This is a genomic window from Marinobacter sediminum (assembly GCF_023657445.1).
GTDB classification, from domain to species: Bacteria; Pseudomonadota; Gammaproteobacteria; order Pseudomonadales; family Oleiphilaceae; genus Marinobacter; species Marinobacter sediminum_A.
Genome location: NZ_JAGTWY010000001.1, coordinates 1,779,367 through 1,837,037, shown reverse-complemented (window position 1 = coordinate 1,837,037; position 57,671 = coordinate 1,779,367). Strand labels below are relative to the sequence as shown.

General features: G+C 55.6%; 46 protein-coding genes, 2 tRNA genes and 3 rRNA genes (2 of these 51 only partly in view). 24 read left to right on the top strand and 27 right to left on the bottom strand.

Annotated elements, in window-relative coordinates; translation table 11 throughout:
* Positions 1-297 carry the 3' portion of a flagellar protein MotY gene (locus KFJ24_RS08745; protein WP_250830688.1) on the top strand. 621 nt of this gene lie to the left of the window's left edge, so only the last 297 of its 918 coding nucleotides appear in the window; the start codon falls outside the window, past its left edge; its stop codon occupies positions 295-297.
* Between the two features lie 11 nt (positions 298-308).
* On the opposite strand, the gene KFJ24_RS08740 is transcribed toward KFJ24_RS08745, so the two are convergent.
* A complete protein-coding gene (locus KFJ24_RS08740; RefSeq protein ID WP_250830686.1) occupies positions 309-1,232 on the bottom strand; it encodes a histone deacetylase family protein in 924 nt (307 codons plus the stop codon).
* A 210-nt stretch (positions 1,233-1,442) separates the two neighbouring features.
* Between KFJ24_RS08740 and KFJ24_RS08735 the strand changes: the two genes are divergently transcribed.
* The gene (locus KFJ24_RS08735) at positions 1,443-4,187 is read left to right on the top strand and encodes a bifunctional acetate--CoA ligase family protein/GNAT family N-acetyltransferase (protein WP_250830685.1); all 2,745 of its coding nucleotides are present in this window, start codon (positions 1,443-1,445) and stop codon (positions 4,185-4,187) included.
* Positions 4,188-4,208: 21 nt separating this feature from the next.
* Here KFJ24_RS08735 and rdgC read toward each other — a convergent pair whose 3' ends face one another.
* From rdgC to KFJ24_RS08695, 8 genes are all read right to left on the bottom strand, one after another.
* Positions 4,209-5,135: a recombination-associated protein RdgC gene (gene rdgC / locus KFJ24_RS08730; protein WP_250830683.1), complete on the bottom strand. Its 927-nt coding sequence runs from the start codon at positions 5,133-5,135 to the stop codon at positions 4,209-4,211.
* 99 nt (positions 5,136-5,234) lie between these two features.
* Positions 5,235-5,435, bottom strand: coding sequence for a DUF2788 domain-containing protein (locus KFJ24_RS08725; RefSeq protein WP_250830681.1), 201 nt, complete (start codon positions 5,433-5,435; stop codon positions 5,235-5,237).
* Between the two features lie 24 nt (positions 5,436-5,459).
* The gene (gene yaaA, locus KFJ24_RS08720) at positions 5,460-6,230 is read right to left on the bottom strand and encodes a peroxide stress protein YaaA (RefSeq protein WP_250830680.1); all 771 of its coding nucleotides are present in this window, start codon (positions 6,228-6,230) and stop codon (positions 5,460-5,462) included.
* A gap of 12 nt (positions 6,231-6,242) precedes the next feature.
* Positions 6,243-6,476 (bottom strand): glutaredoxin family protein, encoded by a 234-nt coding sequence (locus KFJ24_RS08715; RefSeq protein ID WP_250830679.1) that lies wholly within the window; start codon positions 6,474-6,476, stop codon positions 6,243-6,245.
* Positions 6,476-7,225, bottom strand: coding sequence for a YciK family oxidoreductase (locus tag KFJ24_RS08710; protein ID WP_250830677.1), 750 nt, complete (start codon positions 7,223-7,225; stop codon positions 6,476-6,478). The genes KFJ24_RS08715 and KFJ24_RS08710 overlap by 1 nt, the downstream gene beginning before the upstream one ends.
* A gap of 58 nt (positions 7,226-7,283) precedes the next feature.
* Entirely contained in the window at positions 7,284-7,964 is a 681-nt protein-coding gene (gene gph, locus KFJ24_RS08705; RefSeq protein ID WP_284709171.1) for a phosphoglycolate phosphatase, read from the bottom strand.
* Positions 7,939-8,655: a bifunctional 2-polyprenyl-6-hydroxyphenol methylase/3-demethylubiquinol 3-O-methyltransferase UbiG gene (ubiG, locus tag KFJ24_RS08700; RefSeq protein WP_250830674.1), complete on the bottom strand. Its 717-nt coding sequence runs from the start codon at positions 8,653-8,655 to the stop codon at positions 7,939-7,941. The genes gph and ubiG overlap by 26 nt, the downstream gene beginning before the upstream one ends.
* A gap of 35 nt (positions 8,656-8,690) precedes the next feature.
* Positions 8,691-10,031, bottom strand: coding sequence for a TRZ/ATZ family hydrolase (locus tag KFJ24_RS08695; RefSeq protein WP_250830672.1), 1,341 nt, complete (start codon positions 10,029-10,031; stop codon positions 8,691-8,693).
* A 109-nt stretch (positions 10,032-10,140) separates the two neighbouring features.
* Between KFJ24_RS08695 and mtnA the strand changes: the two genes are divergently transcribed.
* Entirely contained in the window at positions 10,141-11,205 is a 1,065-nt protein-coding gene (gene mtnA / locus KFJ24_RS08690; protein WP_250830670.1) for an S-methyl-5-thioribose-1-phosphate isomerase, read from the top strand.
* On the opposite strand, the gene KFJ24_RS08685 is transcribed toward mtnA, so the two are convergent.
* The 4 genes from KFJ24_RS08685 to KFJ24_RS08670 all read right to left on the bottom strand — a co-directional run bounded on the left by KFJ24_RS08685 (position 11,194) and on the right by KFJ24_RS08670 (position 17,773).
* Complete coding sequence (locus KFJ24_RS08685) at positions 11,194-11,967, bottom strand: helix-turn-helix domain-containing protein (protein WP_250830668.1); 774 nt, start codon at positions 11,965-11,967, stop codon at positions 11,194-11,196. The genes mtnA and KFJ24_RS08685 overlap by 12 nt on opposite strands.
* A 19-nt stretch (positions 11,968-11,986) precedes the next feature.
* The gene (locus KFJ24_RS08680) at positions 11,987-14,158 is read right to left on the bottom strand and encodes a carboxy terminal-processing peptidase (protein WP_250830667.1); all 2,172 of its coding nucleotides are present in this window, start codon (positions 14,156-14,158) and stop codon (positions 11,987-11,989) included.
* Between the two features lie 224 nt (positions 14,159-14,382).
* Positions 14,383-16,533, bottom strand: coding sequence for a 3-hydroxyacyl-CoA dehydrogenase NAD-binding domain-containing protein (locus KFJ24_RS08675; RefSeq protein WP_250830666.1), 2,151 nt, complete (start codon positions 16,531-16,533; stop codon positions 14,383-14,385).
* A 31-nt stretch (positions 16,534-16,564) separates the two neighbouring features.
* A complete protein-coding gene (locus tag KFJ24_RS08670; protein WP_250830665.1) occupies positions 16,565-17,773 on the bottom strand; it encodes an acetyl-CoA C-acetyltransferase in 1,209 nt (402 codons plus the stop codon).
* A gap of 188 nt (positions 17,774-17,961) precedes the next feature.
* Between KFJ24_RS08670 and KFJ24_RS08665 the strand changes: the two genes are divergently transcribed.
* Positions 17,962-18,225, top strand: a complete 264-nt coding sequence (locus tag KFJ24_RS08665) for a late competence development ComFB family protein (RefSeq protein ID WP_350455587.1) — start codon at positions 17,962-17,964, stop codon at positions 18,223-18,225.
* 11 nt (positions 18,226-18,236) lie between these two features.
* On the opposite strand, the gene KFJ24_RS08660 is transcribed toward KFJ24_RS08665, so the two are convergent.
* The gene (locus KFJ24_RS08660; RefSeq protein WP_250830662.1) at positions 18,237-20,705 is read right to left on the bottom strand and encodes a DUF349 domain-containing protein; all 2,469 of its coding nucleotides are present in this window, start codon (positions 20,703-20,705) and stop codon (positions 18,237-18,239) included.
* 165 nt (positions 20,706-20,870) lie between these two features.
* Between KFJ24_RS08660 and KFJ24_RS08655 the strand changes: the two genes are divergently transcribed.
* The gene (locus KFJ24_RS08655) at positions 20,871-21,347 is read left to right on the top strand and encodes a regulatory protein RecX (RefSeq protein ID WP_250830661.1); all 477 of its coding nucleotides are present in this window, start codon (positions 20,871-20,873) and stop codon (positions 21,345-21,347) included.
* A 20-nt stretch (positions 21,348-21,367) separates the two neighbouring features.
* Here KFJ24_RS08655 and mltF read toward each other — a convergent pair whose 3' ends face one another.
* Positions 21,368-22,897 carry a membrane-bound lytic murein transglycosylase MltF gene (gene mltF, locus KFJ24_RS08650; RefSeq protein WP_434968036.1) on the bottom strand — a complete coding sequence of 510 codons (1,530 nt, stop codon included), beginning with the start codon at positions 22,895-22,897 and terminating at the stop codon, positions 21,368-21,370.
* A gap of 268 nt (positions 22,898-23,165) precedes the next feature.
* Here mltF and purL point away from each other — a divergent pair, with 268 nt between their 5' ends.
* Both purL and KFJ24_RS08640 read left to right on the top strand, forming a co-directional pair.
* Positions 23,166-27,071, top strand: coding sequence for a phosphoribosylformylglycinamidine synthase (gene purL, locus KFJ24_RS08645; protein ID WP_250830660.1), 3,906 nt, complete (start codon positions 23,166-23,168; stop codon positions 27,069-27,071).
* Positions 27,072-27,490: 419 nt separating this feature from the next.
* Positions 27,491-27,802 (top strand): Nif3-like dinuclear metal center hexameric protein, encoded by a 312-nt coding sequence (locus KFJ24_RS08640; protein WP_250830659.1) that lies wholly within the window; start codon positions 27,491-27,493, stop codon positions 27,800-27,802.
* On the opposite strand, the gene KFJ24_RS08635 is transcribed toward KFJ24_RS08640, so the two are convergent.
* The gene (locus KFJ24_RS08635) at positions 27,803-28,360 is read right to left on the bottom strand and encodes an NUDIX hydrolase (protein WP_250830658.1); all 558 of its coding nucleotides are present in this window, start codon (positions 28,358-28,360) and stop codon (positions 27,803-27,805) included.
* 96 nt (positions 28,361-28,456) lie between these two features.
* Here KFJ24_RS08635 and KFJ24_RS08630 point away from each other — a divergent pair, with 96 nt between their 5' ends.
* The 9 genes from KFJ24_RS08630 to rrf all read left to right on the top strand — a co-directional run bounded on the left by KFJ24_RS08630 (position 28,457) and on the right by rrf (position 36,775).
* Positions 28,457-29,044 (top strand): NUDIX hydrolase, encoded by a 588-nt coding sequence (locus KFJ24_RS08630; protein ID WP_250830657.1) that lies wholly within the window; start codon positions 28,457-28,459, stop codon positions 29,042-29,044.
* Between the two features lies 1 nt (position 29,045).
* Complete coding sequence (locus KFJ24_RS08625; RefSeq protein ID WP_250830656.1) at positions 29,046-29,579, top strand: gamma carbonic anhydrase family protein; 534 nt, start codon at positions 29,046-29,048, stop codon at positions 29,577-29,579.
* Positions 29,576-29,758, top strand: a complete 183-nt coding sequence (locus tag KFJ24_RS08620) for a DUF1289 domain-containing protein (RefSeq protein WP_250830655.1) — start codon at positions 29,576-29,578, stop codon at positions 29,756-29,758. Before KFJ24_RS08625 ends, KFJ24_RS08620 begins: the two co-directional genes overlap by 4 nt.
* Before the next feature lie 54 nt (positions 29,759-29,812).
* Positions 29,813-31,012, top strand: coding sequence for a formate-dependent phosphoribosylglycinamide formyltransferase (purT, locus tag KFJ24_RS08615; protein WP_250830654.1), 1,200 nt, complete (start codon positions 29,813-29,815; stop codon positions 31,010-31,012).
* Between the two features lie 516 nt (positions 31,013-31,528).
* Positions 31,529-33,068: ribosomal RNA gene (locus tag KFJ24_RS08610) — 16S ribosomal RNA — on the top strand.
* Between the two features lie 89 nt (positions 33,069-33,157).
* Positions 33,158-33,234 (top strand) — tRNA-Ile (locus tag KFJ24_RS08605).
* A 45-nt stretch (positions 33,235-33,279) separates the two neighbouring features.
* Positions 33,280-33,355, top strand: a tRNA-Ala gene (locus tag KFJ24_RS08600).
* Between the two features lie 319 nt (positions 33,356-33,674).
* Positions 33,675-36,569: ribosomal RNA gene (locus tag KFJ24_RS08595) — 23S ribosomal RNA — on the top strand.
* Positions 36,570-36,660: 91 nt separating this feature from the next.
* A 5S ribosomal RNA gene (rrf, locus tag KFJ24_RS08590) occupies positions 36,661-36,775 on the top strand.
* The 16S, 23S and 5S rRNA genes sit together here with 2 tRNA genes alongside, the layout of an rRNA operon.
* Before the next feature lie 80 nt (positions 36,776-36,855).
* Here the strand turns inward: rrf and KFJ24_RS08585 are convergent.
* The 8 genes from KFJ24_RS08585 to KFJ24_RS08550 form a co-directional block, all read right to left on the bottom strand.
* On the bottom strand, positions 36,856-37,572 hold the full coding sequence (locus tag KFJ24_RS08585) for a sensor histidine kinase (protein WP_250830653.1): 717 nt from the start codon (positions 37,570-37,572) through the stop codon (positions 36,856-36,858).
* The gene (locus KFJ24_RS08580; protein WP_250830652.1) at positions 37,569-39,212 is read right to left on the bottom strand and encodes a tetratricopeptide repeat-containing response regulator; all 1,644 of its coding nucleotides are present in this window, start codon (positions 39,210-39,212) and stop codon (positions 37,569-37,571) included. Before KFJ24_RS08580 ends, KFJ24_RS08585 begins: the two co-directional genes overlap by 4 nt.
* Positions 39,209-42,727, bottom strand: a complete 3,519-nt coding sequence (locus KFJ24_RS08575; RefSeq protein WP_250830651.1) for a hybrid sensor histidine kinase/response regulator — start codon at positions 42,725-42,727, stop codon at positions 39,209-39,211. Before KFJ24_RS08575 ends, KFJ24_RS08580 begins: the two co-directional genes overlap by 4 nt.
* Before the next feature lie 44 nt (positions 42,728-42,771).
* The gene (locus KFJ24_RS08570) at positions 42,772-43,278 is read right to left on the bottom strand and encodes a hypothetical protein (RefSeq protein WP_250830650.1); all 507 of its coding nucleotides are present in this window, start codon (positions 43,276-43,278) and stop codon (positions 42,772-42,774) included.
* Between the two features lie 92 nt (positions 43,279-43,370).
* Positions 43,371-45,137 (bottom strand): sodium:solute symporter family protein, encoded by a 1,767-nt coding sequence (locus tag KFJ24_RS08565; RefSeq protein WP_250830649.1) that lies wholly within the window; start codon positions 45,135-45,137, stop codon positions 43,371-43,373.
* Between the two features lie 6 nt (positions 45,138-45,143).
* On the bottom strand, positions 45,144-45,407 hold the full coding sequence (locus KFJ24_RS08560) for a DUF4212 domain-containing protein (RefSeq protein WP_250830648.1): 264 nt from the start codon (positions 45,405-45,407) through the stop codon (positions 45,144-45,146).
* A gap of 208 nt (positions 45,408-45,615) precedes the next feature.
* A complete protein-coding gene (locus KFJ24_RS08555) occupies positions 45,616-46,323 on the bottom strand; it encodes a 3'-5' exonuclease (RefSeq protein ID WP_250830647.1) in 708 nt (235 codons plus the stop codon).
* A gap of 16 nt (positions 46,324-46,339) precedes the next feature.
* Positions 46,340-48,256: a putative nucleotidyltransferase substrate binding domain-containing protein gene (locus tag KFJ24_RS08550; protein WP_250830646.1), complete on the bottom strand. Its 1,917-nt coding sequence runs from the start codon at positions 48,254-48,256 to the stop codon at positions 46,340-46,342.
* 168 nt (positions 48,257-48,424) lie between these two features.
* On the opposite strand from KFJ24_RS08550, the gene smrA reads away from it, so the two are divergent.
* The 6 genes from smrA (at position 48,425) to KFJ24_RS08520 (ending at position 52,380) form a co-directional block, all read left to right on the top strand.
* The gene (gene smrA, locus KFJ24_RS08545; RefSeq protein WP_250830645.1) at positions 48,425-49,006 is read left to right on the top strand and encodes a DNA endonuclease SmrA; all 582 of its coding nucleotides are present in this window, start codon (positions 48,425-48,427) and stop codon (positions 49,004-49,006) included.
* A 63-nt stretch (positions 49,007-49,069) separates the two neighbouring features.
* On the top strand, positions 49,070-49,261 hold the full coding sequence (locus KFJ24_RS08540) for a membrane lipoprotein lipid attachment site-containing protein (protein ID WP_250830644.1): 192 nt from the start codon (positions 49,070-49,072) through the stop codon (positions 49,259-49,261).
* A gap of 152 nt (positions 49,262-49,413) precedes the next feature.
* A complete protein-coding gene (locus tag KFJ24_RS08535; protein ID WP_250830643.1) occupies positions 49,414-50,040 on the top strand; it encodes a methylthioribulose 1-phosphate dehydratase in 627 nt (208 codons plus the stop codon).
* The gene (locus tag KFJ24_RS08530; RefSeq protein ID WP_250830642.1) at positions 50,037-50,597 is read left to right on the top strand and encodes a 1,2-dihydroxy-3-keto-5-methylthiopentene dioxygenase; all 561 of its coding nucleotides are present in this window, start codon (positions 50,037-50,039) and stop codon (positions 50,595-50,597) included. The genes KFJ24_RS08535 and KFJ24_RS08530 overlap by 4 nt, the downstream gene beginning before the upstream one ends.
* Complete coding sequence (mtnC, locus tag KFJ24_RS08525; protein ID WP_250830641.1) at positions 50,594-51,286, top strand: acireductone synthase; 693 nt, start codon at positions 50,594-50,596, stop codon at positions 51,284-51,286. Before KFJ24_RS08530 ends, mtnC begins: the two co-directional genes overlap by 4 nt.
* Before the next feature lie 35 nt (positions 51,287-51,321).
* Positions 51,322-52,380 carry a DUF3080 domain-containing protein gene (locus KFJ24_RS08520; RefSeq protein WP_250830640.1) on the top strand — a complete coding sequence of 353 codons (1,059 nt, stop codon included), beginning with the start codon at positions 51,322-51,324 and terminating at the stop codon, positions 52,378-52,380.
* Positions 52,381-52,479: 99 nt separating this feature from the next.
* Here KFJ24_RS08520 and KFJ24_RS08515 read toward each other — a convergent pair whose 3' ends face one another.
* The 3 genes from KFJ24_RS08515 to arsC are packed head-to-tail and all read right to left on the bottom strand — an operon-like array spanning position 52,480 to position 53,896.
* Positions 52,480-52,839 (bottom strand): DUF2069 domain-containing protein, encoded by a 360-nt coding sequence (locus KFJ24_RS08515; RefSeq protein WP_250830639.1) that lies wholly within the window; start codon positions 52,837-52,839, stop codon positions 52,480-52,482.
* 55 nt (positions 52,840-52,894) lie between these two features.
* Positions 52,895-53,500 carry an NAD(P)H:quinone oxidoreductase gene (gene wrbA, locus KFJ24_RS08510; RefSeq protein ID WP_250830638.1) on the bottom strand — a complete coding sequence of 202 codons (606 nt, stop codon included), beginning with the start codon at positions 53,498-53,500 and terminating at the stop codon, positions 52,895-52,897.
* Between the two features lie 42 nt (positions 53,501-53,542).
* Positions 53,543-53,896, bottom strand: coding sequence for an arsenate reductase (glutaredoxin) (arsC, locus tag KFJ24_RS08505; RefSeq protein WP_250830637.1), 354 nt, complete (start codon positions 53,894-53,896; stop codon positions 53,543-53,545).
* A gap of 69 nt (positions 53,897-53,965) precedes the next feature.
* Here arsC and KFJ24_RS08500 point away from each other — a divergent pair, with 69 nt between their 5' ends.
* Together KFJ24_RS08500 and dnaE are read left to right on the top strand one after the other, a co-directional pair.
* Positions 53,966-54,433 carry a TlpA family protein disulfide reductase gene (locus tag KFJ24_RS08500; protein WP_250830636.1) on the top strand — a complete coding sequence of 156 codons (468 nt, stop codon included), beginning with the start codon at positions 53,966-53,968 and terminating at the stop codon, positions 54,431-54,433.
* Positions 54,434-54,479: 46 nt separating this feature from the next.
* Positions 54,480-57,671 carry the 5' portion of a DNA polymerase III subunit alpha gene (gene dnaE / locus KFJ24_RS08495; RefSeq protein WP_250830635.1) on the top strand. 291 nt of this gene lie beyond the right edge of the window, so only the first 3,192 of its 3,483 coding nucleotides appear in the window; the start codon lies at positions 54,480-54,482; its stop codon lies off the right edge, out of view.

Below are 57,671 nucleotides of genomic sequence, written 5' to 3'. Positions count from 1 at the left end.
ACCTTCGTACTGGCAGACTCCACGGTCGAACGCATCTTCGTGGATGGTCATAGTGACCGTTTGGGAAGCCGAATTGATAACCGTGCTTTATCGGAAGATCGTGCCAATGTTGTTGCTGGCTACCTTAAAGCGCGGGGTATTCCTGAAAACCTGATTATTGTTCGTGCCCACGGCGATCAATTCCCGGTCTCACGCCGCCCTGCTGACAACCGGCGTACCACCATTCGCCTTCAGCGGGAAGGTGAGAGGCCAGAGTTCCAGCAAGCCAACGGCTATGGTGGTGAGTCCGCGGGCTGATACCGGCTCAACTAGACGGCGTTCAGCACTTCCAGATGAGCTGTCACACTCTCCGCCAGAGCTTTCAGGTGATAGCCTCCTTCCAGGGTTGAGATGATCCGGTCATTGGAATAATCACTGGCAATATTGGTGACCATCTCTGTCAGCCAGCGATAGTCTTCTGTTTCCAGATTCAGCTCTGCCATCGGGTCCAGCTTGTGGCTGTCAAATCCGGCTGAGATCAGAATGACCTGTGGTTTGAAGTCCTGAAGTTTTTTTACCCAGGCTGCTTCTATCGCTTTTCGATAATCGAGAGCCGAACATCCGGCTTCAATAGGTGCATTGACGATATTGTCCGCCTGCCGGTGCACGTGGGAGTGTGGATAGAAAGGGTGCTGGAAGCTGGAGCACATGAGAATGCGCTCGTCACCACTGACAATATCAACAGTGCCATTGCCCTGGTGTACATCAAAATCAATGATGGCAACCCGCTCCAGGTGGTGGAAGTTCAGGGCACGCATGGCTGCCAGTGCAACGTTGTTATAAAAGCAGAATCCCATGGATTTGCTGCGCTCTGCATGGTGGCCGGGAGGCCGGGCGCAGATAAAAGCATTGGTGACCTGGCTGCTCATGACCATATCCACAGCCTGAATGTTTGCGCCGGCTGCGAGTCGGGCGGCGCGGAGCGTGTCCGGCATCAGGGCTGTATCCGGGTCGGTGAATACTCGGCCGCGAGTCGGCTCCATGAGATCGAGTTGCTGCAGGTATTTTTCCGGGTGAACCGACAGCAATTGATCACGGGTGATCTCTTCCGGCCTTACCCAGTCCAGATCCTGCTCAAGATGAGTGTCGGCGATGTAGCTGAGGATCGTTGAAATCCTCTCCGGGCACTCCGGATGCTCCGGGCCCATGTTGTGTCTCAGACAGTCATCGTGGGAAAAGAATGCCGTGCTCATACGTCTCTGAATGCCTTGAATATGCTTGTATTTTTATCAATCTTATCAGGGATAATAACAGGGTGCCGTGTTTCTTTGGTCTTAGAGGTACGATAGACGTTTTAGATCAATTAACGTGCGCATAAGATAAGGTATAAACTCATGAGTTTCCTGTGTTATTAATGTTATCACCGACTCGGCCCCCAGGGCCGGAGTTAAAGGAGAGCCAGCTTGAGCACCCGGTATCTGGAAAGTCTGTTCAATCCCTCGTCCATTGTGGTCATCGGTGCATCCGAACGGGCAGACAATCTTGGTGGCATGGTTTTGCGAAACCTTATGGGGGGTGGCTACCCGGGCCGGCTTCTGGTTGTTAACCATAATGAATACGACAATGTGCATGGTGTTGCCTGCGTCAAAAAAGTTTCAAAGATGGACTTTTCGCCGGACCTTGCCATCATCTGTACTCCTCCGGATACCGTGGCCAAAACGATCAAACGCCTGGGTGAGGCTGGAGTCCGCACCGTCATTGTCATGACCGGTGGTATGTCCCGTACCCACAGCAAGACCGGCCACCCGCTGATGTATGCAGTCCGGGAGGCCGCAAAGGAAACCGGTATTCGAGTTCTTGGCCCGAACACCATCGGCCTGATGGTGCCGGCGCGCAGCCTGAACGCGACATACGCCCATATAGGCGCCATCCCTGGTCGTGTGGCGTTTGTCGGCCAGTCGGGAACCATCGCCAGTTCGGTCATTGACTGGGCGTTTGCCCGGGGTGTCGGCTTTTCCTATTTTCTGACCCTTGGGGATGGCATGGATATCGATCACGATGATCTGATCGATTACCTGGCTCAGGATACCCAGACCCGCGCCATTCTGCTGCACATTGAGAACATTCCCAATGCCCGTCGTTTTATGTCGGCGGTCCGAGTCGCATCCCGCACCAAACCTGTTATCGCCGTAAAATCGGGACGGGTTCCGGAGTCCGAGTGGTTCCCTCACGAGTTACCCGCCGGGCTGACCCGCAGCGATCCAGTCTACGACGCCATGCTACAGCGGGCGGGTGTGCTGCGAGTGGATGGTCTGGGGCAGATGTTTGATGCCCTGGAAACCCTGACCCGGATGCGGCCCTTGCGCAGGGAAACCCTGGCGATTATGGCCAACGGTGTTGGGCCCGGGGTGCTGGCGGTGGACCGGCTAGCGGATCTGGGCGGAGAGCTGGCCGATCTGTCGCCATCTTCCATAGATGCTCTGGCGGAATTGCTTCCTTCATACTGGACTCGTCGCAATCCTATCGACCTCAACTACGATGCCTCTCCGGAGTTGTATGGCCAGGCCATCAAGATTCTCGCGAAAGATCCGGAAGTGGCCAATGTGCTGGTGATGTACGCGCCGAGTCTGACCGAAGACAGTCTGCAGATCGCCGATGCTGTGGTGCGGGCTTCGAAGGGCACCCGTCTGAACGTATTTACCTGCTGGCTTGGGCAGAGCACGGTGATGGACTCCCGGGAAGAGTTCTATCGGGCCGGGTTGCCGTCCTTCTTTAGCCCGGAAAAGGCGGTTACGGCCTTTATGCAGCATGTTCAGCACCAACAGGTTCAGCGACTGCTCACGGAAACTCCGGAATCATTTACGGATCATTTTGACGACCGAACCCATACTCGTCGTGTCGTGATGAACGCGGTAAGAGCAGGGCGAAGGCACCTTTCCAACCGTGAGGCCCGGGATCTGATCCAGGAATACGGTATCAGCACCATCGACACAATGTACTGCGATGACATGGAAGAGGTGTTGGAGGTGTTTGCTGTGGAGCGACGCCCCGTAGACATCACCATTATTCATGAGCAGGCGTGCCACCCGTTCCTGAACCTCAGCCCTACCCAACGCCGGTACAAAGGCACGATGCAGAAACTGAACAGCGAGGCGGCAATCATGGATGCCTGCCGGTTCCTGATGGGCGAATACCAGAAACATTTCCCGGAAAGCGGATTTCTTGGCTTTGCGGTGCAGCGTTCCTACCAGCATGTGGGCGGTATTGAGTTCAGTGTGGGGATTACTCGCGATTCGTTGTTTGGGCCGCTGGTGGTTTGTGGCGCAGCCGGTGCCCAGATCAATGTCCTGACCGATCGCCAGATTGCGCTGCCACCACTGAATATGGTGCTGGCGCGTGAACTGCTGCGCCGGACCTATATGTACAAGTTGCTCAAGGAGCACAGCCTGAGGCCGGAGGAAGATATCCGGGCGGTGTCTGAAACCCTGGTCACCCTGTCCCAGATTGTCATTGATATTCCCCAGATTCAGGGCCTTGAGATTTCACCGCTGCTGTTCAATGACCAGGGGGCAGTCGCTGTGAACATCGCTATTAATCTGGCCGAGAAACCTGGCCGGCCCATCATTCAGCCGTACCCAAGGGAACTGGAAGAGTGGATCGTGTTACCGAAATCGGGCCGCCGGGTGATTATCAGACCAGTGCTGGCGGAAGACGAGCCTGCCCATCGGGCCTTTCATGAACTGCAGTCACCGGAGTCTATCCGCTATCGCTTCTTTCAGTACCGCAAGCATTTCTCCCGGGAAGACGTTGCCCAAATGGTGCAGATCGACTACGACCGGGAGATGGTGTTTATAGCCAACGCGCCCAGGGAAGATGATGAGGGGGAAGAAACTCTGGGAACCGTGCGTACCTGGACAGATGCAGACAATTTGCAGTGTGAATTTGCCGTGATGGTCCATGACAAAATGAAGGGGGAAGGTCTGGGTGTCGCGCTGATGCAGAAGATGATCGATTACTGCCGCGACAGAGGTACCATGGAAATGGTTGGTAACGTGCTACCGGATAACCGGCCTATGCTGCAGCTGTCGGAACATCTTGGCTTTGAGATCAAGTTCAATCCCGAGGAGGAGGTCATGGATCTGCGTCTGGTATTGAATGAGCCGGAGAAGGACTGGCAGAGGGAGCGGTTGAGCAAGAGCGTCCACTGAGGAAACCCTTGCCCGAGAGAATCATTCCTCTACGATCGCGGATCGATCCTCTCCGCCCAGTGCTTCCAGCAAGCCGGGGAAGAGACGTGAAAGTTCCAGGGTCATCAGTGTGAATGCGGCGTCGAACTTTGCAACGGCGTCGTCCACATCCACATCATCCAGCTGGTCCTGCAGCGTCTCGCCAAATTTCAGTCGGCGGATACCCAGTTCCTCGTCCAGCACGAAGGATACGTTGTCGTCCCAGGTGAGTGACAGCTTGGTCACCTGCATGCCTGCGTCCAGGTGGTTGCGGATTTCGTCCGCCTTCAGGTCCAATCCCTTGCAGCGGACCACGCCACCGTCTTCGGACGGATCTTTCAGTTCGCACTCGCTGCCCAGAACGATCTGAGCGGGCAGGTCGATGGTCTCGTTAAGCCAGCCTGTGAAGGTGAAGGCGGGAGCCTGCTCCACAGCGGGTGGGCGAACGGGCAGGGATCCGAGGCTCTTGCGTAGGGTTGAGGCCAGGTCCTCGGCCTGTTTGGCAGAGCCGGCGTCAACGACAAGAACGCCGTCCTTGGGCGCGAGGTACGCAAAACATCTGCGATTCTTCGAAAATGCCTGGGGCAGCATTTCCAACATCACCTGTTCCTTGATTTCGTCCTTTTCCTTGCGGCGGACTTTACGGCCCTGTTCAATTTCGATGGCCTCGGCTTTTTCTTCCACCGCCTCTTTCACCACCGGGCCCGGCAGGATTTTCTCTTCCTTGCGCAGGGCGATCAGGTGGTAGCCATTGGCGCTGTGCACCAGTTGCTCGCCATGCTTGCCCAGCGGGGGCACCCAGCCCTGTCGGGTGGTTTCCTGTGGCCCACAGGGTTTAAAGGCGTCAGCCTGTAGCTTTTCAGCCAGCTCTTCGTCAGAGATATCGAAAGGTTTGGTAAAACGGAAAACACGGGCATTACGAAACCACATCAGGCTTGGTCCTTGCTCTAGAGTCGATTCAGATGATGTTTAAAAGGGGATGGGATGATACGACCACGCGATGGTGGTCGTAAAGTGGCCTGTAAGGCGTCAGAAGTTCATGATTTCAACCAGTATGGTCTTTACGATAAAACCGATGACGCCGGCGCCCAGGACGGTAAACAGGGCAATGGTGCCGAATTTACCGGCCTGGGATTTCTTGGCCAGATCCCAAACTATGAAACCCATCCAGACAATGAGGCCAGTCAGAAACACCAGCATGGCGATCTGGGAAAAAACTGCTTCGTTCATGACTTACTCCGATCTCAACCTGGTTTACTGCCCATCCCGCAGGAAAACCCAATTGTTTTTATCGGACTGGTCTTCGCTGAAATAGTAGCCTTCAAGGTCAAAGCCCTTGAGGTCATCGGCCTGGGTAATGCGATTCCGGATAGCATACCGGCACATCAGGCCACGGGCTTTTTTGGCGTAAAAACTGATCATCTTGTACTGCCCATTCTTCCAGTCTTTGAACTGGGGCGTGACGAGCCGGCCTTCAAGATCTTTCTTCTTCACACTCTTGAAATATTCGTTGGAGGCGAGGTTCACCAGCACGTCATCATCGGCGGCGAGCAAACGGTTCATCTCTTTCGTGATTTCGTTGCCCCAGAAGGCATAGAGATCTTTGCCGCGCTTATTCTCAAACCGTGTGCCCATTTCCAGGCGGTACGGCTGCATCAGGTCCAGGGGTTTCAAGACACCGTAGAGACCAGAAAGCATGCGCAGGTGTTCCTGGGCAAACGCGAAGTCATCGTCGCTGAAGCTTTCCGAATCCAGGCCCGTGTAAACGTCACCCTTGAACGCCAGGACCGCCTGACGGGCGTTGTCTGGAGTGAAGGGAATATGCCAGTTACGGAAACGCTCGGCATTGAGCTGCCCCAGCTTGTCACTGATGCTCATCAGGTTGCTGACCTGGTGGGGCTCCAGCTCCTTGAGCTGATCGATCAGCTCACAGGCATCATCCAGAAAGTCTGGCTGGGTATAAGTTTCCGTGGCCAGGGGGCTCTCATAATCGAGGGTCTTGGCAGGAGAAATAACCATTAACATGTCAGGCAATCCTCATTGCAGAAACATAAGTAACTGTTCCTGGGTAAACGGCCAGTCCAGTTCCGCACCAGTGTCGTTCCGACGAAGCACGGGAATGCGGGTGCCGTAACGTTCGACCAGCTCTTCAGACTGGGCGATGTCCACGACGTCTACCGGAATTGGCGCAGGCATGGGTGTATTTACCAGCAGAGCTTCAGCCAGCTCACACAGGTGGCACTGAGACGTTGTGTAAAAAAACAGTTCCATTATTTGGGCTGTGCGTCCAGCTGTTCGCCATTGATGCCAATGCTGTCTTTGCCCATGAGATACAGATATATCGGCATCAAGTCTTCCGGTGCCGGATTCTGTTGCGGGTTCTCTGCAGGATACGCCCTGGCTCGCATATTGGTGCGGGTAGCGCCGGGGTTCAGACTGTTCACCCGAACGTTGTGCCGCTCGTCGTCCAGTTCGTCGGCGAGCAGCTGGCTCAGACCTTCAACCGCAAACTTTGAGACCGCGTATGCGCCCCAGTAGGCTTTGGCTTTACGACCAACGCCTGAAGAAGTAAAGATGACCGAGGCGTCAGTGGACTTGCGCAAGAGGGGAATCATGGCCCGGCTCAGGAGAAACGGTGCCGTCGCGTTTACGTGCATCACCTTGTTCCAGATTTCCGGATCATAGAGTTCAACCGGGCTCCGGTCGCCAAGAATCGCGGCGTTATGGAGAATCCCGTCAAGTTGGCCAAAGTTATCTTCAATGGTCATGGCCAGCTCTTCGTAATCCTTGACCGCAGCACCTTCAAAGTTCATAGGCACGATGGCCGGTTTCGGGTGACCGGCGGCTTCGATCTCATCGTAAACCGATTCCAGTTTGGAAACGGTGCGTCCTACCAGGATCACTGTTGCACCATGGGCGGCATAGGCCTTTGCAGCAGCCAGACCAATGCCGCTGCCGGCACCCGTCACCATGATGATGCGGTCTTGCAGAAGGTCGGCGGGTGCTTGGTAATCTTGCATAACCTGTCTCCGTGTCAGGCTGTAGCCGGTTCGTGGAACCGGATTCAAATTTGGAGGGCTATTGTAACAGTTTTGCCAGATCGCTGACGGTGTCTGCGATAATGTCCGCTTGCCAAAGGTCAACTGTCTCCGGCTCTTCAATGTAACCATAGCGAACGGCGATGGTTTGCATTCCTGCATTGCGTCCCGCTTCGATATCCCGTACGTGATCACCCACGTAGACGGCGAGGGCAGGGTCGGCGCCAATCTGGGCGCAGGCGAGAAATAGCGCCTCGGGATGCGGTTTGCGCTGGGCAACGTGATCGGGGCAGATAACCACCGCACAACGTTCGGCCAGGCCAAGAGCTTCCACTAGAGGGGCGGCGAAACGCGCTGGCTTGTTGGTCACAATACCCCATGGAATTCCCCGCGATTCCAGACCTCTCAGAATCTGGTCCATGCCTTCGAAAAGAGTCGTTTCTTCGGCGACACCTGCTTCGTAAAGATCGAGGAATGCGGTGTGCTTTCCGCTGTAGTCGGGATGCTCTGGCTCCAGCCCGAACCCAACCCGGACCATGGCTCGGGCACCATTGGACACTGAACGCCGAATCTCCTCAGCAGGAAGGGCAGACAGCCCGTGTTGCTGTCTGAGCTGGTTCAGGCACCGGATGAAATCCGGTGCGGTGTCGATCAACGTGCCATCCAGATCAAACAGGACAGCGGAGGGGGATAGTTCAGGCTTCACGGGCGTCCCTGGCATGCATCAGGTAATTCACGTCCACATCCCTGCCAAGCTTGTAAACCTTGGTGATCGGGTTGTAGGTCATGCCTGTCAGTTCCAGTACTTCCAGTCCGGCATGGCGCAGGTGGTCCGACATTTCAGAGGGGCGGATGAACTTTTTCCACTCGTGCGTCCCTTTCGGCAACATGTTCAGAACATATTCCGCACCCACAATTGCGAACAGGAACGACTTGGGGTTGCGGTTGATGGTTGAGACGAACATGTGGCCGCCCGGCTTGAGCACGGTTGAGCAGGCCCTGATCACTGAGGCCGGATCTGGCACATGCTCCAGCATTTCGAGGCAGGTCACGACGTCATACTGACCAGCATGTTCCGGGTCCTCGGCGAGAGCTTCCACAGTAGTCTGGCGATAGTCCACCTTGATACCGCTCTCGAGCCCGTGCAGTTTTGCCACGGCAAGCGGCGCTTCCCCCATATCAATACCGGTTACGTGGGCGCCCCGCTGGGCCATACCCTCGGATAGCAGGCCACCGCCGCAGCCAACGTCCAGAACACGCTTGCCGGCCAGAGGAACCCGCTCGTCAATATAGTTCAGCCTCAGCGGGTTAATATCATGCAGCGGCCGGAATTCGCTGCTGGGGTCCCACCAGCGGCTGGCCAGTGCCTCGAACTTGGCGATTTCGTTCTGATCTACATTCTGGTTTGACATGATTTGTTCTGCCTGATGAATCTGTCGGAATTCGGTTATTGGGCCTGTTGATCACGGATTCGTTCCATCCAGCCATCGACGCGTAGCATGAGATCTGCCACATCAATGCGGGTGAGACGTCCCTCCTGTAACTGTGGTACGCCGTTAATCCAGCTATGGCTTACTGCTCGGCCATGATTGCTATAAACGAGGTGTGAAGCAGGATCATAGACCGGCTGCAGGAATGGATCGCTCAGATCCACTGCGATGACGTCAGCCAGCTTTCCAGCAACCAGTGAGCCCAGTTCGTGATCCCGACCTATGGCCCTGGCGCCATTCAGTGTCGCCATGGTCAAAGCCTGGTGTGCCGAGAGGGCGGCGGCATCTCCGGCTACTGCCTTGCCAATCATTGCGGCGGTGCGAAGCTCGCCAAACAGGTCCAGATCATTGTTGCTCGCGGCACCGTCGGTGCCAATGGCGACGTTAACACCGGCATCCATCAGCTTTTGAACGGGACAAAGTCCGCTCGCCAGCTTGAGGTTGGACTCTGGGCAATGAATGACGTGAGCCCCGGATTCCACGACGGATTTGAGGTCAGCGTCGTTAATCTGGGTCATGTGTACGCACTGGGTATTCGGGCCGAGAACACCCAACTCAGCCATCCGTGCAACGGGTCGCTTGCCCTGCTTTTCAGTCGCTTCTGTCACCTCGAAAGCGGTCTCATGCAGGTGAATCTGGATAGGTGCGCCGGTATCCGCAGACAGTTTGATGGCCTTTTGCAGCGGCCCGTCCGAGACAGTGTAAGGGGCGTGAGGGCCAATTGCCGGCGTTATGTATTCATCGCCTTTCCAGGTTTCAATCAGGGCCTTGCCCTTGCTCAGATATTCTTCCGGGCCGGAGCCCCAGGGGGTTGGGAAGTCCAGCAACGGGAAGCTTATCTGGGCACGCATGCCGACATCATGGGCAGCCTGGGCAGCAATCTCCGGGAAGAAATACATGTCGGAGAAAGTTGTGGTTCCTGTGCGCAGCATTTCCGCCATCGCGAGTTGTGTGCCATCGGCGATGAACTGTTCGCTGATAAAAGCGCCTTCCGCCGGCCAGATATGCTCATTGAGCCAGGTCATCAGCGGCAAATCATCGGCCATACCCCGGAACAGCGACATGGCGGCATGACCGTGAACGTTGATCAGACCTGGCATGACAACATGATGGCGCAAATCGACCGTTTCCCGGGTTCGGAACCTTAGATCGGCCTCATCCTGAGAAACCACTGCTGCAATCCTTGAGCCCTGGATGATGACAGCCTGATGTTCCAGCACGACTGCTTCGGGTTCGATGGGGATGAGCCATCGGGCGTTGATGCGGATATCGGCTGCGGTGATGGTGTCTGCCGTCATTTACCTGCCTTCAGTGCCGGGCGCGGAGGAGGTCGCGCTATGAAAATGTAGCCCGGAAGTATAAACGTTATACTGGCGCTTTTCAGCGTTTCAGAAACGGAGCTGTTTTATGGCGAACTCCCCCACATCAACTTCTTCGCGGGCAGTCGGCATAGTCGCGATACGCTGGCACGGCGCCAGTCTGGAGTTGCTGGATCAGCGGCTGCTGCCAACCGAGGAACACTGGATTACGGTGGAGGGCGCCTCGGGCGTCGCCCAGTGTATACGGGACATGGTGGTTCGAGGTGCTCCGGCCATCGGTATCAGTGCCGCTTACGGTGTCGCACTGGCTGCCCGCCATTCGGGCGGCGGTGACTGGAAAGCCGAGATCGAACAGGCTATTCGGGTACTTGCGGCTTCCCGGCCCACTGCGGTTAACCTTTTCTGGGCTCTGCAGCGTATGGAGCGGGTGTTCCACGGCTGTCATTCCCTGGACGAAGCCATTCAGTCTCTGGCGGACGAGGCGATCACCATTCATGAGGACGACCTGGCGGCCAATCTGACCATGGCAGACCATGCCCTTGAGGTTATGCATCCGGAGCAACCCATATCAGTTCTTACCCACTGCAACACGGGGGCACTGGCTACCGGTGGCTACGGCACGGCTCTGGGTGTTGTCCGTCGCCTCCACGAAAAGAAACTTCTGAAAACCGTTTACGCGGACGAAACCCGGCCCTGGCTTCAGGGTAGCCGCCTGACAGCGTGGGAGCTTGTGCAGGACGGTATCCCGGTTACCCTGAACGCAGACGGCGCTGCGGCGGCAATTCTGGCGCAGGGGGATGTGCGCTGGGTCGTAGTGGGTGCGGATCGGATCACCGCCAATGGTGATGTGGCAAACAAGATCGGAACCTACAGCCTCGCGGTGCTGGCCCGTCATCACAAGGTTGGTTTCATGGTGGTGGCGCCCTCAAGCACTGTCGATATGACACTGGCATCGGGTGGGGATATTCCCATTGAGGAGCGCGACGGCTCCGAAGTTCGGGAAATTCGCGGAATCCCCCTGGCGCCGCAAGGTGTGAGAGTGTTCAACCCGGTCTTTGATGTTACGCCGGCCAGTCTGATTGATGCCATCGTCACTGAGAAGGGCGTCGTTCACAATCCCAATATCACCGGAATGCGGGAGCTATTTGGCTGAGGGCTTGTTCCGCCCGGACTCAGGCGGATTCCCGGTTTCGGCCTCTCCCTCGTAGGTGGCCTTCAACTCGGCCACCTGCCTTTCCTGCTCCTCTATGAAATGTAGCGACATTTCGAAGCTCTGGCGGGTAAAGTCCAGCACTTTCTGGAAACCCTCGTCGGTGAGATTTCGGGCGTCATCGTGCCTGCGGAAAATATTGATAAATTCCCGTTCCCGTTCGAACTGCAGGGGGAGGCGTCCGACACCCCAGTCATTCAGAGCCTGCCAGACCTCCGGGTTGTAGTGGCGCGTGGTGCGCAAGATGAAGGGGATCGGGTCGTTGCGGGCAATCAGTGCGGCCAGACGCAGGATAAGTTCGAAGGATAGGGTGGAGGTACCGTTTTCAATGGCCTCCAGAACCGATTTGTCTTTCAGATTCAGGGCTTCGCTCATCTCCGACAGGGTCAGCCCGGCCACTTCGCGAATATCCTTGAGTGACTGGCCGGCTGTCAGCATGGCGCGTAACTGATCCTGGGAGTTAATCAGTGCCCGGCCAACTCTCAATGATGTATCGGTCGCGCGTGCACCAAAGCGCAGCGCGGAACCCGTAAGGTTGGTGAGCCGGTCAATCAGGCCTTCATGCCCCTTCGGGACCCTGTGCTCGGGCTTCTCTAGCTCTTCAACCTCGTCCAGTGAGCGCATGGCATGAAGCGCATCCAGCAGCATGTCCTGCAAGACGCGCGCTTTTTGCCGGCTGTCCTGGCCTTTGCTCTCCTCGGTCATGCCTGGGCGCCTTCCCGATTCACTGGGCCGGAGCCTGGGCCGCATACTGTTGAGGTGTCAGGATAGACGCCATGTGCTGATCCAGTTCCAGCATGTCGGCCATGATGTCGCCCCCTTCGCGGATAACGAAATCCAGTTCGTCGTCGGTCGTGTCCAGGTCTGCTGCCTTCTGGTCCTGCCAGTCTTCGAGGTCTTCAAGGCTTTCGAAGGGCTCCTCGTCCCGCAGTTCCCTGCGAGCGTTGGCAATGGTTAACCGCGTGCGCTCAACCTGTTCATGCTGGGTTGTGCGGGCTCCCAGGTTCAGGCTGACCGATTCCATCTCGCGCTGCTTCTTGAGGAAGTTGATTTCCTGTTGCAGCAGGCTGAATTCGGGGCTGGCGGTAAAACGCTCTTCGTGACGCTTGCGCAGTTCATCGATGATGCCGCTAAAATCGAAATACCTGGTGTGGGGGACAGCTTCGATCTGATCCCAGGGCAGGGCATGATCAAGGGCATCTTCGCCAATACGGTTCTTGTCGATACGTGACGGTATTTCGATATCCGGAATGACGCCCTTGTGCTGGGTAGATCCGCCGGATACGCGGTAGAACTTGGATTGAGTAATTTTCAGCTGACCATGATTCAGGGGACGAACCGCCTGCACGGTGCCTTTGCCGAACGTCTGTGAACCTACCACCAGGCCCCGACCATAATCCTGGATTGCCCCGGCGAAAATCTCGGAGGCGGAGGCACTCATACGGTTGGTAAGAACGACCAGCGGACCGTCGTAAGCCACTGACGGATCCTCATCGTTGAGAACCTGAACGTCATTGTTGGCGTTGCGAATCTGAACGGTCGGGCCCTTGTCGATAAACAGGCCGACCAGGTCATTCGCTTCATGCAGGGCGCCACCACCGTTGTTGCGAAGGTCAATCACCAGGCCATTCACGCCGTCCTGCTCAAGTTCGGTAATAAGCTTGCGTACGTCCCGGGTGGTGCTCTTGTAATTGGGGTCACCGGCCTGCATGGCCTGGAAGTCCGCATAGAATGTGGGAACTGTAATGACGCCGATGTTGTAATCGCTGCCGCCGCGTTCAAGCTGAATGATGTCTTTGCTGGCGCTCTGCTCTTCCAGCTTGACTTCATCCCGTTTGATCGAGATCGCCTTGGTAATGGTTTCATCGCTGGCGTTGGCCGGAATAACTTCCAGGGTTACCACGGAATTTCGTGGACCCCGAATCAGATCCACAACCTCATCCAGGCGCCAGCCAATCACGTTGACAGCTTTTTCTTCTTCCTGGGTCACCGCAACAATACGGTCTGCAGGCTGGAGTTGGCCCTGCTTGGATGCTGGACCACCCGGCACAAGCCGAACCACCTTGGTGTACTCATTATCCGACTGCAGTACCGCACCGATCCCCTCCAGAGAGAGGCTCATGTTGATGTTGAAGTTTTCGGATGTGCGCGGCGAGAAGTAGGAAGTATGGGGGTCCCACATGCCGGTAAAGGCGTTCATGTAGGCCTGGAATGCATCTTCACTGCGGGCCTGATACGCGCGTTTGAGCTGCCCCTCGTAACGGCGGCGCAGATTGTCTTCAATGGTTTCGTCATCGGATCCATTGAGGCGCTGGGCCAGGACGGCATTCTTGATCCGCTTGATCCAGAGCTCATCCAGCGCCTGTTGATTGGCTTCCCAGCTGGCGTCGGAACGATCCAGAAGGATGCTCTCACTCTTGTTGAAATCCAGCTCACCGATGCCCTTGTTGATCAGGCTCAGGGCAAACTGCAGGCGCTCAATAATACGCTGCTGAACCAGGTTGTAGATATCGAAGCCCGGTTGAAGCTGGCCCGTTTTCAGAGCCGATCCTAACTGGGTCTTGATACGATCAAATTTTGTCAGGTCTTCCTGAGTCAGGTAAATGCGCTGGCCATCCAGGTATTCGAGGTAGGAATCGAACACGTCACTGGACAGTTCATCACTGATACCAAGATCCCGGAAGTGGGTGAACTGAAGCTGGCGGGCAATCAGAATATTGGCTCGGGCCTGATCAATGGTTGGCGCAACGGGCTCGTAAACTCTGGCGTCATCTGCCTTGGCCTGCAAGCCCATGGGTGCCGAGAACAGCAAAGCGATGGTGACAGCCTTGCATATGCCTGTCTGGCTGCTGTTGGCCGGCGAGCGACGAGCCCTAATTCTTTCCGCGATGGTCATAAATACATACCTGACGGTGCTGGGCGAAAGTTCTTAAATCATGAACCTTTCTGTACCCGTTGGCGATAAATTTATTGTAGGCAAGCGATACACCCGTTGCCATAGGCAGGGCGTATCGATTCGTGACAATCTGTCCATGAACCCGTCAGGTTGTAACAGCCTGCGGCTTAATGCGGGAAGCACCCGGGAGGTGCCGGAGGGGGTTAAACCTCCGGCTGCGATGCTCAGGCAAACGGGGTGTTGGTCTCTGCTTTTTGAAGTAACAGCCCGGGAGGCGCAAAACGGTCCCCATGCTGTCTGGCGAGCTCTGTTGCACGCTCTGTAAAGGCGCGCACACCGTACTGGTTGATGAACTGAATTGCACCGCCGGTCCAGGGGGCGTAGCCGATACCGAAAATGCTACCGATATTGGCGTCTTCCACGGAACGCAGAACGCCTTCCTCCAGACACCGCACTGTTTCGATCGCCTGTATGAATAGTATCCGGTCTTTCAGGTCCTGCAGTGAGGCAGTGCGGGCCTTGTCGGAATCCACGTACAAGCGCTCCAGTTCCGGCCAAAGGTACTTCTTGCCATTGTCCGGGTATTCATAGAAGCCGGCACCGGACGCCTTACCTTTCCGGTTCTGCGCATTCACCATCTGGTCTATCACCGCCTCGGCGGGATGTGGGGCCCAGCTACCACCGGCAGCTTCGGTGTCTTTCCTGCTCTGGTCACGAATATGCTGCATGAGGGTCATGCTGACTTCATCAGAGATAGCCAGGGGACCAACAGGCATACCGGAAAGCAGGCCCGCGTTCTCGATACTTGAGGGGTGAATGCCTTCCGCCAGCATGCAGATGCCTTCGTTTACAAAGGTGCCGAATACCCGGGACGTGAAGAATCCGCGGCTATCGTTGACCACAATGGGGATCTTGCCGATCTGTTGCACATAGTCGAATGACCGCGCCAGTGTTTCATCAGACGTTTTCTCGCCCACAATGATTTCAACGAGCTGCATCTTGTCCACGGGGGAGAAAAAGTGCAGGCCAATAAAGTTTTCTGGCCTTGCGGACGCGCCGGCCAGTTTGGTGATGGGAATGGTGGAGGTGTTGGAGGCAAAGATACCGTTGGTTACCAGCTTTGGCTCGGACTCCTGGGTCACTTGCGCCTTGAGGCCGCTGTCCTCGAAGACCGCTTCAATCACCAGGTCGCAACCATCCAGATCGGCGGCAGCGTCCGTGGCCTTGATACGGTCGAGAATCTCCGCCTTCTGCTGTTCGGTCATCCTGCCACGGCTGACTTTCTTGGCCAGTAGCTTTTCCGAGTAGCTTTTTCCCTTTTCGGCGTTCTCCACAGAGACATCTTTCAAAACAACGTCGATGCCACGGGTGGCCGTAGAATAGGCGATACCTGCGCCCATCATGCCTGCACCCAGAACCCCCACTTTTTTAAACGTCTCTTTATCGACACCGTCGGGACGGCTGCCTCCGGCCTTTATGGCGTTTAGCTGGAACCAGAATGTGCCGGTCATGTTTTTGGCAACCTGGCCAATGACCAGCTCGGCGAAGTAGCGGGTCTCAATAAGGCTGCCGTTATCGAAGTCCACCTGGGCACCTTCAACTGCGGCAGAAAGGATGCGCTCCGGTGCCGGATAGCAACCTTTGGTTTTCTGCTTCAGCATGGCGGGCGCAATGGAAAGTTTCTGCGCCATGGCGGGATGGTGCGGCGCACCGCCGGGGAATCTGAAACCTTTCTGATCCCAGGGCTGCTGACATTTCGGGTTGGCCGTGATGAAGGCACGGGCCCTGGCCATCATGTCTTCCCCGGAATCGGCCAGCTCATCCACAATGCCTGCCTTCAATGCAGCGGTCGGATTCACCTGCTTGCCTTCCATCAGGTAGGGGAAAGCGGCTTCGAGGCCAATCATCCGGGGCAGGCGCTGGGTTCCCCCACCGCCCGGTAAAAGTCCCAGGGTAACTTCCGGCAGGCCCAGCTGAATCGATTCATTGTTGAGTACGACACGATGGTGGCAGGCGAGGGCAATTTCCAGCCCACCGCCGAGCGCACTGCCGTTGATGGCAGCCACAACCGGCTTGCCGCTGGTCTCGAGAAAGCGCATGCCAGCCTTCAGGCTGTTAACCATTTCCTCGAAGGTCTCGGCGTCATCACGGGTGACCTTGTGCAGTTCTTTCAGGTCACCGCCGGCAAAGAAGGTTTTCTTGGCAGAGGTAATAATAATGCCGTGGATGTTACCGAGGTCTTTTTCGACTCTGGTGACTGTCTCTGCCAGTCCCTCGCGGAAGGCCGCGTTCATGGTGTTGGCTGACTGACCGGGCATATCGATGGTCAGGGTCAGAATCTGGTCTGAACCCAGGTCGTAATGTATCGCACTCATAATCGGTTCTCCTCTCAGAAAAGTGTCGGGTTCAGACGCGCTCAATGATGGTGGCAATGCCCATACCGCCGCCTACGCAGAGTGTCGCTAGGCCGTAGCGCAGCTCCCGGCGTTCCAGCTCATCCATCAAGGTGCCGAGGATCATGGCGCCGGTGGCCCCGAGGGGATGGCCCATGGCGATTGCGCCGCCATTCACGTTCACTTTTTCATCGGGAACAGAAAGTTCGCGCTGGAAGCGCATCACCACAGAGGCAAAGGCTTCGTTCACTTCAAACAGGTCAATCTGGTCAGCTGTCATGCCAGCCTTTTCCAGTGCTTTGCGGGCAGCTGGAGCGGGCCCCGTCAGCATGATCGTGGGGTCGGTGCTGGTGACCGCAGTAGCGACAATGCGGGCACGGGGTTTGAGCCCCATAGCCTTGCCCTTGGCTTCACTGCCAATCAGCACGGCCGTGGCGCCATCGACAATTCCGGAGGAGTTGCCTGCATGGTGCACATGATTGATCTTTTCGACGTAGTGGTATTTTTCGCGGGCGACGCCGTCAAAGCCCATTTCGCCCATCATCTGAAAAGAGGGCTTCAGGCCTGAAAGGGACTCGGTCGTGGTGTTGCCCCGAACGTGCTCATCGCGATCAAGGATGACCACGCCGTTTTGATCAGTAACCGGCACTATGGATTTGGCGAAGTAGCCGTTTTGCCAGGCGTTAGCGGCTTTTTGTTGAGATTTGACCGCAAAGCCGTCCACGTCTTCCCTGCTGAAACCTTCGAGAGTCGCAATCAGATCGGCACCTATGCCTTGCGGCATGAAACCCGTGTGCAGGTTGGTTTCCGGATCCGTTGCCCAGGCGCCGCCATCGGAGCCCATGGGCACACGGGACATGGACTCCACGCCACCAGCAACCACCAGGTCTTCCCACCCTGAGCGCACCTTCATGGCGGCGAGGTTGACGGCTTCCAGGCCGGACGCACAGAAACGGTTGAGGGTGACGCCGGCAACTTTTTCATCCCAGTCGGCGGCCAGGGCCGCGGTTTTGGCAATGTCTGCGCCCTGATCGCCAACGGCGGTTACGCAGCCCATAACAATGTCGTCTACCTGCGCTGTGTCCAGACTGTTTCTCTCTTGCAGTGCGCGGAGCATGGTTGTCAGCAGCGTGATTGGTTTGACGCTGTGCAGGGAACCATCCTTTTTGCCGCGCCCCCTGGGGGTGCGGACTGCATCGAAGATGTACGCCTCGGTAGTCATTGCTTGTCCTCTGGTATTTGTTGTTTCAGAAATTACATCCGATGAGGTAACCATAGCCGGTTGCAGTACTGGCGCGTAATGACGAGGGCTGCCAATCGTATTGGCGAAATTGCTCAGGCGCCATGACAAGATGCCAAGGGGCTTCTATGGTTACAGAAGAGCGCGAGCAGATGCGGGAGGTGCATGCTATGTCCCTCAGAGATGCCATCGACAATTTTTACGAGAGGCTGGTTCAGGATGCAATAGAGGCCACTCGGGAAGAGACAGATACCACCGATTATCTGACCGATGTGATGTGTGTGGCGCTGAACCGGCTGCCCAGTCGGTATTACCGGCACTCCATCGATATGATGTTTTATCTGGCTGATGAGGAATTGAAGGACATGAAACAAAAATCCCTGGCCGCTGTGAAGACGGCCAGGGGTTTTGTTAAGGAACACCAGCGCGAGTGACCGCTCAGGAATCAGTCGACGACCAGCGCAGCGAGCGCGTTGTTCAGACGCTCAGCGAGCGCCTGGTCGGATAATTCACCCGATGGTTTCAGGCACCAGCTGGCGACCAGTTTTTCCATCTCCCGAACCTGATCGCTGGACTTTTCCGAGGAGCCCATGCCTTCAGCCAGTCTTTGTACCTGGATTTCCATACGGCGTTGCTGATCGGATTCCGGCGACCCAATTCCTCCGAGGATTTCTGCCCGGATGACCAGCTCTGTCGGCTCGAGTTGATTCGGGTCGGCGGCCAGGGCAGGCCAGTGCTCGGGAAGCTCCGCACCTGACTCCGCTCCGTCTACCCGGGCTCGTACCAGGGATTGCCAGGCGCTGATATTCGCTCTCAGGCGCTGGTCTGCCATCGCCTTGTGCAGTCGTTGTTTTTCACGCTGCACGCGCTCTTTCGAGGCGGAGGAGAGAACGGCGGACTCCAGCTCTCGAAGCTGGGCGAAGGCTGAAGACAACGTAGGTTCGTCGCTGTTGCTGTCGAGTGCCCGCGCCTCGTCCAGAACCGTTTCAGCGGCTTCGTCAGCGGCTTTTGCCGCCTCGTGTTTTTCGTTGCGCTGGGCATCCCGGCGAGCAAAGATCTCATCGCAGGCTTTTCGGAAGGCCTGCCAGAGCTTGCGATCCTCCCGGTGACGGGTGATACCAATGGCTTTCCAGTCTGTCTGCAGGTTTTTGGCCTGATTCATCGCATCCTGCAGCGGTTCATGACTGGTCAGAGCATTGGCCTTGTCGACAATCTCCTGTTTGAGCGCTTCGTTTTTGCGCCGCTCTTCATCCAGGGGTGCTTCCAGCTTTTTCAACAGGTCGTCAAATCGTTTCTGTACCTGTCGATTATCGCGGAATTCCACTGGCCAGGCTGCTTTCCACTCCTGGCGGGCCGTCAGGTGAATCTTCTCGGCCGCTTTCCAGTCAATGGCTGTCCAGTCGGCGCTGTTGAGGAACGTTTCCAGTTCCGCGCAGATGGCCTGACGTTTCTCAAGATTGGCCTGTTTGAGGCCGGACTTGGCGGAAAAATACGCCTTGCAAGGCTCATAGGCCCGGTCTGACGCTTCCTTGAACCTGGCCCAAAGTGCGCGATCTGAAGAACCACCGAGATCGCGCCATTCGTTCTGTAGTTCCTTGATCCGTTCCGCTTTGGCTTCCGGCTCAATCGGTTGCTCGGCCAGGTATTCCATCTGTTCGCACAGAGCTATCTGCTTGGGTTCGGTTGCAAAGCCCTGCCAGTCGCTGAGTTCACGTAACTGCCCGGCGAGCAACTGCATGCGCGCCTGGAAGGGTTTGCCATGGCGATGATCCAGTGATTTGAACTGCTGTTGAGCTGTTTTCAGCAGTTGTTTGGATTCTTTCAGCTGCTTCGCTTCCAGCGCCGCCTCTAGTCGGCCAACAGAGGTTTCCAACTCAGAGGCCAGTGCCTTTTGCTTTTCCTGATTTTCTGCTTTGGCAGGCGCTACCGTCTTACGTTTACCTGCCAGCTTCCGGACTGGCTCCAAAACCGCTGGCATAGGATAACCTTCCGGCCAGGCAATGGTTTTAATCAGGGTCTTTGCCTGTTCACGGTGTTCGTCCGAGGCGTCCTCACTGGCGTCCAGCGCGGCAGCGAGCGCTGAAATGGTCTCTTTTTCCTGATTGATATGGCGTATGGCGCTGACGTAACTGCGAAGCGAAAGCATGGCGCTTTCGTAGGCTTTCTGTTCCTGCTTATCCACAGTGGTGTCGCGCGTGGCTTCGAGCCAGCGATTTTCCTGTGTTTTTTGCAGGGCATCCAGGGAGGCCAGAGAGGGAAGCGTCTCCGGCGCCTGCTCTTTCAGCTCAGCCAGTGTGCGGGTAAGCAACGCCAGGGTTTCTTCTCGCTGCTGTTTCTGGTCCTGCTGCCGCTTTTCAACTTCCAGCGCCGACCGGATAGCATCAAGGCGTTCCTTGCACCGGTGAACCGCTTCCAGAAAGCTCTGGGCCTGCTCAGGAGTTGCGTGCGGTTCTACCTCACTCCAGTGGCGAATCAGTGACTCCAGTCTTGCCTCGTAAAGCTTGGTATCATCACTGCGCGCCTGGTCGTTGGCGTTACTGATCAGGGTCGTGATGGTTTGCGACAGGCTTTCCTGTCTTGCCTGTTCATCACGAATGTTCTGGAGAGCTTGTCTGACGCTCTGATAGACGCCCTTGTCACGCCCCTTGGCCTGCTTCTGAACTTGCTGCAGGCTATCGGCGTTCGTGAGCCGGCTTGCCGCGTCCAGCCGAATATCGGCGGTTGCGCCGCTAATTGCCAGATTTGCCAGAGTGGCCTGATCCGGCGAACCCTCCAGGGCCTGGAGCTGTTCTTCTCTCAGAATAGCGCGCGTATCCTCCTGTACAGCAGCCGTTGGCGGTGTTTCTTGACGATTTTTTCCGGTTGCGTCGGAGGATTTGCGGGATTTAAACAGTTTCTGGATGAAAGCAGCCATGAGGGTATCCTTTGGGATTGAAACCAGTTCACGGTGTCGGGCAAAGTGAGCCGCCACCGGCCATCGGCCTCTTCTCGGGAGGCCGGGTACTGTTTGCCGGTCGGGCCGGCAAGAATAATTCGGGGCTAGTCTAGCGTTTTGTACGCGCATGCGGGAAGGGTCTGTATGGCAAAACAGGAAAATCAGGAAGATCATGAATACAAGGCACGCTCGGTTGCACTGAGACTGCTGGCCAGGCGGGAACACAGCCGCCTCGAACTGGTATTGAAACTGCGCCAGCGCAAGATCGATGATGAGGTGATCGAGGTGGTGCTGGACGCTTATGAAAACGAGGGCTGGCTTGATGACAATCGTTTTGCCGACGTCTACGCCCGCCAGAGAATGGATCTTGGGTATGGCCCAATGCGCATATTGGGCGAGCTTCAGCAACGTGGAGTCCACCATGCTCCTGAGTGTCTGGACGAAATGACTGACGAGGATTGGTGCCGCCGAGCGGTTGCGCTAAGGGAAAAGCGTTACGGTCTTTCGGATCTGAGTGAGGACTGGGATGAAAAGGTACGGCAGGCCCGTTTCCTGAATCGACGGGGATTCTCTTCGGCTCAGGTTGAGCGGGCACTGGATGCCCGTTCGACCGAAGAATGACCGCGCTTGTGCCATTCCGACTATAGCGTCGGCGGGATTATCCCCAGCTCGGAAGGCAAGCTTGCACGCATGTCTGAATGGTCTTTGGCCTCCCGTGTCGCATTGCTGTCCTGCTCCTCTGATTCAAGGTTTACCATGTTGGCATCTTCCGGAGGGGAGGCTTGAGACCGATCGGTTATTCGGGCGAGAACATCGTAGTAACGGCGAATATTCTGCACGTACAGCACCGGTTCGTGCCCTCTGGCGTAGCCAAAGCGAGTCTTGGTGTACCACTCTTTTTGTGCCAGCAGTGGCAGGAACTCTTTCACATCCATCCAGCGATCCGGGTTCTTGCCAGCACCCTCGGTCAGTCTTCGTGCGTCCTCCAGATGGCCAAAGCCCACATTGTATGATGCCAGGGCAAACCAGGTGCGGTCGGGCTCCGGTATGCGCTCAGGAATCTTTTTGTGCACTATGCGGAAATACTTGGCACCTCCCTGAATACTTTCCTCTGGATCCAGCCTGTTATTGATGCCGATGTGGCTTGCGGTATTTCGTGTGAGCATCATCAGGCCGCGAACGCCAGTAGGAGACACGGCATTGGGGCGCCAGTGGGATTCCTGATAGCCAATAGCGGCAAGCAGGCGCCAGTCCATCCCGAAGTCCGTGGCATAGTCCTGGAACAGGCTGTCGTACTTGGGCAGGCGGTTTTCCACATGGTGCATAAAGGTTCGGGCCCCCACGTAGTTCAGCTGATCCAGATGCCCATAAAAACGCTCGGCAAGTTGAGCGAGAGTGCCATCGGCCTGCAGCTTCCCGAGAAATTGGCGGGCGGCAGTGACCAGCGAGTCATCCTGTGCCGAGGGGAATAGCCACACGAGCTCTGACGGCTCACCCAGGGAAAAGGCCTGTTTCACCTTGGGAAAGAACACATGGTTAAGCTCAAGCTCGTTTGATGACACGATGGCGTAGGTGAATTCTCCACTCTCCACCCGCGCCAGTATGCCGGCCGCATCCAGCCCGGGGTGAACCTGCAAGTCAGCACTGGAGTCACTTTTCTGCTCCGTTTCAAGGAGGTGCTTGTGGTTGCTGTCTGCCACCAGATGGAGCGTCTGGCCGGTGAGGCTATCCAGTGAGTCCGGGCGTTCTGCATCCCGGTTGTAAACCACCACAGACTGGGCGGAGATGCCTGTGGGAAGCACCTTGTAATGATCTTTGAATTCCGGTTGCTGAGAGAGTCCGGCCAACCCGATGTGGGCATAGTCCCGGGATAGGATGGAGAGTACTTCCGTATTGTCTCCGGCCACGCGCACCCTCAGTTCGACGCCAAGCTCGTCGGCGAACCGCTGTGCGAGTTCATAGTCGTAGCCAGTAATCCCGTCGCGCCCCTTATAATAAATGGAGGGTGCTTCGCGAGTGATTACGTGTAACACACCTTCGTCACGGATTTCCTGAAGGGTGCTTGGTCGCGAACAGCCGGTGAGCGTCAGTGTGGCGAATACGAGCAGCGCCACCTGAGCCCATGTCGCGACATAAGCGATTAGCGGTTTGGGCAAATCCCTGGTCTCCATTACAGCTGAGTCGTCGGGGCACGTCATTACTTTTTGAATGGACGTATCCGGTGTCATGCTGGGTGTGGATTCCACTTCCACCGATCCATGATCCCCATTGGGCGGGCGCCGGTCAATAAAACTGGTTAATTAATATGCAAAACAATGTCAATTGTATGGATGGGGATTAACGTCTCTGGCGCTGTATCCTGACCGCGCTTTCGAGTATCATGGCGGCCTTTCAGAACGCACCCAGACTTCCCCGTTTCGCGCGATACAGGTTGATATCATGCTTGAACTTCGCGGCGCACCCGCGCTTTCGCCCTTCCGTTCCCGAAAATTGCATTCCCGAATTCAGGACATCGTGCCTGAGGTCGAGCATGTTTATGCCGAGTTCATGCACTTTGTAGATCTGGAAGGCAGCCTTTCAGACTCGGAGTATGCGATTCTGGACCGGCTACTAATCTACGGGCCCAGTGTGGCCGTCGAGGAACCGGACGGTGTCCTGTTTCTTGTTGTGCCACGTCCCGGAACTCTGTCGCCCTGGTCCAGCAAGGCGACGGATATTGCCCGTAATTGTGGGTTGCGCCAGATTCACCGGATTGAGCGTGGTACCGCTTTTTATATCAGGGCCAGCCGTAAGCTTGGCCTTGCACAGCGGGAGAAGATTGCAGCGCTGTTGCATGACCGAATGACTCAGAAGGTCTTCCATGAAATGGGTGGTGCCGAGTTGTTGTTCAGCCATCAGGAGCCTCGTCCTCTGGACCGTGTCCCGGTGCTTGCCGGAGGCCGTTCGGCGCTGGTTGAAGCGAATAGACGGCTTGGCCTGGCTCTGGCCGAAGACGAAATTGACTACCTGGTGAAATCGTTTGCCGGCCTTGAGCGGGATCCAACCGACGTTGAGTTGATGATGTTCGCGCAGGCCAACTCGGAGCATTGTCGGCACAAGATATTCAATGCCTCGTGGGACATCGACGGTGAGGGTCAGGAAAAGTCGCTGTTTGCGATGATTCGTAACACTTTCGAAATGAACAGCGATGGTGTGCTTTCTGCCTACAAGGATAATGCTTCTGTAATTCGTGGCAGCCGCGGTGGTCGCTTCTTTCCCGATCCAGAAACCGGTATCTACGGGTATAACGAAGAAGACATTCATATCCTCATGAAGGTTGAAACTCACAACCATCCGACTGCCATTGCACCGGCAGAAGGCTCGGCCACCGGTTCCGGTGGTGAAATCCGGGATGAGGGTGCGACTGGCCGTGGTTCCAAGCCAAAAGCAGGGCTGACCGGCTTTACCGTCTCCAACCTGAACCTGCCGGGCGATACCCAGCCCTGGGAAATCGGTTATGGCAAGCCCGGCCGTATTGCCTCGGCGCTGGACATTATGATTGAAGGCCCCATTGGTGGCGCTTCTTTCAACAACGAATTCGGCCGTCCCAACCTGGCTGGCTATTTCCGCACTTTTGAAGAAAAGGTCCCGGGAGCGGCGGGAGACGAGGTGCGTGGCTACCACAAGCCGATCATGATTGCCGGAGGCCTGGGTAATATCCGGGAAGAGCACGTTGAAAAAGGTGACATCCCGGTAGGGGCCAAGCTGATTGTTCTTGGTGGCCCCTCCATGCTTATCGGTCTGGGCGGCGGTGCGGCCTCTTCCATGGATTCCGGTTCCAGCAATGAAAACCTTGATTTTGCATCGGTGCAGCGTGACAACCCTGAGATGGAGCGCCGGTGTCAGGAAGTTATCGACCGTTGCTGGCAGATGGGCGACAAGAACCCGATTTGCTTCATCCATGACGTAGGTGCTGGCGGTTTGTCCAATGCGATGCCGGAGCTTGTGAAAGACGGTGGTCGTGGCGGCAAATTTGAGCTGAGGGATATCCCCAGTGACGAGCCCGGCATGTCGCCTCTTGAAATCTGGTGTAACGAATCCCAGGAGCGCTATGTCATGGCGGTGGCTCCGGAAAATCTGGAGCGGTTCGACGCTTTGTGCCGCAGGGAGCGGTGTCCGTACGCGGTTATCGGTGAGGCGACCGAATCCCATCACCTGGAACTGGCCGACTCCTACTTCGATGACAAATCGGTAGATTTGCCCATGGAAGTACTGTTTGGCAAACCGCCGCGAATGCATCGTAGTGTAAGTCGCGGTTCTTTTACCAAGCCGATTTTTGATTCCACCAAGGTCGATTTGCACGAGGCCATTCGCCGTGTACTTCGTCTGCCGTCCGTGGGCTCCAAGAGCTTTCTCATCACCATTGGTGACCGAACCATTACAGGTCTTGTTGCCCGTGACCAGATGGTCGGGCCCTGGCAGGTACCGGTGAGTGACGTTGCAGTCACCGCCAGTTCTTTTGATGTTCGCAGTGGCGAAGCTATGGCTCTGGGCGAGCGCACGCCGGTTGCGGTGATCGACGCGCCGGCATCCGGGCGTATGGCTGTGGGTGAGACCATAACCAACCTGGCGGCCGCAGCCATTGGCAAGCTGTCAGATATCCGTTTGTCCGCAAACTGGATGGCCGCAGCGGGGCACCCGGGCGAGGATGAGAACCTGTATGAGACCGTCCGTGCGGTCGGTATGGAGCTTTGCCCTGAGCTGGGCATCACCATTCCGGTAGGCAAGGACTCCATGTCCATGAAAACCGTGTGGGAAGAAGACAACGGCGAACAGAAGAGCGTGACTTCGCCGCTTTCGCTGGTGGTCAGTGGCTTTGCACCGGTTGTCGACATAGCCAGGACACTCACTCCGCAACTGGTGAATGACGCAGGAGAAACTGATCTGATCCTGGTGGATCTGGCTGCCGGGCAGAATCGCCTCGGCGGTTCGGCACTTGCTCAGGTTTATCGCCAGGTGGGCGCGGTCGCGCCGGATCTGGACGACCCCGAAGACATCAAGGCTTTCTTTGCGGTTATTCAGGGGCTGAACTCTGACGGCAAACTGCTGGCGTACCATGATCGTTCCGACGGTGGTCTATTCGTAACCCTGGCCGAAATGTGCTTTGCCGGTCACACAGGGGTCGATATCAAACTGGACGGATTGGCGGAATCTTCCTCTCAGTTCGCACGTGAGCTGTTTAATGAAGAGCTGGGTGCCGTGGTTCAGGTTCGTCGCGAGGACACCAGTTTTGTTCTGCAGCAATTTTCGGCGGCCGGACTCGGTGACCACACCAGCGTGATTGGTACCCTGAACGACGATGACCAGCTGCGTCTGAGCTTCGAAGGTGAAACGGTTGTTGATGAATCCCGCTGTTCACTTCAGCGTTTATGGTCAGAAACCAGTTATCGAATCCAGTCACTGAGGGACAATGCAGATTGCGCCCAGGAAGAGTTCGATAATCTGTTGGATGCTGACGATCCTGGGCTGCACGCCGAACTGACCTTCGACATCAACGAGGACATCTCTGCCCCCTATATCAACAAGGGGGCGCGGCCTAAAGTGGCCGTACTCCGTGAGCAGGGCGTCAACGGCCAGGTGGAAATGGCAGCGGCTTTTGACCGTGCCGGTTTTGAATCTGTTGATGTCCACATGAGTGATCTTCTGTCGGGCCGTATGAGCCTGGAGAGCTTCAACAGTCTGGTTACCTGTGGCGGATTCTCCTACGGTGATGTTCTCGGTGCCGGTGAGGGGTGGGCGAAGTCCATTCTGTTCAGTGACCGTGTGCGCGATCAGTTTGCGGCTTTCTTCAACCGCCAGGATACGCTGGCACTTGGGGTTTGTAACGGATGCCAGATGCTTTCGAACCTGCACGAGCTGATCCCAGGCAGTGAAGGCTGGCCGCGTTTCGTGCGTAATCAGTCGGAGCAATTTGAGGCGCGCCTGGTGATGGCGGAAGTGATGCCATCGCCCTCTGCTTACCTTGATGGCATGGCCGGCTCGCAGATGCCGATTGCGGTAGCCCATGGGGAGGGGCGAGTTGAATTCGCCGGAAACGCTTCTGCTTCGGCCTTGTCAGAGAATGAGATGGTGGCATTGCGGTATGTGGATAATCGTGGGCAGGCAACCACCCGGTATCCGTTCAACCCGAATGGCTCAGAAGCGGGTATCACCGGTGTGACCACCCGCGATGGTCGGGTCACGATCATGATGCCTCATCCGGAGCGGGTATTCCGTTCGGTTCAGCATTCCTGGCACCCGGATGGCTGGCAGGAAGATGGTCCCTGGATTCGTATGTTCAGGAACGCACGGCGCTGGTTCGGCTAAAAACGGTGGTGTCGGAAAACCGGTCCTGGAAGTGTCTGTTAATGACATAAATCCAGGCCCGGTTTTTTTATGCCTGCGTGCCTCGTTTGGGGGCGGCTTTCAAGGGATAAAACCTGTTAAATTGGTAAAATACCGCTTGACGCAGGATTTTTATGCACATTTCCAGTGCCTGTTTGCATATTCTTTAAACAAAGCATGAGAAGTTGGTTCATGTTTTGATCGAATAATTTAAGCTATTGAAAAATAAAACAAAAAGTAATCGGGTGAATTTGTCGCCAATTTAACAGAAGTGCAGTGAATGCGGGGCTTTGGGGCTTATTCCCAAAAACTTTCCCCAGAGTTATCCACAGAATCTGTGGGTAAGTAGCTAAGCTATTAATCGTACAAAAAATATCCGATCAAAAGGAGGAGTTTCCCCCATGTACAAGCTGTGTTTTTTTGTGCCGGAAACGCATCTTGCGCAAACCAAACAGGCGCTTTTTGATGCGGGCGCCGGTCGCATAGGTGATTACGATAGTTGCGCCTGGCATTGCCGCGGACAGGGTCAGTTTCGGCCGTTGGAAGGCAGTGATCCGTTTCTGGGCAAACAGGGTGCTCTGGAGGTTGTGGAAGAGTTCAAAGTAGAGCTGGTTTGTAAGGACAGTCTGGTGCGGGAGGCGCTCGAGGCGCTCAAGCAGGCTCACCCTTATGAAGAGCCTGCTTATGAGGTTTACCGTATGGAGGAAATGTAATCAGCTCTTGCGGGCGCTTCCAGACATCGGATGGCGGATGTCCTGAACATGCACTCCGTAAGAGTCGTTCCTGAAATCTTCGACAAACAGCTCCAGCGTTTTCCTGACGGTCGGAAAGGACAATTCGTCCCAGGGAATGTTTTCGAGTTCGAAAAGTTGGGTTTCCAGGGACTCTTCACCGGCACCAAACTGGCCATTTTTGAGTGTTGCGCGGTAAAACATATGCACCTGGTTGATGTGGGGGACATCAATGATCGAATACAGGCCTTCGATGTGTACCTCGGCCAGCGCTTCTTCAACGGTTTCCCGAACTGCGGCTTCAATGGTGGTTTCGGCATTTTCCATGAAGCCGGCGGGCAGGGTCCAGTAACCGTAGCGAGGTTCAATAGCCCGGCGGCACAGTAAAATTTTGCCCTCCCAGACGGGGACTGTCCCGGCGACAATGCGCGGGTTCTGGTAATGTATGGTCTCGCAGCTGATGCATACATAGCGGTGACGGTTATCGCCCTCGGGGATGCGCTGTTCAACCGGGTGGCCGCATGTGCTGCAGTACTTCATGTTTTTCCCCGTATACTGAGATTGGTGTGTAAGTCAGTTTAACTATCAAGGCTGCCACTGTCTTATTCAACTTTTGATGTTCCATGGAGCCATAATTTGCGCGATCTTCTTGCCGAACGACTGGCCGGCTACGCTCCCAGGCAGTTGGCGCTGGATTATCCGGAAGCCGGCATTCTGGTGCCGGTTACTGATGATCCAGGTAACCCTGAAATGGTGTTTACGTTGAGGTCCTCAAATCTGAGCACTCATCGGGGGCAGGTTGCCTATCCCGGTGGCAAGCGTGATCCCGGTGATCCCTCCCTGGCAGCCACCGCATTGCGTGAGACCCATGAGGAGATAGGGCTGCCTCCGGAACATGTGGAAATCATCGCTCCGCTAAGTCAGGTTATGTCGCGCTATGGCATTCTTGTCACACCTTATGTTGGCGTTATTCCTGTCGATCATCGGCTGGAACCCAATCCGGATGAAATTGAAAGTGTATTCCGTGTACCCCTGTCTTTCTTTCTGGAAGATAAAAGAGAGCGGACAGATTCTCTGAACTTTCTTAATCACACTTTTTACGTGCCCTGTTATCGGTGGGAGCATTATCAGATTTGGGGGTTGTCGGCGGTGGTTCTGGTCGACTTTCTGAACGCTGTGTACGATGCCGATATTGATTTGCTGGAGCCGCCTGGAGGAAGTTGAAATGTTTTACAAACTGGATGAACGAACGCCGGAGCTGATTGGTGACGGGCAGTTTATAGCGCACAGTGCATCGGTTATCGGCAGCGTTCGCCTGATGGAGAGAGCCAGTGTCTGGTACAACGTCGTGATTCGTGGCGACAATGATCTGATCACCATCGGTCCGGAAAGCAATGTGCAGGATGGCTCCGTGCTTCACACCGATTCGGGGATCAGGTTGACCCTGGGGCGGGGCGTTACTGTCGGGCACAAAGCCATGCTTCATGGGTGCGAGATCGGAGATTACACGCTTATCGGTATCAATGCGGTTGTGCTGAACGGCGCCAGGATTGGCAAGCACTGCCTTATCGGCGCCAACACACTCATTCCCGAGGGCATGGTGATACCCGATGGTTCTATGGTTGTGGGCTCGCCCGGCAAGATCAAACGGGAGCTGAGCGATGACCAGAAGAAAATGCTGGAGATGAGTGCGCAGCACTATGTCGAAAATGGCGCACGTTACCTTGAGAAGCTTCAGTCCTGTGAGCCGGTCAGATGAGCGTCTCCGATAAAGTGCGTTCACCTTGCGTCCAGGTATGCGCGCTTGATGAAAATGATGTGTGTATCGGATGCCAGCGCACCGGCGACGAGATACTCCGCTGGACTCGAATGACCAATGACGAGCGCCGGGAGGTTCTCAGGCAAGTTGCAATACGGGAAGAGAAGGTTTCACTCTAACGCTGCTGTGTGGGCGTCCTCATCTAACCAATCCAGTTTCAGGCAGGCACTGACATGACAGAAGGCATTAACACAGTTCGAATTGGCACCCCCCTGAAAGAAAATGCATTCAGGGTTTTGTTCTGCGGCTCTGGCGAGCTTGGTAAAGAAGTGGTTATTGAGCTCCAGCGCTATGGGGTGGAGGTGATTGCCGTGGATCGTTACGCCAATGCTCCGGCCATGCAGGTTGCCCATCGCAGCCATGTTATCGATATGCTTGATGCAAGTAGTCTTCGTAACGTCATTGAACAGGAAAAGCCGGACCTCATCGTTCCAGAGATTGAGGCCATCGCAACCCCGGAGCTGGTCAAGCTTGAGGAAGAAGGGTACCGGGTAATTCCCACTGCGCGGGCGGTAAATCTGACAATGAACCGGGAAGGCATTCGCCGGCTGGCGGCTGAAGAGCTTGGCTTGCCAACCTCTCCATACCGGTTTGCAGGGTCCCGTGAAGAGTATCTTGCCGCTATTAAAGAAGTAGGTCTCCCTCTGGTAGTAAAGCCGGTGATGAGTTCATCCGGTAAGGGCCAGAGTACAGTCAGGACTGAGAGCAATGTCGAAGATGCATGGGATTACGCGCAGTCCGGTGGTCGCGCCGGAAAGGGTCGGGTCATTGTCGAGGGCTTCGTGGATTTCGATTATGAGATTACTCTACTGACCGTAAAGCATCGGGACGGCGTCTCATTCTGTGATCCTGTTGGACATCGCCAGGAAGACGGTGATTACCGCGAGTCCTGGCAGCCGCAGCCGATGTCTTCCCGGGCGCTGGATCGTTCCATGGAAATCGCTAGAGCGGTGGTCGAGGATCTCGGTGGCTATGGTCTTTACGGGGTAGAGCTGTTTGTTAAAGGTGATGATGTCTGGTTTTCGGAGGTGTCACCTCGTCCCCATGATACTGGCCTGGTTACCCTCGTTTCACAGGATCTGTCTGAATTCGCCTTGCACGCACGGGCAATCCTGGGGTTGCCGATCCCATCGATTCGGCAGAATGGCCCTTCGGCGTCAGCGGTAATCCTGCCGGAGGGCGACTCGGACAATGTCAGTTTTAGTGGTGTCGAAAAAGCACTGGTCGAGCCGGATACCCAGTTACGGTTATTCGGTAAACCCGAGCTGAAGGGGCGCAGACGTATGGGGGTGGCATTGGCCCGGGGTGAGTCCATAGAGGAAGCACGGGAAAAGGCTCGCAATGCGGCGGCTGCAGTCCAGGTGGAACTCTGATAGTGCAAGAGGGGTTTGACCTCCTTTAAGTGAGGGCGGCTGAGCGGAAAAATGACGGGTTTTGGAAAAAATCAAAACGAACCGTTGACACCTCTGGGCAGGTCTGTAGAATGCGCATCTCTTCTGAGGGACAAGCCACTGACACAGCGGTTTGCCGAGGGAGTAACTGCTTGAAAGCGCTGAAGAAATTGAGTTTCAAAATTCTTCAGAAAGCGGTTGACAGGAAAGCGATTCGCTGTAGAATGCGCCCCTCGAAACAAGCAGTAAGCCGGTTCATTTTTCGGCGGTTTCCGGAGACGGAAAGCAAGGAAAAAGAAACGGTTGACAAGGCGGCGGTTCGATGTAGAATACGCGGCCTTGATTGAGCAACAGCTCAAACGCTCTTTAAAAAATTGACCAAGTAATTCGTGTGGGCGCTGGCCGAGGTATTTCGGATATGAAATATCAGGACAGTGACTCGTCGAAATTGAGTTTTGTCTTGAGCAAGATTAAAGATCTTCGGATCTTGTATGATTTAAACTGAAGAGTTTGATCATGGCTCAGATTGAACGCTGGCGGCAGGCTTAACACATGCAAGTCGAGCGGTAACAGGGGTAGCTTGCTACCCGCTGACGAGCGGCGGACGGGTGAGTAATGCATAGGAAACTGCCCAGTAGTGGGGGATAGCCCGGGGAAACCCGGATTAATACCGCGTACGCCCTTCGGGGGAAAGCAGGGGATCTTCGGACCTTGCGCTATTGGATGTGCCTATGCCGGATTAGCTAGTTGGTGGGGTAAGAGCCTACCAAGGCGACGATCCGTAGCTGGTCTGAGAGGATGATCAGCCACATCGGGACTGAGACACGGCCCGAACTCCTACGGGAGGCAGCAGTGGGGAATATTGGACAATGGGGGCAACCCTGATCCAGCCATGCCGCGTGTGTGAAGAAGGCTTTCGGGTTGTAAAGCACTTTCAGTGAGGAGGAAAAGTTAGTCACTAATACTGGCTAGCCTTGACGTCACTCACAGAAGAAGCACCGGCTAACTCCGTGCCAGCAGCCGCGGTAATACGGAGGGTGCAAGCGTTAATCGGAATTACTGGGCGTAAAGCGCGCGTAGGTGGTTTGATAAGCGAGATGTGAAAGCCCCGGGCTTAACCTGGGAACGGCATTTCGAACTGTCAGGCTAGAGTGTGGTAGAGGGTAGTGGAATTTCCTGTGTAGCGGTGAAATGCGTAGATATAGGAAGGAACACCAGTGGCGAAGGCGGCTACCTGGACCAACACTGACACTGAGGTGCGAAAGCGTGGGGAGCAAACAGGATTAGATACCCTGGTAGTCCACGCCGTAAACGATGTCAACTAGCCGTTGGGGATCTTGAATCCTTAGTGGCGCAGCTAACGCACTAAGTTGACCGCCTGGGGAGTACGGCCGCAAGGTTAAAACTCAAATGAATTGACGGGGGCCCGCACAAGCGGTGGAGCATGTGGTTTAATTCGACGCAACGCGAAGAACCTTACCTGGCCTTGACATGCAGAGAACTTTCCAGAGATGGATTGGTGCCTTCGGGAACTCTGACACAGGTGCTGCATGGCCGTCGTCAGCTCGTGTCGTGAGATGTTGGGTTAAGTCCCGTAACGAGCGCAACCCCTATCCCTAGTTGCTAGCAGTTCGGCTGAGAACTCTAGGGAGACTGCCGGTGACAAACCGGAGGAAGGTGGGGATGACGTCAGGTCATCATGGCCCTTACGGCCAGGGCTACACACGTGCTACAATGGTGCGCACAGAGGGCTGCAAACCCGCGAGGGGGAGCTAATCTCACAAAACGCATCGTAGTCCGGATCGGAGTCTGCAACTCGACTCCGTGAAGTCGGAATCGCTAGTAATCGTGAATCAGAATGTCACGGTGAATACGTTCCCGGGCCTTGTACACACCGCCCGTCACACCATGGGAGTGGATTGCACCAGAAGTAGTTAGTCTAACCTTCGGGAGGACGATTACCACGGTGTGGTTCATGACTGGGGTGAAGTCGTAACAAGGTAGCCGTAGGGGAACCTGCGGCTGGATCACCTCCTTAAACGAAGCCGAATGCTTCGGTCAGAGTCCACACGAATTACTTGGTTGATTAATAAAGAGAGCAGATGGGTCTTTCAGGCCCGTACCATTGGGTCTGTAGCTCAGGTGGTTAGAGCGCACCCCTGATAAGGGTGAGGTCGGTGGTTCAAGTCCACCCAGACCCACCAAAATTGCTCAACTCCTGGAGTTGAACGATTTGAGGTAGCTTAAATGGGGCTATAGCTCAGCTGGGAGAGCGCCTGCCTTGCACGCAGGAGGTCGGCAGTTCGATCCTGCCTAGCTCCACCAAAATTTACTGGCTAACTTCGGTTAGCAGTGTCCAGAAACAAGCATTTCATCACGACGATAGAGTTGTTGGATGAAGTTCTTCTTTCTGATCACTGGGTCAGATTTGCTCTTTAACAAATTGGACGAGATAGAACACGATTAATGGATTCCATTATCTCCGGAATTCATTGATCAGAGTGATAACGATTTCAAGCGTTATCCGGTGTTGTCGTTGAAGTGGTTGTTATATCACTTCAAGAGACTGTCTCGAAATAACTCGCGCATCGGGCTTGCCCGGTGAGTGGTGTTGCTTCGAAGAACAGTTGTCTTGGGGTTATATAGTCAAGCAACTAAGCGCATACGGTGGATGCCTTGGCAGTCAGAGGCGATGAAAGACGTGGAAGCCTGCGATAAGGTTCGGGGAGCTGGCAAACGAGCTGTGATCCGGACATTTCTGAATGGGGAAACCCACCTGGTTTCGGCCAGGTACCTTGCACTGAATACATAGGTGTAAGGGGCGAACCGGGGGAACTGAAACATCTAAGTACCCCGAGGAAAAGAAATCAACCGAGATTCCCTAAGTAGCGGCGAGCGAACGGGGATTAGCCCTTAAGCTAAACAACTGGTAGGAGAAGGCTCTGGAAAGTGCCGTCATAGTGGGTGATAGCCCCGTATCCGAAACCTGAGTTTAGTGAAATCGAGTAGAACGGGACACGTGATATCCTGTTTGAATATGGGGGGACCATCCTCCAAGGCTAAATACTCCTGACTGACCGATAGTGAACCAGTACCGTGAGGGAAAGGCGAAAAGAACCCCTGTGAGGGGAGTGAAATAGATCCTGAAACCGTATGCGTACAAGCAGTCGGAGCAGACTTGTTCTGTGACGGCGTACCTTTTGTATAATGGGTCAGCGACTTATGTTCAGTGGCGAGGTTAACCGTTTAGGGGAGCCGTAGGGAAACCGAGTCTGAATAGGGCGATTTAGTCGCTGGGCATAGACCCGAAACCGGGCGATCTATCCATGAGCAGGTTGAAGGTTGAGTAACATCAACTGGAGGACCGAACCCACTGTCGTTGAAAAGCCAGGGGATGACTTGTGGATCGGAGTGAAAGGCTAATCAAGCCCGGAGATAGCTGGTTCTCCCCGAAAGCTATTTAGGTAGCGCCTCGGACGAATACCACAGGGGGTAGAGCACTGTCTCGGCTAGGGGGTCATCCCGACTTACCAACCCGATGCAAACTCCGAATACCTGTGAGTACTATCCGGGAGACACACGGTGGGTGCTAACGTCCATCGTGAAGAGGGAAACAACCCAGACCGCCAGCTAAGGTCCCCAAGTACCAGTTAAGTGGGAAACGATGTGGGAAGGCTCAGACAGCTAGGAGGTTGGCTTAGAAGCAGCCATCCTTTAAAGAAAGCGTAATAGCTCACTAGTCGAGTCGGCCTGCGCGGAAGATGTAACGGGGCTCAAACTGGTCACCGAAGCTGCGGCTGCATACTTTGTATGCGGGGTAGGGGAGCGTTCTGTAAGCCTGCGAAGGTGTGTTGAGAAGCATGCTGGAGGTATCAGAAGTGCGAATGCTGACATGAGTAACGACAATGCGGGTGAAAAACCCGCACGCCGGAAGACCAAGGGTTCCTGCGCAACGCTAATCGGCGCAGGGTGAGTCGGCCCCTAAGGCGAGACCGAAAGGTGTAGTCGATGGGAAACGGGTTAATATTCCCGTACCTTGGATAGCTGCGATGGAGAGACGGAGAAGGCTAGGTAAGCCGGGCGACGGTTGTCCCGGTTTAAGCGTGTAGGGAGTGGGATTAGGTAAATCCGGTTCCACAATTCTGAGACGCGACGACGACTGCCCTTTTAGGGCGGGAAGTTATTGATGCCCTGCTTCCAGGAAAATCTTCTAAGCTTCAGGCTATTCGAGACCGTACCCCAAACCGACACAGGTGGTCAGGTAGAGAATACCAAGGCGCTTGAGAGAACTCGGGTAAAGGAACTAGGCAAAATGGTGCCGTAACTTCGGGAGAAGGCACGCCGGTGGTATGTGACGCCCCTCGCGGGTTGAGCAGAAGCCGGTCGAAGATACCAGGCCCCTGCGACTGTTTATTAAAAACACAGCACTGTGCAAACACGAAAGTGGACGTATACGGTGTGACGCCTGCCCGGTGCCGGAAGGTTAATTGATGGGGTTAGCATTCGTGCGAAGCTCTTGATCGAAGCCCCGGTAAACGGCGGCCGTAACTATAACGGTCCTAAGGTAGCGAAATTCCTTGTCGGGTAAGTTCCGACCTGCACGAATGGCGTAACGATGGGGGCGCTGTCTCTACCCGAGACTCAGTGAAATTGAAATCGCCGTGAAGATGCGGTGTATCCGCGGCTAGACGGAAAGACCCCGTGAACCTTTACTATAGCTTCACAGTGAACTTTGAGCATGTTTGTGTAGGATAGCTGGGAGGCTTTGAAGCGATGACGCCAGTCATCGTGGAGCCAACCTTGAAATACCAGCCTGACATGTTTGAGGTTCTAACTTGGACCCCTTATCGGGGTTGAGGACACTGTGTGGTGGGTAGTTTGACTGGGGCGGTCTCCTCCCAAAGCGTAACGGAGGAGCACAAAGGTGGGCTAAGCATGGTCGGACATCATGCGGTTAGTGTAATGGCACAAGCCCGCTTAACTGCGAGACAGACACGTCGAGCAGGTACGAAAGTAGGTCATAGTGATCCGGTGGTTCTGTATGGAAGGGCCATCGCTCAACGGATAAAAGGTACTCCGGGGATAACAGGCTGATACCGCCCAAGAGTTCACATCGACGGCGGTGTTTGGCACCTCGATGTCGGCTCATCACATCCTGGGGCTGAAGCCGGTCCCAAGGGTATGGCTGTTCGCCATTTAAAGTGGTACGCGAGCTGGGTTTAGAACGTCGTGAGACAGTTCGGTCCCTATCTGCCGTGGACGTTGGAGATTTGAGGAAAGCTGCTCCTAGTACGAGAGGACCGGAGTGGACGAACCGCTGGTGTTCGGGTTGTGTCGCCAGACGCATTGCCCGGTAGCTATGTTCGGATAGGATAACCGCTGAAAGCATCTAAGCGGGAAGCCCCTTCCAAGATGAGATCTCCCTGGACCTTCGAGGTCCCTGAAGAGCCGTTCAAGACCAGGACGTTGATAGGTCGGGTGTGTAAGCGCTGCGAGGCGTTGAGCTAACCGATACTAATTGCTCGTGCGGCTTGACTATATAACACCCAAGACAATTGCGGATAACGCAAAGCACCAACGAAATCAGCATCACTCAGTTCCATCTCGTCCCCCAGTGATCAACCGTTTTGTCTGACGACTATAGCGGCTTGGAACCACCTGATCCCATCCCGAACTCAGAAGTGAAACAGGCCTGCGCCGATGGTAGTGTGGCATTGCCCATGTGAGAGTAGGTCATCGTCAGACTCCTAATACCTGAAAACCCCAGCTTCTTCGAAGCTGGGGTTTTTTATTGCCTGAATATTTTGTATTCAGCTTCCCAGTCGTCAAGGCAGCCAGATCTCAAAAACGCCTCCATCGAAGCTTCCGCCATTATGAAGTTTGATAAAGCCGGCTCTGTCGCCTTCCTTATGAAGCATCGCTACTGAAGAGGCAAAGAACAGTCCGAGACTGGTGCTGCCACTATTAAAGTCGAGTGATTTGAAACTCAATGTGCCGGTATGTTGCATGTTTTCCGGGTACCCTTCACCGTCGTCCTCGACACCCAGTACCAGATAGCCATCCCGCTCTTCGGCGGTCAGGCATATTTTGCGCCGAGTGTAACGAATGGCGTTGTTGATGGTGTTGTTGAGAACTCCGGTCAACAGGTCTTCATCGAAAAAACCGTTAATCTCATCGGCCTCTATGGAGTATTCAATTCCGAGCCCTTCAAGGAGCGGGGTATGACGAGCCAGATGCTGCGCCAGAAAGTCCGGCACGAAGTGCTCTTCTATGTGAGCTGACAGATTATTCTCACCGAGTCGGTATATGCCCAGTAGTTGAACGAGATCGTTATGCATCCGTTCGGCTTCATACTGGAGGGTATTGAATCTCGACGATTCGCTGAGGGTTTTCTCCTGTTCTGTCCTGAGTTCATCCAGTGAGTTCAACAGCATGCCCAATGAATTTTTCATGTCGTGGACCGCAGAAGCCAGGACCATTGAAAAATCAATATTCTGATCGGATAGACGATCCTGGGTACCGGGTTCCTGTTTGTCTGTCATGCTGTCAGTCCTTTCAGTTTACGTTGCAACGCCAGGTAGCGCCGATGTTGCCGGTGTTGCTCAGGGAGTCCGGACAGGTGATCAAGACAGGTTTGGCATTGTCTCAGTAGCTGTTGATTGGTGGGGGCCGCCTCAAACTCTTTCATCAGAACCTGAACAAGGTTGAGGTTCAAAGAGGCATGGTCCGGAACAATTTTCAGTGCGCGGCTGAAGGCATCAGCCGCCGCCGCCAGATTGCCCGATTCAAAAGCCTTGATTCCATCTTTGTTGAGTGTTCGTGCCTGAATTTTCTGGCGGTAACCGACTGGCTCATCGAGCAAACTCTCAATCTTCTGCAATGTGGCAGGGTCAGTACCAAACCGCTCGGCGAGCCTTGCCAGCAGTGTTCTGGCTTCGTCGTCATGACCGAGTCTGAACAGTGTTTTGGCGTAATCAATACCGATGGTGGCGTCGATGGATTCGTCGTCTTCCAGTTCGTTCCTGATTGAGTCCAGAATAGTCTGAGCATCTGATTGCCTGCCTTGGCCGGCATGAACACGGCATTGAACTATGCGGCTGCGCAGACCAGTGCCAGGGGATTCCCTGAAGCGCTTTTCCATCTCGGTCAGTACACTGATTGCCTCATTTGCACGTTCAGCCCCTTGTGGCTCGAGGTCACCTTCACTGAGGTCGGACAAGGCTTGTCCAAGGGCAAGGTGGTGCTCGGCACTGTCATGTATGGAGTGTTGGCCCAGGTCGACGGTACGGCGCCACGCTTTCGACGCTATGTCCAAATCCTGATTCGCCCCGGCCAGTTCGGCCAGATGTTTTTGGCGCAACAGGGCATTGGGGGAGTGCTCGATTGCCTGCTCAAGGATACGCTGCGCTTGAGTATGCTTGCCCTGGCGCTCCAGCCCCTCAGCCAATAGGTCATACGCTTCCATGTAGTCCGGGTGTTTGGCGATCAGTTGCTTGAGACTATCTACAGCGTCATCATAACTTCGGTTGGCCAAAAGAACCTTGCTGCGCCCCAACAACGCCCATGAGAGCTCTCTCTGCGCCAGAACCTCATCATAGATCTTAATCGCGTGTGCCAGATCACCGAGACGAAAGTAGAGGTCCCCCAGTGTTTTCATCAGCCAGGTTTTGTATCGCGGCTGTTTGGGCAGGGCCTGCAGGCAGAGGGAGATTGCTTCGGGATAGTTCTCCCGGTCTATCTCACGGTTTATCGGTAATAAGGCACTGCGTTGGTCGATCAGGCTACTCAGGCGTTTTTCCAGCATTGCACGGTTGATGGGCTTGGTCAGGTAGCCATCCGGCTGATATTCCCGAGCCCCCATGACCATTTCCTTTGATGTTTCTGCTGTCACCATCAGAAACAGGGATGAGCGCTGGAGCAGCTTTTTGTGTCGCAGCTCTTCGAGGATATGCTGACCGTTTTTACCTTCGCCCAGATTGAAATCGCACAGTACGACATCGACATGATTGTAGGTGCAGTGCTGGATAGCCGCGCCAGCATGGCCGACCAGCTCGATTTTGTCCGCCCCACAACTCCTGAGTATTTGCCGCATTGAGAGTCGGAAGTTTTCGAAGTCATCAATGATCAGGTAGCTCAGTTTTCCAAACGGATTGATGGTGGGTCTGTTGCTGGACTCTGTCATGAGCGCTTCTGCTTCAGTAGCTTGTTGACCAGTGCCCGCAGAGCGGCAGGCTTCACTGGCTTGTAAAGAATGTGGTAGGCCCTGGCAACCGCATCTTCGCGAACCTCGGGAGCCATGTACCCGGTAATAAGAATGCCTGGAATATCATTGCTGATGTTAGCGCGAATATTGTCCATGGCGTCCAGACCGTTCTTGTTATCATCCAGCTGGTAATCAGCCAGCATAATATCGGGCTTGCGGCCTTCCAGTTTCTGCATTGCATCGTCCAGACTTTCTGCGGCAGTCACATCACATTGCCAGTTGCCCAGTAAGGCGACCATGCCATGCAGGATGGCCGGGTCGTTATCAATGCACAGCACGTGTAATCCCCCGAGGCTGGATACCCGGCGTGAACCGGTAGAGGGTTTGTTAGCGGCGATCTGGTTCTGCTCGGGCGCAGCCACAGGTACGGTAATACCGAAAACGCTGCCACGATCCTGGATGGAGTGCACCGTGACGGGATGGTTCAGCATGCCACTGATCCGGTCGACAATGGCCAGGCCCAGTCCGAGCCCCTTTTTGTCCCTGCCGTGCTGGAAGCGTCGAAACTCCTCAAAGATATGGGCGAGCTGATCCTCCGGGATACCGGGGCCAGTATCCCAGACTTCAATACGGATATAGCCCTTGAGACGCCGGCAGCCGAGGAGGATCTTGCCCTTTGGCGTATAGCGAATGGCATTGGAGAGGAAATTCTGTACCACTCGGCGTAACAGTTTGGAGTCAGAGCGTACCCACGAGGTGCTTGGCACTACGTGTAAATCGAGCCCCTGATCCTTGGCTATAGCGGAGAAATCCGTGGCGAGGTGGCGAAGGATATCGTTAATCGGGAAAACGCCGATGTCCGGCTCCAGAGCGCCGGCATCCAGTTTGGATATATCCAGCAAGGTACTGATGATTTCTTCCGCGGCTCCGAGGGAGCTGTCGATATGGTCTACCAGGTCCTTCATTTCGCCGTCTGAGGCTTTGCCGGCCAGTGCTGACGTAAACAGGCGAGCGGCATTTAACGGCTGCAGCAGATCGTGGCTGGCAGAGGCCAGAAAGCGGGTTTTGCTCTGGTTTGCCTGTTCTGCCACGGATTTGGCCTTGAGCATCTGCTCGTTGATGACCTGCAGCTCCTGGGTCCGCTCTTTCACCCGTTGTTCCAGGTAGATATTGGTTTCCTTGAGCGCCTGCTCGGTACGGCGCATGGCCGTGATGTCCTGGAACGTGGTGACATAGCCTCCGCCAGGGATGGGGCTGCCATCGATCCTGAGAACCGTGCCGTCGGGCCTCTGGCGTTCATAGGACATGGGCTTGCCCTCGCGCATGCTGGTACAGCGGTCAACAATGATATCGTCGATGCGGCGGGCTGAGAGATTTGCATTGGTCAGGTTGTATCGCATCAGATCCTCTACCGGACGGCCGACACGTACAAAGCCCTTGGGATAGGTGAACTGCTCAAGATAGCGATGGTTCCAGACCACCAGTTGCTGTTGGTGGTTAACGACCGAAACGCCGAGACTGATGTTCTCGATCGCCGATTGCAGTAGCTCCCGGCTGAAGGTCATGGCCTGGGAGGCTTCGTCGACAATACTGACGACGTCCTCAATCTGCATATCGCGACCGGTCAGCGTGGACTCCAGGACCACCCGCGCGGTTGACGCACCAATCACGGACGCGAGCTGGCGTTCGATGTACTTCATCAGGTGTGCTGACGCAGGCCGATGCGGATGCAGGCGAATAGCGTTACGCCGCTCGTAGTTACGGAAAATGGTTTCTGAGCGTTCCTCGCCCATGAAGCGATCAGCCAGTGCCTGCAGGTCGGATGTCAGAATCTCGCCCTGCCAGCTTTGATGCTGTGTCGTTTCGGCTCGGGGCTGTGGGTCGTGGAAGAAGGACGCAATCTGGATTTTCTCCCGCACCCGCTGGCGTGTCAGCATCGACAAGACGATGTAGGTCAGGGTGTTGATGCCAAGGCTCCAGATAATGCCATGACTGATCTGGTCCAGATCGGAACCGAAGAGGGCGGTCGGGCGAGTCCAGCCCAATCCCCAGAGCCCCTGATTGATAAGGGTGTCCGTGACCCAGCCGGTGCTTGCCAGCGCTGGTAGCAGCAGCGTGTAGCACCACATCAGGAAGCCGAGGCCCAGACCCCAGACTGCGCCCATATAGTTGCCTCTGCGCCAGATAATGCCGCCGACCAGGGCTGGGCCAAACTGGGCGGCAGCGGCAAAGGAGAGTAGACCAAAGGCCGTCAGGCTGTAATCCTCACCGGCCATCCGGTAAAAGCCGTAGGCAGTGAGAAGCACCACGAAGATGGCGACTCGACGGATACTTAACAACAGATAGCTGAGATCGGTGCGACGGTTCATTCGCGGGCGGAAGAACTTCAGCAGCGCCGGCATGATGATTTCGTTGCTGACCATGGTTGCGATAGCGACCGAGCAGACAATAACCATTGCCGCAGCGGCTGAGCCGCCACCAAGGAACGCCAGGATAGCAAGCCATTTCTCACCGGCCATGATCGGCAGCTGCAGGATGAGGATATCCGGATTACCGTCTACTCCCTGGGGGGCCAGAAGGCCGGCCGCTGCAATCGGAAGCACAAAAGCGCTGGCAACGATCAGGTAGATGGGCATTGCCCACCGGGCAACCTCGAAGTCCCGGTGGTCGGTATTCTCGACGACCATGACATGGAATTGTCGCGGCAGGCAGATGATTGCCAGCATGGCCACAAGAGTCTGTGTAATGAATGCCGGTGCTTGCAGGCCGTCGGTGGTGAGGGTGCCAATAAGATCGGCATCCCGTGCCCGGTTTAACAGGTCACCAAAACCGCTATAGAGCCCGTAACCCACAAACAGCCCGACCGCTATAAAGGCAACCAGCTTGATCAGAGATTCAAAGGCAACAGCCTGAATCATGCCCCGGTGGTGTTCGGTGGACTCCAGGTGGCGAGTACCAAACAGAACGGTGAACACTGCGAGTGCAAGGGTTATGTACCATGCAGAGTCCTTCCATGCGGCGGAGCTGAGCTCCTGATAGCCGGTGCCGGATTCGGAGAGCACGTTAAACCCCATGGAGATCGCCTTCAGTTGAAGGGCAATGTAGGGAACGCTGCCGATCAGGGCGAACGTCGAAACCATGGCTGCCAGCAGCTGGGATTTGCCGTAACGGGAGGCAATAAAGTCCGCTATGGAGGTACTGTTGTTTCGTTTACTGATGTAAATGATGCGGCGGAGCAGGGGGGCGCCGAAGAGGAAGACCAGTAGCGGCCCCAGATAAATCGGTAAAAAGCCCAGCCCTTCCTGGGTTGCCCGCCCAACGGCTCCATAAAAGGTCCAGGAGGTGAAGTAGACCGCCAGAGAGAGCGCGTAAATATGAGTGCGCGCCAATCGGCGCTTGTAGAGTCCGGGATGTTTGTCACCGGCCCAGGCGATGACAAACAGGACCGAAATATAGGTGATGGATATTAAAACCAGCAGCCAGGCACTAATCATATAAGAGCACTTCCGTTTGGTCCGGGCGGTCTGCTACCTGTTTATTACCCAGTGCAGACTGTATTCAGCAGCGCGTCACCGTTGTTAAGCGTTTTCATATTGTCGACTCGGGGCGTACCGTCCGAACCCAGAGGTACCAGTTCCCGGGTTTGGCAATTCAGGATATGGATCCGGTGGGATACTGCATCCGCCACCTTCTGTTCAAACCGATAAAGCGTAAACCGTACCACGTCCGGATTCCCGGTATCGTAACTTATGCTTTTTGTATCGACAGTGGAGAACGCGGTTACATAGGGGAAGGCAAAGGTCCAGGGGCGCCATAGGATGCCATCCCTCTCGGTATCAACAACGATTGCCTCCTCGGGCAGTTGGGCTTGCTTGTGATCGTACCAGGTGTACTCACCGTGAATCAGGTAACCGAGCATACCGGCACCGGCGAATACCGGGATTATCCACTTTGGGGCTTTATTGCGGGTGGCAGTGCGGATGCCCAGAGCAATACCGGCAGCTCCAAGTCCGCAGAATACGGTGGCGACAAACGTCCAGAACATAAATCTCTTTCCTCAAAAAAGAACGGGCTCCCTCATTGAGGAAGCCCGTTCAGTACAACCTGTCAATTCAATGAATCAGGTCGGTTTTTTGCTTAGTGGTCTTGAGCCGTACCGGAACCGCGTGGGTAACGGACGCTTTCAACCAGCTCCTGAATCTCAACGGGCGGTTCTTCAGTTGCGTTGGATACAGCGAAGGCTACCGCAAAGTTGACGATTGCACCAACCGCACCGATGGACAGCGGGGAGATACCCAGTACCCAGTTTGCCGGGATGTCTGCCAGGTTGTTGGTGCCAGGGATGAACAGCCAGCCCTTGTACACGAAAATGTACGCCAGGGTGAAGGCCAGACCGGTCAGCATGCCGGCAATCGCACCGACGTTGTTAACCCGTTTGGAGAAGATGCCCATCATCAGCGCCGGGAACAGGGAGGCCGCGGCAATACCAAATGCCAGTGCAACGACCTGTGCCGCAAAGCCTGGAGGGTTAGCCCCGAGCCAAGTGGCAACGACGATGGCTACCGACATTGAAATACGGGCTGCCAGCAACTCGCCTTTCTCCGAAATGTTCGGGTTGATCGACCCCTTGATCAAGTCATGGCTCACCGCAGAGGATATCGCCAGCAACAGACCAGCCGCTGTGGACAGTGCTGCGGCGAGGCCGCCTGCCGCGATCAGACCGATGACCCAGCCGGGTAGGTTGGCGATTTCCGGGTTAGCCAGTACCAGGATGTCCCGGTTAACGACCAGCTCGTTGCCTTTCCAGCCCCGTGCCTCAGCCTGTGGTGCGAAGGCCTCGCTGTCGTTGTACAGCTGGATGCGACCGTCTTCGTTCTTGTCGGTGAACTGAATCAGACCAGTCACTTCCCACTCTTTCACCCAGGTTGGACGCTCATCGTACTGGATCGGCGCAGAAGCAGTGCCGTCCGGGTAGATGGTTGTCATCAGGTTCAGTCGAGCCATGGACGCAACAGCAGGCGCAGTCAGGTACAGCAGGGCGATGAAAACCAGGGCCCAGCCAGCTGACCAGCGAGCGTCGGCAACCTTCGGCACGGTGAAGAAGCGAATGATGACGTGCGGCAGACCCGCGGTACCGATCATCAGGGACAGGGTAAACAGAACCATGTTCAGTTTATTGTCCACATCGGCAGTGTACTCGTTGAAGCCGAGATCAGTGATGACCTGGTTCAGCTTGGTGAGCAGTGGTAGGCCAGAATCCACGTGGGTGGAGAACAGGCCGAGGCCAGGAACAGGATTGCCTGTCAGTTGGAAGGAAATGAATACCGCCGGAATGGTGTAGGCGACGATCAGGACGCAATACTGGGCTACCTGGGTGTAGGTGATGCCTTTCATGCCGCCAAGTACGGAGTAGATGAAGACCACAACCGCAGCAATGATCAGACCCATGGTGGAGTCAACTTCGAGGAAGCGTGAGAAGGCCACACCGGCGCCTGCCATCTGGCCGATTACGTAGGTTATAGACGCTACGATCAGGCAGACAACGGCCACCAGACGGGCGTTCCTGCTGTAGAAACGGTCGCCGATGAACTCCGGGACGGTGAACTTGCCGAACTTCCGCAGGTACGGAGCCAGCAGCATCGCCAGAAGCACGTAGCCACCGGTCCAACCCATCAGGAAGGTGGAGTTGGCATAACCACCAGCGGCAATCAGGCCCGCCATGGAGATGAAAGATGCCGCTGACATCCAGTCTGCACCGATCGCCATACCGTTGGTGATCGGGTGAACGCCGCCGCCGGCAACGTAGAAGTCCTTGGTACTGCCGGCTTTCGCCCAGACAGCAATACCGATGTAGAGGAGGAAAGAGGCCCCTACGAAGATGAGGTTAATTGCAAATTGGCTCATTCGTTCTTACTCCTCGTGCACGCCGAATTTTTCGTCGATCTTATTCATGCGCCATGCATAGTGAAAAATCAGGGCGATGAACGTAAGGATGGAGCCCTGCTGGGCGAACCAGAAGCCCAGATCAGTACCCCCGACCGGAATGCCGGCAAGCATCGGGCGAAGCAGAATGGCAAAACCATAGGAAACGAGGGCCCAGATGACCAGGCTCCCGACTATCAGGCGCAGATTCGCCTTCCAGTAGTTTTCAGCGTCGTAGCTATGACCTGACATAGGTTCACTCCTGTTTTGTTGTTGTGGAGGTTGGGTGGGTTTTATATGTGTTTTTTCGGATAGAAAAATTATTATTCATATAGTTATTCCGACGTGTTGTCCTGTCCGACTTTACCTGTCAAGCGATTTATGGATATTGGCAAAAGGTCTAATTCTCAGTAATTTGCCGCTGTTTCCGGTCATCCCGGGTCTCCATTTGTGATTTCCGTCAAAATCGATGCATGTTTTGCAGGCGCCGGTGATAACGAAGCTTGTCGCTGAGTTCCCGAAGTGTTTTTACCCTTTCCTTTCGAGCCCTGTTCAGAGCTACCAGGGTAAGCTCAGCGGTCGCCATTGCATCCGCCGCCGCGTGATGGCGCGCACTGACCTCCAGACCAAAGAAGTCAGCCCAGTTGTCCAGTCCTTTTCCGCCGGTTTTCGCGTCGGGGAAAAAGGCAGGCAGCAGGTCGGCAACATCCATCCAGATATGCTGTTGTGAGTAGCCCAACTGGCTTCGGAGCGTCTTTTCCAAAAACTTCTGGTCAAAGTCGGAGTGGTAGGCCAGTACGGGATCTCCGTTCATCCATTCCAGCAGATAAAGCAGGGCATCTTCTGTTTCGTGCCCCTGGGTCAGTGCCTCGGGGCCGATTCCATGAATCAGTACAGTCTGGCTGATGTCGAGGTCTGGACGCCTGAGGACGAGATCAAACTGGTCGTCAAGGTGAATAACGCCTCCGGAGATTGCAACTGCACCAATGGCGATGACCTCGTCTTTGGAAGGGTTGAGCCCGGTGGTTTCAAGATCCAGCACGATCAGTCGACACTCCGTCAGCAGCTGATCCCCCGGGGTTTTGGGGTGTGGAAGATTGTCGGGATCGTGGCTGCCAACTTTTCCGCCCCGTCGCTGTTCTATCCATTGTTTGATTTGCTCCAGCATGGTTCAGGTCCGGTCTTCAGAGTTGGTAGGTGACTTCCAGTTTTTGTTGCAGCCGTTGTGCCTGACGGAAGGATTCCCGCAGGATCCGCCTGTCGAGCGGGTTCAGGTCGTCCGGATCTATGTAGTTGGTCAACTCCTCCCCGCGGTTCAGCATTTCCTGATGGGAACGCATCCGGATTGCCTGGATCAGGCTGTAAGCCTCCTTCCATGCATTTGCATCCTTTGAATCAAAGACGCCTTTGCGGGCCAGCTCGTCCATGCGCTCAAGGGTGTTTGCCGCTCCTACGCCGTTAGCAAGGGCAAAAACACGGACCGACTCAACAAATGGCGCCAGGCCCTGGCGCTTCAGGTCCAGTGCGTTTTTCTTGCCATCGCTGACATAGCGAAAGTTACGGAACATCGTAAGTGGCGGTTTCCGCTGGAAAGCATTACCGGCGAGCATTTTCTGGAACAGGGCATTCTTGCGAATTCGGGTGAGAACCTTGTCGAGCAGCTCCTTGAGGGACTCCGTAGGTCCGAAAATAGACCTCATATCCAGGAAAATGGAGGAATAAACGAGATTTTGGGGGGTGGATGCGTCAATGAATCGTATAAACCAGTCGTCCCACTCGCGGTCGCTGAGGCAGAGTTTGGGGTTGCTCGCCATGATGTTGCCCTTGCACAGAGTAAAACCGCACTCGGCAAGTTCCTTGTTGACCGTCTGGGCGAAAGGCAGCAGCTTTTCACGAACCTGATCGGCCGTCATTCCTTCCGGCGTCTGGAACAGAATCCCGTTGTCCTGATCGGTCAACAGGGTTTGTTCCTGCCGGCCTTCGCTGCCGAATGTCAGCCAGGTAAAGGGGATGCCCGGATCGTTTTTCTTGATGTTAAGTTCCAATACCCGCCGAACAGTCACGTCATTCAGTGTTGTTATGATTTTTACCACCTGACCGGAGTCCGCACCGTGTGCAAGCATCGCGTCGACCAGTCGTGATACATCTGAACGAAGGCTGACCAGGGTGCGCAGGTGAGTTGCCGTTCCAATGGTGCGGGCAAGGTTGACCAGATCTACCCGCTGCAGAGCGAACAGATCGCGTTCGGACACCACGCCGATCAATCGGTCGTCATCGTCGACAACACACAGGTGCGCAAAGTGATGCTCCGCCATCAACATGGCCGCCTCGAACGCGTCAGCGTGAGAGGGGAGGCGGCATGGGTCCCTGGTCATCACCTGCTGGATGGGTGTGTCCAGTGGCCCCTTTTCCTCGGCAATCATAGTGCGCAGGTCACGCAGGGTAAATATCCCGGTGGGGTGCCGGTTGTCATCGGTAATTATGATGCTGCCGCAGTTGTTATCGTGCATTCGCGCCACCGCCTTTCGTACTGGCAGGTCAGGAGAGCACACAATCGGGTTGCGAAGCGCGTAACGCTCCAGCGGTGTATCGAGCGTATTGCTGGAGCCGATGGATGCCATGGCGTTGGACTGAATTCGCTGGTTTACCTGGTCCAGCAAACTGCTCACGCCACGCAGGCAGAAATCCCGGAATGGCTCGCTCTCGGAAAACAGGGTGATAAAGGCGTCCTGCTCGATACTCAGACAGAAGGTATCGCCTGCTGCTCTGTGTAGCGTTCGGGTTGGACGTTCACCGATGAGAGCGGCGAGGGGGAAACATTCACCGAGGCTGATTTCAAACGTGGTTTCCGGTTTGTCTTCCTTTTCATTGTGACGTTCACCACGAATCCGTCCCTGCTTTACAACGTAGAATCTTTTGACCACGCCTTCATCAGGGGACAGAACCTCGTCACCGTCGGCAAAGAATCGCAGCGTCGCGTGCTCGGCAAAATGGGCGAGATGGGCGTCGTCCATGTTGGAAAACGGCGCGTGCTCCCGTAGAAATGTCATAATTGCGCGGGTGTTTTGCGGGCGGGTGCTGTCCTGATTCGCTGCTGCCATGGTCCAGATCCATTCCTTTGTTATTGTTGTCCGACTGCAGTGTAGTTCAGAGCGTGGCTATCGGGCCCTACGATTTTGGTCGCAAAGCGAGCTTCCACATCACTTCTTTATGGCAAACGGAGCGGGTGGTAGAGTTTATCAATCAATCTTCACAGTAATAGCACTGCCATGACCACCAAAGAAGACCGCCTGAGCTTTCTCGAAGAAATGAAGGATGTCCGGCGTATCAGGAGACCCAATCGCGCTGAGGTCCAGACCCCCAGGGAGCTTACCCCGGGCCATCTGGAGCGGCAGCGTGCGGCGGTTGAGAAGCCCGTCAGGGACAAAAACCCCCTGACGTCGGATATTGTAGAGCCGCTGACAGCTCATGACGTTCTGGGCTGGCAAAGGCCCGGAATCCAGCACGGAGTATTCCGCAAGCTCCGGCTCGGCCAGTATCCCATTGAGGCAAGGCTCGACTTGCACCGGATGACAGTGGAACAGGCTCGTCGCGAAGTCTTTGCGTTTATTGGAGACTGCGTTCGTTACGGGTTGCGCTCTGTCATTATTCTGCACGGTAAAGGGGAACGTAATCCCGATGGCATAGCCCAGTTAAAGAGTTATCTGGCGAAGTGGTTGCCAGAACTCGACGATGTTCTGGCCTTCCATTCGGCCCAGAAACACCATGGCGGGACCGGTGCCGTCTATGTCATGGTTCGAAAAAGCGATCGTGACAAGCAGCATAATCGTGAGATTCATGGGAGCCGGTAGCGGCTCTTTAACACTCGATGTTCATAATCAAGCCGCGCAGGCGGTGTTCAGGGAGTATTTAGCGTGAAGAAAGTGATGTTGGTTCTGTTCGCTGTTGTGGCCCTTGCCGGCTGTAAGGATCGTGTTATCTGGAATGATAACGGCAAGATCGAGAATGCCACCGAGAACCGTGAAGTCTGGGATTCAGAAGGTCAGATGGAGTCTGGTGAGCGAAAGATCTGGGTTAACAAGGACGGTGAGGACGTCGTCAAGTAAATGTTCATTCCGGGGCACATGAAAGGCGAGCAGCGCTCGTTGGATGTATAGGAAGCACGGCGCGCACGGCATCATTTGCGGGCCGCTTCACCATCCCTATAATGTCGGCAAATGAGCGATTCAAAGGCGTCTGAAACCCCTGGGGGAAAGCTGTGTTTGATGTGACCCGATACGCCGTCGCGGCAGACTCAATCGTGGAAGCCGGTCGTTTTTTATACGAACGAGGCTGGTCGCCTGCTACCAGCAGTAACTACTCCGCCCGAATCGATGATCAGAACATCGCCATTACGGTGTCTGGTCGCCATAAGGGAAAACTGGGTGCAGGTGACGTGATGGTCGTGGACCTGGACGGTAAACCGGTACAGAGCAACTGCCGCTCTTCTGCTGAAACGTTGTTGCACACGGTGTTGTATGACGTTTTTCCTGAGGTAGGCGCGGTACTCCACACACACTCCGTCAAGGCGACCGTACTGAGCAGATTGCTGCCTGACGGCCAGCCACTCAATCTGGAAGGCTATGAGCTTCAAAAGGCCTTTAACGGAGTGCAGACCCATGATTCCGTGCTGTCCGTCCCGATCTTTGAAAACACCCAGGACATTGAGGCCCTTGCCCGGGAAACCAGGGCCTGGTTTACAGAGCATCGAAACCAGCCGGGATACCTGATCCGTGGGCACGGCCTGTATACCTGGGGAGAAACCATGTCGGATTGTCTGCGCCATGTGGAAGCCTTTGAATTTTTATTTGAATGTGAACTTGAAACCATGAGGGTTCGCCCATGACTACCTTGAGCATTTTTGATCAGAACCAGCCAGAGACGGCCCGCACGGTGATGGAAAACCCTTCGGAAATACGCGAACTGCTCGCAAAACATGGTGTTCGCTTTGAGCAGTGGCCGACCCGGGACTTGCCTGCAGACGCTTCCCAGGACGACATTCTGGACGCCTATGGTGATGAAGTGGCAAAACTGAAAGCCGAATGCGGCTTCCAGACAGCCGATGTGGTGAGCCTGAACCCGGATAACCCACAGAAAGAGGCATTCCGCCAGAAATTCCTGGACGAGCACATTCACCGTGAAGATGAAGTCCGGTTTTTCGTTCGTGGACAAGGGCTGTTCTACCTGCATTTCGACGACCAGGTTTTTGCCGTCATGTGTCAGAAGAACGACCTGATCAGCGTTCCGGACGGAACCCGCCACTGGTTCGATATGGGGCCAGAGCCTGAGTTTACCTGTATCCGGCTGTTTACCAATCCCGACGGCTGGGTAGCCGATTTTACCGGTGAAGATATTGCCGGGCGTCTGCCCCGCTATGAGGCGCTGGCTGGAGTGGCTGAATGATCCGGGTCGTGTTGACGGACATTGAGGGCACCACGAGCTCAATCTCGTTCGTCCATGATGTTCTGTTCCCCTATGCGGCTGAGCACCTCCCTGACTTTGTGCGGGCGCATTATCAGGACAGCCCGGCAGTGAGCGAGCAGCTTGATTCGGTGGCGGCTATTGCCGGCGTGGAGCGTCAGGACATTGATACCCTTATCGAAACCCTGCAGACATGGATTCGTGAAGACCGGAAGGAAACGCCGCTCAAGGCGCTCCAGGGTATGGTCTGGGAGCAGGGCTACCATCAGGGCGAGCTCAAGGGGCATATCTATCCGGATGCGGCGGACTATCTGCAACGCTGGCATGATCGGGGCTTGCGATTGTTCGTATATTCATCCGGGTCGGTCAAGGCGCAACAACTTATTTTTGGCTTTACCACCGCCGGTGATTTTACTCCCTATTTTTCCGGCTATTTCGATACCCGGATCGGTGGCAAGAAGGAACCGGATTCTTACCGCAATATTCTGAATGAATTGGGTGTGGAGGCGTCAACGGTTCTTTTCCTCTCCGATGTGGGTGCTGAGCTGGAGGCGGCGGAAGCAGCTGGCATGAAAACGGCCTGGCTGGTTCGGGATGGCGAGTTGCCGGAGACCAGTCGTTTTGTGGCCCGTGATTTCGGGGAGGTGGATACCCTGCTAAGGAAGCGGTAACGCCTCCCTCCTCATGCAACCATCAGGAGAGACCTATGCCCGGAATCAGATGGATCAGGTTGCTGGTGCCGGGCGTTGCCTTGGTGATTCTGACCGGTTGCAATCCTTTCTCTGAAGCCCGCCCCATGATGGATGAGTACGTGGAGCGGCTAGCCCGGGTGCTTGAAACCGAACCCCGGTTCTCCGATCTTCAACCCGTATCACAGATTCCCCGTCGGCGTGAGCGTGTTCTGTCCATGCCTGAACTGGACATCGGGATGCTGGATTTTCTGTCCCTCTATGGCTGTAAATTGCAGCGCGTCGTCGGCGAGAAAAATTCTGTGATGGGCAGGGTCATGCAGCCGCTCAACCGCTTGCGTTACGAGCTGAACTTTATCAGGGAGGCGAGGGAATGCCTGCCGGAGGTTGAGGATGAGGAACTGATCGAGGCTCTTGAAAGCGCCATTGAGGGTAAGCGGGATTCGCTTCCCATTGCTATCTGGAACGCAACCTGGGGGGTTGAGGAAGTTGAGAGCCTGTTTACGCTCGCCAAGGGCGAATACCCCGTGGCGCCGGAGGGTAACCCGGTCTCGGATCTGGTCATCGAATTGAAGCAGTTGAATGAAGCTGTATCTGCTTTGCTCGGGGGAGATCTTGACACCCCACTGGTGTTTGCGGGTGCCGTACACCAGCGCTGGCAGGCGGAATACCGGGCCGGGCAACTGATTAACAGCGCGAGCCTGCTCATCACCCGCCTGAACGATGCGACGGCCCTGATTCGCCAGAAGCTTGAGGGTCCGCCGCTCTGCCTCAATGGGAAACCCAACGATCAGTCGGACATTGTTCAGGGCATGTTTTTCAGCGTTTATATTGAAAAAATCCAGCCATACATGGGCGCTGTGCAACAGGCGCGAGCAACTCTGATCGAGCCATTGGCGGCGTTGGCGGAAAAACAGAGTAGCGTTATGCCGCCAGGTTTCGATTCATGGTTCCTGCGTCACCTGTCCCGGACTGGGGAGAAAAGCCTCTGGCGGCAGCTGGATGAGGCCATGATGCGTCATACCAGAAGCTGGCAAGAGCTGCTGGAGCAATGTGGGTTGAGGCCAGGCGCCTGAGAGGCCGTGACCCTTCAGCGCTGGCTTTCCGGCGTGACTCTGAGAATCTCCTCCACCGTGGTCTGTCCCGCGGCCTCGATATCAGCCATGGAGTCTCGCTTATTCCGGTATCGGCCGGTTCACCTTAAGATGAACCATAGCCATCACGAACAGCAACAGGGTTAACACAGTCAGAATGACCGGCCCGGCGGCCCCTTCACTCAGCCAGGCGGAAACGACAGCCTGGGTAAAATAGAAAATAACCACGAAGGCCAGCCAGATATACCCTCGGTTGTTGCCCCGGAATACCGGGACTGCTAAGGCCAGTAGCGGTGCCAGCTTAACGATCAGTATCAGCGCAATGGACACCCCTTCCACCGGTGCCGGGTAGAAAGTCGTTACGACCAGTGTGGCAAGCACCGCAAGGTAGAGCAGCAGGGTTATCAGCGCCGTATTCCTGGCTTTCGGGTTTTTGAGCATAATCTGTGTCCAAAGAGAAGTTTGAATGGCCTCATCATCAGAGGCTGAAAACGTATCAGGCCGCTAGCTTGAGCGCGATCCGGGCCAGACGTTCACCGAGTGCCTGGCACAGTGTTTTTTCATGATCGCTCAGGGGAAGCTGGTCTCCGGTGCCGGCCCAGTGGCTAGGTCCATACGGCGTGCCGCCGGTTTCGGTTTCCCCGAGAGCTGTCTCAGAATAGGGCAGGCCGCAAAGCACCATGCCATGGTGAAGCAGGGGCACCATCATCGTCAGCAGCGTGGTTTCCTGGCCGCCGTGAAGGCTGCCGGTAGACGTAAAGGCGCCGGCAGGCTTTCCTGATAGCGCACCGCTGAGCCAGAGGTCGCCGGTGGTGTCGAGAAAATGCTTCAAAGGCGCGGCCATATTACCGAATCGGGTCGGGCTGCCGAGCGCGAGCCCGGTACAATCTGCCAGGTCTGATTTGGTGGCATAGGGTGCGCCGGAGTCCGGTACCGGGGGTAGTGACGAATCGGTATCCGGTGAAACCGGCGGCACAGTGCGTAATCTCGCGTCAATGCCGCTGACCCGGGACACGCCCCGTCCAATCTGGGTTGCGAGCTCCGCTGTCTGGCCATTGCGGCTGTAATACAGGATCAGAATATACGGTGACTGATCAGACATTCGCGGGGTTCCTTGGTGTCAGGTAATGGCCGGTGGCCGAAGTTACAGAATGGACAGCACGTTTTCCGGCGGCCGGCCTACCGCCACCTTGCCATTCGCGAGTACAATAGGCCGCTCGATCAGTTTCGGATTGGCCGTCATGGCTGCAATCAACTGGTCACGGTTCAGATCAGGGTTGTCGAGCCCGAGGTCCTTGTATTCCTTTTCCTTGGTGCGCATCAGCTCTCTTGGCTCGTATCCAAGCGCGTCGAGGATGTGGGCCAGTTCCTGCTCTGTCGGTGGTGTTTCCAGGTAGCGTATAATCTCCGGCTCAATGCCCCGAGCGGTAAGCAGTTCAAGGGTTTGCCGCGATTTCGAACAGCGTGGGTTGTGGAAAAGCCGGGTCGGTTCTGTCATCTTCGGGCCTGGTTGTCTTAGTGGAAATGGCGGTTTTAAGTGGCCCGTAGTCTAACAGGAGGTTTTCTTGTGCAGTACCCTGCAAGCCGATGGTTTCGTGATTGGATTTTACGCCCCGGGCTTTTAGTGCTGATTCTCGTATCCGCCGGTTGTGAGAAAATAGAACTTGAGCGTGCTGGCGGGCCGAAGATGAACTGGGACCAGCTCCGTGGCCAGTGGGTACTGGTGAATTACTGGGCCGAATGGTGCAAACCCTGTCTTGAAGAAATTCCGGAGCTGAACGAAATTGATAAGGCGCCTGATATTGCCGTGCTTGGTGTCAACTTCGACGATATCAAGGGCAAACAGCTGGAAGCGCTGGGTGAGCGCATGGGAATAGAATACACGATGCTGGCGGAAGACCCCGGCCCAAGGTTTGGCTGGAAAACTCCGGTAGCGCTGCCAGCCACATTTGTTGTCAATCCTGACGGGGATTTGCTGGAAGCCCGTTTTGGCCCCCAGACAGAAGACGAAATCCGGGCCCTGATCGGCGGCTGAATGCCGTGGCCCTAACCGAATTTACTAGCAGGAAACGCCTGACGTTATGCCGCAGACTTTTGTACATCTCCGCGTGCACTCCGAATATTCCATGGTCGATGGACTGGTACGGGTAAAGCCTCTGATCAGCCGTGTCGCCGAGCTGGGCATGCCCGCTGTGGGGCTTACCGAGCAGTCCAACATGTGTTCGCTGGTTCGCTTTTATAAGGCTGCGACCGGCGCCGGGGTCAAGCCGATCATCGGTGGAGATCTGTGGCTGGAAAATCCGGACGAGCCTGATAATCCGTTCAGGCTGACGTTACTGGCCAGGAACAACGATGGCTACCTGAACCTGACGGAAATCATCTCCCTCGGTTACACCGAAGGTCAGCGGTTTGGTAAGCCGATTATCCAGCGCAAGTGGCTCGAAGATCGGGCTGGTGGCCTGATCATGCTGTCCGGTGGAAAGCTCGGGGACGTTGGCAGGGCTTTGATGGCAGAAAAACCTGAGCTTGCACGTGAGCGGGCAGCTTACTGGATGAATCTGTATCCGGGCGCCTGTTACCTGGAATTGCAGCGTACGGGGCGTGCGGGTGACGAAGACTGCCTTCATCTGAGCGTTGGCCTGGCGCAGGAGTTGAGTCTGCCGGTTGTCGCTACCAACGACGTACACTTTCTGGATGCGGATGACTTTGAGGCCCATGAGGCCCGGGTCTGCATTGGCGAGAGCCGGACCCTGGACGATCCGCGCCGGGATCGACGGTTCAGTGACCAGCAATACCTGCGCAGTGCCGAGGAAATGATTGAGCTTTTTGCCGACATCCCGGAGGCCGTTGAGAACACCGTGGAAATTGCCCGGCGCTGTTCGGTGAAAGTGCGAATGGGCGAGTACTTCCTGCCGAATTACCCCATCCCGGACGGGATGACGATGGACGACTATTTCCGCAAGGTGTCAGAGGAGGGCCTGGAAGAGCGGCTCGCCAAGACGCTGAGCAAGGATGATCCGGAATACGATGAGAAACGGGCGGCTTACTACAAGCGCCTGAACTTCGAGCTGGATATCATTATCCAGATGGGGTTCCCGGGATACTTCCTCATCGTTATGGACTTCATCAAGTGGGCCAAGAACAACGGTGTGCCGGTGGGGCCAGGGCGAGGTTCCGGTGCCGGTTCACTGGTTGCCTACGCCCAGTTGATTACCGACCTCGATCCACTGGCATACGATCTGCTGTTCGAGCGGTTTCTGAATCCGGAACGGGTGTCGATGCCTGACTTTGACGTCGATTTCTGCATGGAAGGCCGTGACCGGGTCATTGAGTACACTGCACAGAAATACGGCCGGGAGGCGGTATCCCAGATCATCACCTTCGGTACCATGGCGGCCAAGGCGGTGGTGCGTGACGTTGCACGGGTTCAGGGTAAATCCTATGGTCTCGCGGACAAGCTGTCGAAACTGATCCCGTTCGAAGTGGGCATGACCCTGGAAAAGGCGGTTGAGCAGGAACCCCAGCTGAAGGAATTCCTTGAGCAGGACGAAGAGGCTCAGGAAATCTGGGAGATGGCCCTCAAGCTGGAAGGTGTCTGTCGTAACGCCGGTAAACACGCCGGTGGTGTGGTGATCGCGCCCACCAAGATTACCGATTTCTCACCGCTTTATTGTGATGACGAGGGCGGTAGTCTGGTCACCCAGTTCGACAAAGGCGATGTGGAAGACGCCGGTCTGGTCAAGTTCGATTTCCTGGGTCTGCGTACGCTCACCATCATCAAGTGGGCCCTGAACATGATCAATCCGCGCCGGGAACAGCGCGGCCAGACGGAACTGGATATTAACGAGATTCCGCTCGACGATGTCCCGTCGTTCGATATGCTCAAGAAGGCCGAGACCACGGCGGTGTTCCAGCTTGAATCCCGTGGCATGAAAGACCTGATCCGGCGGCTCCAGCCGGATTCACTGGAAGACATGATCGCCCTGGTAGCACTGTTCCGGCCCGGCCCGCTGCAATCAGGCATGGTTGATGACTTTATCGACCGTAAGCATGGCCGGCAGCCCATGTCCTTCCCGCACCCGGACTATCAGTATGAAGGCCTGAGGCCGGTATTGGAGCCCACCTACGGGGTTATCCTGTATCAGGAGCAGGTCATGCAGATTGCCCAGGTCATGGCCGGGTACAGTCTCGGTAACGCCGACATGCTGCGCCGGGCAATGGGTAAGAAAAAACCCGAGGAGATGGCCAAGCAGAAGCAGTTCTTCCTGGATGGCTGTGAGCAGAATGGCATCAACAAGACGCTGGCGGAGAACATCTTCGACCTGGTGGAGAAGTTCGCCGGTTACGGCTTCAACAAATCGCATTCTGCCGCCTATGCGCTGGTGTCGTACCAGACCCTGTGGCTGAAGGCTCATTATCCGGCCGAGTTCATGGCTGCGGTGCTGACCGCCGATATGCAGAACACCGACAAGGTGGTCACGCTGGTGGAAGAGTGTCGGAGCATGAAACTGGACCTGCTGGTGCCGGATGTCAGCCGTTCTGAATTCACCTTCACGGTCAATGATGAGGGCCAGATCGTGTATGGCCTCGGTGCGATCAAGGGGTTAGGTGAGGGCCCGATTCAGAGCATCGTCGAAGCGCGCGGTGATGGCGAGCCCTACCAGGATATTTTCGATTTTTGCCGCCGTGTCGACCTGAAAAAAGTGAACAAGCGCGCCATGGAAGCGCTGATCCGCTGCGGCGCGATGGATAAGCTTGGTGCCGGCCGGGCCCAGTTGATGGCCAGTATCGACAAGGCGGTCCAGCAGGCCGGCCAGCAATCCCGAAACGAATCCGTGGGCATGACGGATATGTTTGGGGAGATGCTTGAAGGTGGCGAAGGCGGCGATCCCTACGCCGATGTGGCCGGCGTTCGGGAGTGGCCGGAGAAACAGCGCCTGAAGGGCGAAAAAGATACGCTGGGTCTTTACCTGACCGGCCACCCGTTTGATGAGTACGAAAAAGAAGTTCGCCGTTTTGTGCGTTCCTCTATTGCCGACCTGAAACCGAACAAGTCACCGCAACGCGTGGCGGGTCTTGTCGTGGCCCAGCGCACTATGAAAACCCGCACCGGTTCCACCATGTGTTTTATCACTCTTGATGACCGCAGTGCCCGGATGGAGGCGACGCTGTTTTCTGAAGCCTTTTTCGAAAACCGGGAATTGCTGCAGTCTGATCAGGTGATCGTCGTGGAAGGGCAGGTTAGTCATGACGACTACTCAGGCCAGATGAAG

What these genes read in the sequence shown, in the direction of transcription:
- KFJ24_RS08585 (WP_250830653.1), bottom strand. Translation starts at nt 37,572, where the DNA reads ATGACAGACAAACAGGAACCCGGTACCCAGGATCGTCTATCCGATCAG.
- smrA (WP_250830645.1), top strand. Translation starts at nt 48,425, where the DNA reads ATGACCACCAAAGAAGACCGCCTGAGCTTTCTCGAAGAAATGAAGGAT.
- KFJ24_RS08515 (WP_250830639.1), bottom strand. Translation starts at nt 52,839, where the DNA reads ATGCTCAAAAACCCGAAAGCCAGGAATACGGCGCTGATAACCCTGCTG.
- KFJ24_RS08665 (WP_350455587.1), top strand. Translation starts at nt 17,962, where the DNA reads ATGTCCCTCAGAGATGCCATCGACAATTTTTACGAGAGGCTGGTTCAG.
- purL (WP_250830660.1), top strand. Translation starts at nt 23,166, where the DNA reads ATGCTTGAACTTCGCGGCGCACCCGCGCTTTCGCCCTTCCGTTCCCGA.
- KFJ24_RS08680 (WP_250830667.1), bottom strand. Translation starts at nt 14,158, where the DNA reads ATGACCATCGCGGAAAGAATTAGGGCTCGTCGCTCGCCGGCCAACAGC.
- KFJ24_RS08550 (WP_250830646.1), bottom strand. Translation starts at nt 48,256, where the DNA reads ATGGCAGCAGCGAATCAGGACAGCACCCGCCCGCAAAACACCCGCGCA.
- KFJ24_RS08710 (WP_250830677.1), bottom strand. Translation starts at nt 7,225, where the DNA reads ATGCAAGATTACCAAGCACCCGCCGACCTTCTGCAAGACCGCATCATC.
- KFJ24_RS08635 (WP_250830658.1), bottom strand. Translation starts at nt 28,360, where the DNA reads ATGAAGTACTGCAGCACATGCGGCCACCCGGTTGAACAGCGCATCCCC.
- mtnA (WP_250830670.1), top strand. Translation starts at nt 10,141, where the DNA reads ATGGCGAACTCCCCCACATCAACTTCTTCGCGGGCAGTCGGCATAGTC.
- rdgC (WP_250830683.1), bottom strand. Translation starts at nt 5,135, where the DNA reads ATGTGGTTTCGTAATGCCCGTGTTTTCCGTTTTACCAAACCTTTCGAT.
- KFJ24_RS08620 (WP_250830655.1), top strand. Translation starts at nt 29,576, where the DNA reads ATGAGCGTCTCCGATAAAGTGCGTTCACCTTGCGTCCAGGTATGCGCG.
- arsC (WP_250830637.1), bottom strand. Translation starts at nt 53,896, where the DNA reads ATGACAGAACCGACCCGGCTTTTCCACAACCCACGCTGTTCGAAATCG.
- KFJ24_RS08560 (WP_250830648.1), bottom strand. Translation starts at nt 45,407, where the DNA reads ATGTCAGGTCATAGCTACGACGCTGAAAACTACTGGAAGGCGAATCTG.
- KFJ24_RS08675 (WP_250830666.1), bottom strand. Translation starts at nt 16,533, where the DNA reads ATGAGTGCGATACATTACGACCTGGGTTCAGACCAGATTCTGACCCTG.
- KFJ24_RS08625 (WP_250830656.1), top strand. Translation starts at nt 29,046, where the DNA reads ATGTTTTACAAACTGGATGAACGAACGCCGGAGCTGATTGGTGACGGG.
- KFJ24_RS08565 (WP_250830649.1), bottom strand. Translation starts at nt 45,137, where the DNA reads ATGAGCCAATTTGCAATTAACCTCATCTTCGTAGGGGCCTCTTTCCTC.
- KFJ24_RS08725 (WP_250830681.1), bottom strand. Translation starts at nt 5,435, where the DNA reads ATGAACGAAGCAGTTTTTTCCCAGATCGCCATGCTGGTGTTTCTGACT.
- KFJ24_RS08670 (WP_250830665.1), bottom strand. Translation starts at nt 17,773, where the DNA reads ATGACTACCGAGGCGTACATCTTCGATGCAGTCCGCACCCCCAGGGGG.
- KFJ24_RS08660 (WP_250830662.1), bottom strand. Translation starts at nt 20,705, where the DNA reads ATGGCTGCTTTCATCCAGAAACTGTTTAAATCCCGCAAATCCTCCGAC.
- KFJ24_RS08555 (WP_250830647.1), bottom strand. Translation starts at nt 46,323, where the DNA reads ATGCTGGAGCAAATCAAACAATGGATAGAACAGCGACGGGGCGGAAAA.
- KFJ24_RS08530 (WP_250830642.1), top strand. Translation starts at nt 50,037, where the DNA reads ATGACTACCTTGAGCATTTTTGATCAGAACCAGCCAGAGACGGCCCGC.
- KFJ24_RS08715 (WP_250830679.1), bottom strand. Translation starts at nt 6,476, where the DNA reads ATGGAACTGTTTTTTTACACAACGTCTCAGTGCCACCTGTGTGAGCTG.
- mltF (WP_434968036.1), bottom strand. Translation starts at nt 22,897, where the DNA reads ATGGAGACCAGGGATTTGCCCAAACCGCTAATCGCTTATGTCGCGACA.
- KFJ24_RS08580 (WP_250830652.1), bottom strand. Translation starts at nt 39,212, where the DNA reads ATGACAGAGTCCAGCAACAGACCCACCATCAATCCGTTTGGAAAACTG.
- KFJ24_RS08640 (WP_250830659.1), top strand. Translation starts at nt 27,491, where the DNA reads ATGTACAAGCTGTGTTTTTTTGTGCCGGAAACGCATCTTGCGCAAACC.
- KFJ24_RS08570 (WP_250830650.1), bottom strand. Translation starts at nt 43,278, where the DNA reads ATGTTCTGGACGTTTGTCGCCACCGTATTCTGCGGACTTGGAGCTGCC.
- KFJ24_RS08575 (WP_250830651.1), bottom strand. Translation starts at nt 42,727, where the DNA reads ATGATTAGTGCCTGGCTGCTGGTTTTAATATCCATCACCTATATTTCG.
- mtnC (WP_250830641.1), top strand. Translation starts at nt 50,594, where the DNA reads ATGATCCGGGTCGTGTTGACGGACATTGAGGGCACCACGAGCTCAATC.
- purT (WP_250830654.1), top strand. Translation starts at nt 29,813, where the DNA reads ATGACAGAAGGCATTAACACAGTTCGAATTGGCACCCCCCTGAAAGAA.
- wrbA (WP_250830638.1), bottom strand. Translation starts at nt 53,500, where the DNA reads ATGTCTGATCAGTCACCGTATATTCTGATCCTGTATTACAGCCGCAAT.
- yaaA (WP_250830680.1), bottom strand. Translation starts at nt 6,230, where the DNA reads ATGTTAATGGTTATTTCTCCTGCCAAGACCCTCGATTATGAGAGCCCC.
- KFJ24_RS08520 (WP_250830640.1), top strand. Translation starts at nt 51,322, where the DNA reads ATGCCCGGAATCAGATGGATCAGGTTGCTGGTGCCGGGCGTTGCCTTG.
- KFJ24_RS08695 (WP_250830672.1), bottom strand. Translation starts at nt 10,031, where the DNA reads ATGACGGCAGACACCATCACCGCAGCCGATATCCGCATCAACGCCCGA.
- KFJ24_RS08740 (WP_250830686.1), bottom strand. Translation starts at nt 1,232, where the DNA reads ATGAGCACGGCATTCTTTTCCCACGATGACTGTCTGAGACACAACATG.
- gph (WP_284709171.1), bottom strand. Translation starts at nt 7,964, where the DNA reads ATGCCAGGGACGCCCGTGAAGCCTGAACTATCCCCCTCCGCTGTCCTG.
- KFJ24_RS08655 (WP_250830661.1), top strand. Translation starts at nt 20,871, where the DNA reads ATGGCAAAACAGGAAAATCAGGAAGATCATGAATACAAGGCACGCTCG.
- KFJ24_RS08685 (WP_250830668.1), bottom strand. Translation starts at nt 11,967, where the DNA reads ATGACCGAGGAGAGCAAAGGCCAGGACAGCCGGCAAAAAGCGCGCGTC.
- ubiG (WP_250830674.1), bottom strand. Translation starts at nt 8,655, where the DNA reads ATGTCAAACCAGAATGTAGATCAGAACGAAATCGCCAAGTTCGAGGCA.